38 protein-coding genes, 2 tRNA genes and 2 rRNA genes (2 of these 42 only partly in view) are annotated in these 57671 nt (G+C 45.8%); 11 read left to right on the top strand and 31 right to left on the bottom strand.

Annotation, left to right across the window (positions count from 1 at the left end; genetic code table 11):
• The 5 genes from BacF7301_RS08425 to BacF7301_RS08405 form a co-directional block, all read right to left on the bottom strand.
• Positions 1-1077 (bottom strand): 23S ribosomal RNA (locus BacF7301_RS08425); it reaches 1805 nt to the left of the window's first position.
• Positions 1078-1225: 148 nt separating this feature from the next.
• Positions 1226-1299, bottom strand: a tRNA-Ala gene (locus tag BacF7301_RS08420).
• A gap of 73 nt (positions 1300-1372) precedes the next feature.
• A tRNA-Ile gene (locus BacF7301_RS08415) sits at positions 1373-1449 on the bottom strand.
• A 162-nt stretch (positions 1450-1611) separates the two neighbouring features.
• Positions 1612-3136 (bottom strand): 16S ribosomal RNA (locus BacF7301_RS08410).
• The 16S and 23S rRNA genes sit together here with 2 tRNA genes alongside, the layout of an rRNA operon.
• A gap of 693 nt (positions 3137-3829) precedes the next feature.
• Positions 3830-5383 (bottom strand): ATP-binding protein, encoded by a 1554-nt coding sequence (locus tag BacF7301_RS08405; RefSeq protein ID WP_167961924.1) that lies wholly within the window; start codon positions 5381-5383, stop codon positions 3830-3832.
• Positions 5384-6712: 1329 nt separating this feature from the next.
• On the opposite strand from BacF7301_RS08405, the gene rluF reads away from it, so the two are divergent.
• From rluF to BacF7301_RS08390, 3 genes are all read left to right on the top strand, one after another.
• A complete protein-coding gene (gene rluF / locus BacF7301_RS08400; RefSeq protein WP_167961922.1) occupies positions 6713-7726 on the top strand; it encodes a 23S rRNA pseudouridine(2604) synthase RluF in 1014 nt (337 codons plus the stop codon).
• Between the two features lie 361 nt (positions 7727-8087).
• Complete coding sequence (locus tag BacF7301_RS08395; protein ID WP_167961920.1) at positions 8088-9650, top strand: ATP-binding protein; 1563 nt, start codon at positions 8088-8090, stop codon at positions 9648-9650.
• Between the two features lie 127 nt (positions 9651-9777).
• Positions 9778-10290, top strand: a complete 513-nt coding sequence (locus BacF7301_RS08390) for a ferritin-like domain-containing protein (protein ID WP_004304906.1) — start codon at positions 9778-9780, stop codon at positions 10288-10290.
• A gap of 177 nt (positions 10291-10467) precedes the next feature.
• Here BacF7301_RS08390 and BacF7301_RS08385 read toward each other — a convergent pair whose 3' ends face one another.
• The 7 genes from BacF7301_RS08385 to BacF7301_RS08355 form a co-directional block, all read right to left on the bottom strand.
• Positions 10468-11952 carry an amidohydrolase family protein gene (locus BacF7301_RS08385; RefSeq protein WP_167961918.1) on the bottom strand — a complete coding sequence of 495 codons (1485 nt, stop codon included), beginning with the start codon at positions 11950-11952 and terminating at the stop codon, positions 10468-10470.
• A gap of 132 nt (positions 11953-12084) precedes the next feature.
• Positions 12085-12366 (bottom strand): hypothetical protein, encoded by a 282-nt coding sequence (locus BacF7301_RS08380; protein WP_167961916.1) that lies wholly within the window; start codon positions 12364-12366, stop codon positions 12085-12087.
• A 34-nt stretch (positions 12367-12400) separates the two neighbouring features.
• Positions 12401-12721 (bottom strand): fimbrillin family protein, encoded by a 321-nt coding sequence (locus BacF7301_RS08375; RefSeq protein WP_167961914.1) that lies wholly within the window; start codon positions 12719-12721, stop codon positions 12401-12403.
• 27 nt (positions 12722-12748) lie between these two features.
• On the bottom strand, positions 12749-13630 hold the full coding sequence (locus BacF7301_RS08370; protein ID WP_167961912.1) for a fimbrillin family protein: 882 nt from the start codon (positions 13628-13630) through the stop codon (positions 12749-12751).
• Positions 13631-13654: 24 nt separating this feature from the next.
• Entirely contained in the window at positions 13655-14578 is a 924-nt protein-coding gene (locus BacF7301_RS08365; RefSeq protein WP_167961910.1) for a fimbrillin family protein, read from the bottom strand.
• A gap of 56 nt (positions 14579-14634) precedes the next feature.
• On the bottom strand, positions 14635-15534 hold the full coding sequence (locus BacF7301_RS08360; RefSeq protein ID WP_167961908.1) for an LptM family lipoprotein: 900 nt from the start codon (positions 15532-15534) through the stop codon (positions 14635-14637).
• A gap of 21 nt (positions 15535-15555) precedes the next feature.
• On the bottom strand, positions 15556-16665 hold the full coding sequence (locus BacF7301_RS08355) for a DUF3575 domain-containing protein (RefSeq protein WP_167961906.1): 1110 nt from the start codon (positions 16663-16665) through the stop codon (positions 15556-15558).
• 304 nt (positions 16666-16969) lie between these two features.
• On the opposite strand from BacF7301_RS08355, the gene BacF7301_RS08350 reads away from it, so the two are divergent.
• The 7 genes from BacF7301_RS08350 to gldH all read left to right on the top strand — a co-directional run bounded on the left by BacF7301_RS08350 (position 16970) and on the right by gldH (position 24709).
• Positions 16970-18157: a helix-turn-helix domain-containing protein gene (locus BacF7301_RS08350; RefSeq protein WP_167961904.1), complete on the top strand. Its 1188-nt coding sequence runs from the start codon at positions 16970-16972 to the stop codon at positions 18155-18157.
• Between the two features lie 14 nt (positions 18158-18171).
• Positions 18172-19362 carry a helix-turn-helix domain-containing protein gene (locus BacF7301_RS08345; RefSeq protein WP_167961902.1) on the top strand — a complete coding sequence of 397 codons (1191 nt, stop codon included), beginning with the start codon at positions 18172-18174 and terminating at the stop codon, positions 19360-19362.
• Positions 19363-19367: 5 nt separating this feature from the next.
• Positions 19368-20549 (top strand): helix-turn-helix domain-containing protein, encoded by a 1182-nt coding sequence (locus tag BacF7301_RS08340; RefSeq protein WP_167961900.1) that lies wholly within the window; start codon positions 19368-19370, stop codon positions 20547-20549.
• A gap of 91 nt (positions 20550-20640) precedes the next feature.
• Positions 20641-21594 carry a methylenetetrahydrofolate reductase [NAD(P)H] gene (metF, locus tag BacF7301_RS08335; protein ID WP_004304907.1) on the top strand — a complete coding sequence of 318 codons (954 nt, stop codon included), beginning with the start codon at positions 20641-20643 and terminating at the stop codon, positions 21592-21594.
• Position 21595: 1 nt separating this feature from the next.
• Positions 21596-22720, top strand: a complete 1125-nt coding sequence (locus BacF7301_RS08330) for a DNA polymerase III subunit (RefSeq protein WP_167961898.1) — start codon at positions 21596-21598, stop codon at positions 22718-22720.
• A gap of 14 nt (positions 22721-22734) precedes the next feature.
• Complete coding sequence (locus tag BacF7301_RS08325) at positions 22735-24246, top strand: PSP1 domain-containing protein (RefSeq protein ID WP_167961896.1); 1512 nt, start codon at positions 22735-22737, stop codon at positions 24244-24246.
• Positions 24224-24709: a gliding motility lipoprotein GldH gene (gene gldH, locus BacF7301_RS08320; protein ID WP_167961894.1), complete on the top strand. Its 486-nt coding sequence runs from the start codon at positions 24224-24226 to the stop codon at positions 24707-24709. The genes BacF7301_RS08325 and gldH overlap by 23 nt, the downstream gene beginning before the upstream one ends.
• 102 nt (positions 24710-24811) lie before the next feature.
• On the opposite strand, the gene rodA is transcribed toward gldH, so the two are convergent.
• From rodA to BacF7301_RS08245, 15 genes are all read right to left on the bottom strand, one after another.
• Positions 24812-26269, bottom strand: a complete 1458-nt coding sequence (gene rodA, locus BacF7301_RS08315; protein ID WP_167961892.1) for a rod shape-determining protein RodA — start codon at positions 26267-26269, stop codon at positions 24812-24814.
• A complete protein-coding gene (gene mrdA / locus BacF7301_RS08310; RefSeq protein WP_167961890.1) occupies positions 26250-28112 on the bottom strand; it encodes a penicillin-binding protein 2 in 1863 nt (620 codons plus the stop codon). The genes rodA and mrdA overlap by 20 nt, the downstream gene beginning before the upstream one ends.
• 2 nt (positions 28113-28114) lie before the next feature.
• Positions 28115-28612: a rod shape-determining protein MreD gene (gene mreD, locus BacF7301_RS08305; RefSeq protein WP_167961888.1), complete on the bottom strand. Its 498-nt coding sequence runs from the start codon at positions 28610-28612 to the stop codon at positions 28115-28117.
• The gene (mreC, locus tag BacF7301_RS08300) at positions 28609-29454 is read right to left on the bottom strand and encodes a rod shape-determining protein MreC (protein ID WP_167961886.1); all 846 of its coding nucleotides are present in this window, start codon (positions 29452-29454) and stop codon (positions 28609-28611) included. The genes mreD and mreC overlap by 4 nt, the downstream gene beginning before the upstream one ends.
• Positions 29455-29461: 7 nt before the next feature.
• Entirely contained in the window at positions 29462-30484 is a 1023-nt protein-coding gene (locus tag BacF7301_RS08295) for a rod shape-determining protein (protein ID WP_167961884.1), read from the bottom strand.
• A gap of 16 nt (positions 30485-30500) precedes the next feature.
• Positions 30501-32024, bottom strand: a complete 1524-nt coding sequence (purH, locus tag BacF7301_RS08290; protein ID WP_167961882.1) for a bifunctional phosphoribosylaminoimidazolecarboxamide formyltransferase/IMP cyclohydrolase — start codon at positions 32022-32024, stop codon at positions 30501-30503.
• 151 nt (positions 32025-32175) lie between these two features.
• The gene (locus BacF7301_RS08285) at positions 32176-34212 is read right to left on the bottom strand and encodes a M13 family metallopeptidase (protein WP_167961880.1); all 2037 of its coding nucleotides are present in this window, start codon (positions 34210-34212) and stop codon (positions 32176-32178) included.
• A 90-nt stretch (positions 34213-34302) separates the two neighbouring features.
• Positions 34303-36261 carry an ABC-F family ATP-binding cassette domain-containing protein gene (locus tag BacF7301_RS08280; RefSeq protein ID WP_167961878.1) on the bottom strand — a complete coding sequence of 653 codons (1959 nt, stop codon included), beginning with the start codon at positions 36259-36261 and terminating at the stop codon, positions 34303-34305.
• A gap of 157 nt (positions 36262-36418) precedes the next feature.
• Positions 36419-37330, bottom strand: coding sequence for a nucleotidyltransferase family protein (locus BacF7301_RS08275; protein ID WP_167961876.1), 912 nt, complete (start codon positions 37328-37330; stop codon positions 36419-36421).
• A 637-nt stretch (positions 37331-37967) separates the two neighbouring features.
• Positions 37968-40310 (bottom strand): translocation and assembly module lipoprotein TamL, encoded by a 2343-nt coding sequence (gene tamL, locus BacF7301_RS08270; RefSeq protein ID WP_167961875.1) that lies wholly within the window; start codon positions 40308-40310, stop codon positions 37968-37970.
• 2 nt (positions 40311-40312) lie between these two features.
• On the bottom strand, positions 40313-44824 hold the full coding sequence (locus BacF7301_RS08265) for a translocation/assembly module TamB domain-containing protein (RefSeq protein ID WP_167961874.1): 4512 nt from the start codon (positions 44822-44824) through the stop codon (positions 40313-40315).
• A gap of 115 nt (positions 44825-44939) precedes the next feature.
• Complete coding sequence (locus tag BacF7301_RS08260; RefSeq protein ID WP_167961873.1) at positions 44940-47279, bottom strand: ATP-binding protein; 2340 nt, start codon at positions 47277-47279, stop codon at positions 44940-44942.
• A 21-nt stretch (positions 47280-47300) separates the two neighbouring features.
• Positions 47301-48659, bottom strand: a complete 1359-nt coding sequence (locus tag BacF7301_RS08255) for an MATE family efflux transporter (RefSeq protein WP_167961871.1) — start codon at positions 48657-48659, stop codon at positions 47301-47303.
• 64 nt (positions 48660-48723) lie between these two features.
• Positions 48724-49959 (bottom strand): M16 family metallopeptidase, encoded by a 1236-nt coding sequence (locus tag BacF7301_RS08250; protein ID WP_167961869.1) that lies wholly within the window; start codon positions 49957-49959, stop codon positions 48724-48726.
• Positions 49960-49964: 5 nt separating this feature from the next.
• Entirely contained in the window at positions 49965-50804 is an 840-nt protein-coding gene (locus BacF7301_RS08245) for a peptidylprolyl isomerase (RefSeq protein WP_167961867.1), read from the bottom strand.
• Positions 50805-50891: 87 nt separating this feature from the next.
• On the opposite strand from BacF7301_RS08245, the gene BacF7301_RS08240 reads away from it, so the two are divergent.
• The gene (locus BacF7301_RS08240) at positions 50892-52271 is read left to right on the top strand and encodes a sigma-54-dependent transcriptional regulator (RefSeq protein ID WP_167961865.1); all 1380 of its coding nucleotides are present in this window, start codon (positions 50892-50894) and stop codon (positions 52269-52271) included.
• A gap of 374 nt (positions 52272-52645) precedes the next feature.
• On the opposite strand, the gene BacF7301_RS08235 is transcribed toward BacF7301_RS08240, so the two are convergent.
• From BacF7301_RS08235 to BacF7301_RS08220, 4 genes are all read right to left on the bottom strand, one after another.
• Positions 52646-54997 (bottom strand): glycoside hydrolase family 3 N-terminal domain-containing protein, encoded by a 2352-nt coding sequence (locus BacF7301_RS08235; protein ID WP_167961863.1) that lies wholly within the window; start codon positions 54995-54997, stop codon positions 52646-52648.
• A 152-nt stretch (positions 54998-55149) separates the two neighbouring features.
• Positions 55150-56364, bottom strand: coding sequence for a DUF1735 and LamG domain-containing protein (locus BacF7301_RS08230; RefSeq protein WP_167961861.1), 1215 nt, complete (start codon positions 56362-56364; stop codon positions 55150-55152).
• 11 nt (positions 56365-56375) lie between these two features.
• Positions 56376-57347, bottom strand: a complete 972-nt coding sequence (locus tag BacF7301_RS08225) for a BT_3987 domain-containing protein (RefSeq protein WP_167961859.1) — start codon at positions 57345-57347, stop codon at positions 56376-56378.
• 25 nt (positions 57348-57372) lie between these two features.
• On the bottom strand, positions 57373-57671 hold the 3' portion of the coding sequence (locus tag BacF7301_RS08220; RefSeq protein ID WP_167961857.1) for a glycoside hydrolase family 18. 715 nt of this gene lie beyond the right edge of the window; only the last 299 of its 1014 coding nucleotides appear in the window; the start codon falls outside the window, past its right edge; the stop codon is at positions 57373-57375.

The following is a 57671-nucleotide window of genomic DNA, read 5'->3' as shown; positions in this document are numbered from 1 at the left end:
AGCAATCTGACTTCGTTAGTTCAACTTAGCAATTATTTGGGGACCTTAGCTGATGGTCTGGATTCTTCTCCTTTCGGACATGGACCTTAGCACCCATGCCCTCACTCCTGTGATAGAACTAATGCGCATTCGGAGTTTATCAAGACTTGATAGGCGGTGAAGCCCTCGCATCTTATCAGTCGCTCTACCTCACATTAGTAACTCACAAGGCTGCACCTAAATGCATTTCGGGGAGTACGAGCTATCTCCAAGTTTGATTAGCCTTTCACCCCCACCCTCAGGTCATCCGGAAGCTTTTCAACGCTTATCGGTTCGGTCCTCCAGTTAGTGTTACCTAACCTTCAACCTGCCCAAGGGTAGATCACTTGGTTTCGCGTCTACTCCTTCCGACTAATCGCCCTGTTCAGACTCGCTTTCGCTTCGGCTGCAAATCTCAAGATTCTTAACCTTGCCGGAAAAAGTAACTCGTAGGTTCATTATGCAAAAGGCACGCCGTCACTTCTTACGAAGCTCCGACCGCTTGTAGGCGCATGGTTTCAGGGACTATTTCACTCTTCTATTCGAAGTTCTTTTCACCTTTCCTTCACAGTACTGGTTCGCTATCGGTCTCTCGGGAGTATTTAGCCTTACCGGATGGTCCCGGCAGATTCACGCAAGATTTCTCGTGTCCCGCGCTACTCAGGATACCACTACGCTTCGTTTAGCTTCATATACTGGGCTATCACCGTCTATGGCCGTTCTTTCCAGAACGTTCTATTCACTAAATTTCATGCGATATCGTGGTCCTACAACCCCATAAATGCCGTAACATCTATGGTTTGGGCTAATCCCCGTTCGCTCGCCACTACTAGGGGAATCATTATTATTTTCTTTTCCTACAGGTACTAAGATGTTTCAGTTCCCTGTGTTAGCTTCCATCCAGGATGGATGACATTCCTTCAGAATGCCGGGTTGTCCCATTCGGAAATCTTCGGATTAAAGGTTATTTGCACCTACCCGAAGCTTATCGCAGCTTATCACGTCCTTCATCGCCTCCGAGAGCCAAGGCATCCGCCATGCGCCCTTGCTTACTTTCTTTCAAACTGACTTCTTAGCGTATGGAGGACCGCTTGCGCAGTCTTGATACGTTAAGAACGTACGGTTCGATATATACTTTTAGCTCTTTACTAAAATTTTACTTTTTTGTTATCATCATGTCAAAGATCGTTTCTCTTTTCAGAGATTGTGGAGAATAACGGATTCGAACCGTTGACCCTCTGCGTGCAAGGCAGATGCTCTAGCCAGCTGAGCTAATCCCCCAAGAGGTTATTCAAGAATTCTGTTTTTGCTTTCGCTTTTCTTTCTGCTTTCGCTGTTCCTTCATTCTTGAGCTTGGTAGTCCCAGGCAGAGTTGAACTGCCGACCTCTACATTATCAGTGTAGCGCTCTAACCAACTGAGCTATAGGACTAGTTCAACCTTGTCTACCTTAGTTAGACTCGGCTTCGTTTTTCTCTTGTTTATCTCTATCTATATTATCTATAGATGGTTGATCTATATTTTATAAATAAACAAGTACCAGTAGTACAATAAAAACAGAACCTGAAAGTCATTTGTAACGACATCGCTCCAGAAAGGAGGTGTTCCAGCCGCACCTTCCGGTACGGCTACCTTGTTACGACTTAGCCCCAATTACCAGTTTTACCCTAGGACGCTCCTTGCGGTTACGTACTTCAGGTACCCCCGGCTTTCATGGCTTGACGGGCGGTGTGTACAAGGCCCGGGAACGTATTCACCGCGCCATGGCTGATGCGCGATTACTAGCGAATCCAGCTTCACGAAGTCGGGTTGCAGACTTCGATCCGAACTGAGAGAGGTTTTTGGGATTAGCATCCTGTCACCAGGTAGCTGCCTTCTGTACCCCCCATTGTAACACGTGTGTAGCCCCGGACGTAAGGGCCGTGCTGATTTGACGTCATCCCCACCTTCCTCACATCTTACGACGGCAGTCTCTCTAGAGTCCTCAGCATGACCTGTTAGTAACTAAAGATAAGGGTTGCGCTCGTTATGGCACTTAAGCCGACACCTCACGGCACGAGCTGACGACAACCATGCAGCACCTTCACACCTGCCTTGCGGCTATAATGTTTCCAATATATTCAGGTGCAATTTAAGCCCGGGTAAGGTTCCTCGCGTATCATCGAATTAAACCACATGTTCCTCCGCTTGTGCGGGCCCCCGTCAATTCCTTTGAGTTTCACCGTTGCCGGCGTACTCCCCAGGTGGAATACTTAATGCTTTCGCTTGGCCGCTTGCTGTATATCGCAAACAGCGAGTATTCATCGTTTACTGTGTGGACTACCAGGGTATCTAATCCTGTTTGATACCCACACTTTCGAGCCTCAGTGTCAGTTGCAGTCTAGTGAGCTGCCTTCGCAATCGGAGTTCTTCGTGATATCTAAGCATTTCACCGCTACACCACGAATTCCGCCCACCTCTACTGTACTCAAGACTGCCAGTTTCAACTGCAATTTTACGGTTGAGCCGCAAACTTTCACAACTGACTTAACAATCCACCTACGCTCCCTTTAAACCCAATAAATCCGGATAACGCTCGGATCCTCCGTATTACCGCGGCTGCTGGCACGGAGTTAGCCGATCCTTATTCATATGGTACATACAAAAAAGTATACATACTCAACTTTATTCCCATATAAAAGAAGTTTACGACCCATAGAGCCTTCATCCTTCACGCTACTTGGCTGGTTCAGGCTACCGCCCATTGACCAATATTCCTCACTGCTGCCTCCCGTAGGAGTTTGGACCGTGTCTCAGTTCCAATGTGGGGGACCTTCCTCTCAGAACCCCTATCCATCGAAGACTTGGTGAGCCGTTACCTCACCAACTATCTAATGGAACGCATCCCCATCTCATACCGAAATTCTTTAATAGTCTCACCATGCGGTGAAACTATACTATCGGGTATTAATCTTTCTTTCGAAAGGCTATCCCCGAGTATGAGGCAGGTTGGATACGTGTTACTCACCCGTGCGCCGGTCGCCATCTTTTCTATTGCTAGAAAAATGCTGCCCCTCGACTTGCATGTGTTAAGCCTGTAGCTAGCGTTCATCCTGAGCCAGGATCAAACTCTTCATTGTAAAAGTATTGTTAATCAGCATTACTGCTGGTTTTAGCTCTGTTCAGGATGCCGTACAAAATTTATTGACTTCTTTCAATTACCTGTATTTCATTTATATTGCTACTTTTGAAACAAGTATTGACGGTTCTATTTTTTAACTTGTACTACTTGTATTGTTTATCAATATTTCAAAGAACTTGTTGCTTTCGTTTTAAAAGCGGGTGCAAAGGTAAGAGGTTTAATTTTAATTACCAAACTTTTTCGGAAGTTTTTTTTCGTTTTTCTTTTTAAACTCGTTTCTCAGGCTCTCTTGCGAAAGGGAAAGAATAATTATAAAAGAAAAGCTAAACCGTTTTCTTTGCGAATCGGACTGCAAAGATAAGAACTTTAAGTTATATCTTCCAAACTTTATCGGAAGTTTTTTGTTCTTATTTTTAAGCTATCTCTCGCTTTATCACTAAGTCATTTTGTCAAGGCTTTCTTCTCTTGGAAAGCGGGTGCAAAAGTAGTCCGTTTTGGTATACACTCCAAATATATAACACTCTTTTTTCTAATTATTTTTGCATAAGTATGCTAAGTGGTTGATTGATAACGATGTTGTAGAACATATTTTTCTTACTGACATTACTTTATACAAGATGCCCATACCTTATTATATAAAGCATCCATATTAGAACTGTTTTTCTATAACGGAGAAAGTTTCAAGATACATTCAGGATTCAACAATCCATTTTTCGATATTGCGGGTTTCCGCACTGAAGTTTACGCCTATTTTAAAGAGTTTGCGTCCGTCCATTTCAAAAGGAAGGGCGTAATGCTTGTCGTTAATCTGTTGTAAAGCCTCTTCGGCCGTACCATTCAGCTTAAATTCCATTATATAGATAAACTTATCAGTCTGCAAGACAAGGTCGATGCGTCCGTCACTCGTCTTATATTCCACGTTGACGTAGAAGCCGACTAGTTTAAAGACTATGAAAAGCACGTTCTCGTAATGCAGTTCCTGGTCACGGATCACTTCGTAGGTAGTGTCCGCAAAGAAACTCTGCAGGCGGTGGAAGAAAGAGTTATAATCACCGGAACGCACTTCACGGACAAACTTCTGAATCTCAAAAGGGGACTCTACCTTATTTACGTTCGCATAAAAAGGAAGCAGGAAACGAATAAACCCTTCTTCCACCTCACGGTTGGGAAAGCCCAGGCGATACATTCCAAATTCGTCATCATACCCCTTGATGGTTAGATATCCACTCTGATAAATCACAGGTATAGGATTGGTGGATTCAGAGTCTATACTGTTCAGAACCTGGGCATCGGTTTCTTCATGCGCCATCCGTTCCAGGTCATAATGATGTTTTTTAAGCAATTTCACCAGATAGGTAGGCGTACCCGTCTCAAACCAATAACTGCCGAACTCCTTGCGCTTGAAAGCGTTAAGCAGGCTGAACGGATTGTACATGCCAATTGAATTGTGAGTAAAATGATAGCCGTCATAGCACTTTCTCAGTTCCTCACAGAGTTCATCATACGTTATTCCTCGCGCTGCTGCAAATTCATGGAGTTCTGTTTCCAGATTTTCGTGGATTTCACGCTCGCTGACACCACAAATTTCGACATACTCATTCCACATTGAAATATCATCCAGGTTATTCAAGTCACTGAATACACTGACTTTGCCAAACTTTGTTACACCGGTGAGGAATGCAAACTTTATATACCCGTCCTTCGTCTTCAAAGCTCCATAAAATGGCTTCAAGGTATTTCGGAATTGCTTTTGGAGTTCTTCATTACCAATGGCTTGCAGCATAGGCTTGTCATACTCATCAACCAGAATAACGACACGTTGTCCGGTCTTCTCACAAGCACGCTGAATAACACCGGCAAAACGTAGGGAAAAAGATGTCTCGGACGGACGAGTCCCATATTGGCTTTCCCAATATTCCAGATTATCATTCAATATTTTATCCAGACTTTCCGGCGTATCATACTTTTCGATATTAAGATCCAGATGCAGTATAGGATATCTTATCCAATCCTTTTCCAATTTTTCCACTGCCAACCCTTCAAACAGTTCCTTTTTTCCTTGGAAGTAAGCCTCTAAGGTAGAAATGAGCAGACTCTTTCCGAAACGGCGCGGACGACTCAAGAAGTAATAACTTCCGGTCTTGACCATTTGATATACCAATGCAGTTTTATCAATATAGAAATAACCGTCATTACGAATCTTTTCAAAATTCTGAATACCAATAGGATATATTTTATTGCTCATATTCTCTGCTTTTATAAATCAACACCTGTCTTGCAAAGATATATATTTTTAATAGAACTCTTTGTCACGACAAGGTTAAAAGATTCTTTCCTTCAAGATACCACTATTTATATATTTTCAGCGATGCTAGAAACGATTTCGCAAAATCATTTCTCATATTCTCATAGTTTATATAGTAATTACATATAAATCAATCAGATAACACTATGAGAAATAAAATCAAACACGGCATTTCTCATACTTTTTTCACCATTTTACCTTAAAAACAGTGCATTTCTCATACGTTTATCAATCATTTCTCATAAGGAAAGTAACACTTCTGAAACGAAAAAACCATTAGGCGGCAATATATTTCAAGGTAAACATGAAGTCATGCACCGCTTAATTACATAGTATCAAGCGGTACTTTACAACACACAAAGCAGGCATCAAGAGGTCATCCTACTAATATCCGGACATCTTTCCTTAGGCATCTATATATCTTCCTTTAGTCATTGTCAAGGGCTCAGTAGTGTAAACAAACAAGCTAACAGCCGTAGATAAATATATCTACATATGTGAACAAATAAGCTCACAATTGTGAGCCCTTACACATGATTAGGGGAAAACATAAGAATACCAAAGGATTGACATACAATATACAAAGGATTGACATATAAGATACAAGGAAACGACATATAATATATAAGGGGTTAACGTATGATATATAGGAGAAAAAGGATAAAAACAGCTACTTGAAACCGAAACAAACATAAAATTATAGGCTACACGAAGCAAATAAAGCACAAAAAGCAGTCGACATGGAATATGTTGACTTATCACAAGAAAATACATATTATACTGATTATAAATGTATTACATATTGAAAGTAAAAATTATGTATGAGAGTAAAAGTTACTATCAGGGAGATATAAAGTCCTGCTCCCATAGCTAAAACTACGATGAATAAAGGGATCCAAACGATTTATGAGAGTATGAGGGTAAAACTCAACAAAACTTTTTATGAGAAGAGCCTCCCAGAGGAAAAAAATTCAGGACCAGGACAGGGCGAACTCCCAATAAATTCAATATCTTCTATTTTTCTAATTTATAATTGCTAATATTCTTTCTCCTCTTTGTTTCTATTGCTATATTTGTTCCGTATTATCTAACTGCATTTTTATGTCTTTAAAAAAGCTTTCCTTTTGAGGAAGGTTTCCCACATTTAATTAGGCATTCCCTACTAATAGAACAGGGAGGTTAAGATGATGAAACGAACACCCTGTTGGCACATAAGTGCGAATGAAATGTTTAATGGACTAATTGTAAATACATAAATAAAAATATAAAATGGAATATAGACTGAACAGATACATCAGTGGATCGGGCTATTGCTCGCGAAGAGAGGCTGACCAGCTTATCAAAGATGGATATGTAACCATCGATGGTAAACGTGCAACTATCGGAATGCGCATATTGCCGGGTCAAAAAGTTGAAGTGCGCGGAGAGCTTATAAAAAATGAAATTGAGCCTGTGTATATCGCTTTTAATAAACCGGTAGGAGTCGTTAGCACAACAGATGTTTCTGATAGAAGCAATATTATTGAATACATAAGTCACGAGCAACGCATATTTCCTATCGGACGTTTGGATAAAGACTCTCAGGGCTTAATCCTTCTTACAAACGATGGAGATATTGTCAACAAGATATTGCGCGTGGGCAACAATCATAAAAAGGAATATTTGGTAAGAGTAGATAGACCCATCACCAAAGAGTTCCTTACCAAGATGGCAGAGGGCGTCCCCATTTTGGACCGGGTAACCCGCCGTTGCGAAATCAAAGAAATCAACCCTTACACCTTTCAAATCTCTTTGGTTCAAGGACTTAATCGTCAGATCCGCCGTATGTGCGAGTACTTTGACTATGAAGTAGTTAAGCTGGAACGCATTCAAATTATGAACATCAAATTAGGTAATTTGGGACAAGGGAATTATAGAGATTTGACTCAAGGTGAACTGGAAGAATTATTTGACTTATTGGATAAGTCAAAAGATATAGTTCAAGCCAAGAAACCCGCCAATAGCAACAAGGCGATAAACAGAGCTTTGCAAGGGTATGACATAAAAACGAATTACCGCAAAGCTAATATTGTCTCTAAACAAGCCCAAAAAGCAAAAGCTGATAAACCCTTCAGCGCATCCACTGAGGTTATAGACAGGGAGCAAGTAAAGCAAGAAACAACGATGAAAAAGAAGAAGAAAAAAGGAGGAAGCGGGCTTCGAGTTGGAAAGTCAAGAGTAGTAGAAAAGAAAACGCAGGCGCCCAAGCAGAACTCACCGATAAGAAAAGGAAGAAAGGTTTGATGCCGCATTGACATATATCCCCTCTTTGCCAACACCGACGAATGGCAGATGAGGGGATTTTTTCTTTTAAAGCCAACACGTTCACGAAACAAAAGCAACTGTAGTCTATTACATAGGCAACTTAAACATAGTAACCTGAACACAATAATTATGGCTAGAGAGGATGTGTTGCAGATACTGCATCTGCCACACATCTGCAACAGGTATCTGCAACGCTATAACGCACTTACTTTCAATAAGATAATTCAATTTTGTTGCAGATGGCAGATAAAATAGCACTTTACAAACTTATATGTAAGTAAAAACAAAGTTCTAAAAATAATCGTTATCTTTGATGTGTCAATTATAAAAATAACCGGATATGGACAATTTAATGCGCAAACTTCCTATTGGAATACAAACCTTTGAAGACATCAGAAGGAAAAACTATCTTTATGTAGATAAGACCGCACTGGTATGGCGGATGGCTAATTTAGGAAAGCCTTATTTCTTGAGCAGACCGCGCCGATTCGGAAAAAGCTTGTTATTGTCTACATTCAAGGCATACTTCGAAGGAAAGAAAGAATTGTTTGAAGGTCTTGCCATTGAGAAAATGGAAACGGAATGGAACGAATATCCGGTACTCCATCTTGACTTGAATGCCGAAAAGTATGACAAGCCGGAAAAGTTGAAAGAGATACTAAGCAGCCATCTTACCCAATGGGAAATCCAATACGGAAAAGGAATGGATGAGAACACGCTTTCCAGACGTTTTGAAGGCATTATCCGCCGGGCATACGAGCAAACAGGCAGTCAGGTAGCGGTATTGATAGATGAATATGACAAGCCGCTCTTGCAAGCTATCAGCCAACCCAAGCTGCTTGACGACTATCGCCAGACGCTCAAGGCTTTCTATGGGGTGCTGAAAAGCGCTGACCCATACCTTCATTTCGTTTTTCTGACCGGAGTTACAAAATTCGCACAAGTCAGTGTATTCAGCGATTTGAACCAATTGAATGACATCAGTCTCGATTACTCATACGCAACTCTTTGCGGCATCACCCGCGAGGAACTGGCTGCTACTTTCGAGCCCGAGATTGCAACATTCGGCCAGAGGAACCAGCAGAGCCCGGAAGAAGTAGTAGCTGCTATGGAGCGCAATTACGACGGCTATCATTTTCACCCGAACGGAGAAGGCGTTTTCAATCCGTTCAGTGTACTGAATGCTTTCAGCAAACTGGAGATAAGCAACTACTGGTTTCAGACCGGCACGCCTACTTTTTTGGTGGAACTTCTACAGAAAAGCGAATACGATCTCCGTACATTGCTAGACGGGATAGAGGCTCCGGCTTCTTCGTTCACCGAATACAGGATGAATGCCAATAATCCTATTCCGTTGATTTATCAAAGCGGATACCTGACAATAAAGGATTACGATAAAGAGTTTCAAAATTACCTGCTTGCCTTTCCGAATGATGAAGTCCGTTATGGCTTTATCAACTTCCTCGTGCCGTACTACACTCCAATGAAGAATAACGATCAGGGATTTTATATCGGAAAATTTGTGCAAGAGCTCCGGAGTGGTGACTACGAATCCTTCCTCACGCGTCTCGAAGCCTTTTTCGCTGACATTCCGTATGAACTGAATGACCGTACCGAGCGGCACTATCAGGTTATTTTCTATCTGGTTTTCAAATTGATGGGACAGTTCACCGAAGCCGAGGTACGCAGCACCCGTGGTCGTGCTGATGCGGTAGTAAAAACTCCTAAATATATCTACGTATTTGAGTTCAAGCTGAAAGGGACTGCCGAAGAGGCTCTCAAGCAGATTGATGAAAAAGGATATTTAATTCCTTATCAGTCAGACCAGAGAGAAGTTATAAAAATCGGTGTGGAGTTCAGCCCGGAAAGCCGGAATTTAAGCCGCTGGCTGGTAGAGAGATAACAATCAGCAGGTGCAAACCATCATACAAGAAACTATCTTTCTGTTAAAACCTCTACGCGCCATAAACAAAAACACGCCCTGTCTGTTACATAGGCAGCTTAAACATATTAACCTAAACATAAAAATTATGGCTAGAGAAAGTGTAAAAATTCTACAAGGGAAACTAGATGTAGAAAGTTTAATCGCACAGTTGAACGCAGCATTAGCTGAAGAATGGTTGGCATACTATCAATATTGGGTAGGTGCATTAGTAGTGGAAGGTGCCATGCGTGCCGATGTACAGGGTGAATTTGAGGAACATGCCGAAGAAGAGCGCAGACATGCGCAACTGCTCGCTGACCGTATCATCGAGCTGGAAGGAGTTCCGGTGCTCGACCCTAAGCAATGGTTCGAGTTGGCAAGATGCAAATATGATGCTCCGCAGGGGTTCGACTCTGTCAGTTTGCTGAAAGATAATGTAGCTTCCGAACGCTGCGCAATCCTTCGTTATCAGGAAATTGCAGATTTTACCAATGGGAAAGATTTCACTACCTGCGACATCGCCAAACATATTCTTGCCGAAGAGGAAGAACATGAACAGGATTTGCAGGATTATCTGACGGATATTGCAAGAATGAAAAAATCATTCCTCGATAAGTAAATCCTAATATAATAAGAGACTACACCGGAACTCAAACTATATATATGGTCGGAGTTCCGGTGTTTTGTCTTTTTACAGGCTTCAGATACGTGCCCTCAAGCTATCGAGACAGCACCATAGATTATACCAGGTGGCACATATCTGAATGTTTAGTGGCCGGAATATACCGGACAAGGGTCAATCCTCACCTTCCGGAACATCAGGCTCTGGATGTCGTGAAGAGATTCTCTTTTCAAAATCGTCGAACATGGTCTTCATATCTTTATTTATGGACGCCTTATCTTCATCGGCAAGAAAAGCATAAGTAATACTGTTTTGAACAAATAGCTTGATATCTTCATACGAGAATCCATAGCGTAATACCGCCAAGGTATATTGTTCGGTAAGCGATGTACGCAGAATCCCCGGATCGTCGGTAGAGATAATCACAGGGACACCAGCATTTTTGTAGAGCATGATGGGATGTTCGGAATCCTTCACACCAAGGATAAACTCGTTGCTGGTCAGATTGATTTCTACCGGTATTTTACTATCTGCCATCATTTTCAATGTATCATTGCTGTCTTGTTCGAAAGGTAAATCTACACCATGCCCGATACGGTTGGCTTTACCCGTATTTATGGCAAGGCTTATGTGATAGGTCAGGTGTTCGGGGCGCATCAGCCCTATGGTTAATTCCCCGGCGTGAAGTGAAGTAGGGACATTGGGGAATTTATCGTTCAGCAGCTTGAACATTTCCATGTGCAACCGATAATACATCATCGACTTCTCCCCATTTTCTGCGGCTACGATGTTACATCCTTTCAGAACATTCTCCTTGCCATTATATTCTGTTTGCAAACATGCTTTATGAACTACATAGAGTTGAGCGAATACCTTGAGAGGCTCACTACCGCGTGAGGAATAGCCTTGATAACGGCATACAAGGTTTGAGGTGTCCACATCCAAATGATTGCCGAACGTGTTGCTCGTATCATCCAGTTCATTTATAAAGTGGATATAGGTTTCAACAGTATTCTCTGCGTTCTTTTCAAATAGGTTGAAAACTTCATCCAATGTGTCTTGAACATCTTCATAATTCCCTTCTTTTACACATTTTTTCAGTTGCTTATCAAACTGTTCGTAGTCATCACCCAGAAAACAGTCTTTCGGAACGCTGGGGGAAGTCCCCATCACTTCAAGATATTGCACGTTTTCTTTCACAGCACGAACTTTCAGTTCATGCATCAGGTAGGCAAGGTTATTAATGTCTCCGGTCAATGCCGAAAGCAAACCGAATGTGCCGAAGAAGTATTCGTCCGGACCGAGGGGATACTTGTAGGGCTGGAAGTTGCGGATGCTCCATTTGTCGATAAGTGCCATACGGTGATTATGCAAGTCGTCCATATCATTGGAAAGCTGTATGGTTTCTATATCTATCGGCTTTTGGGCATAGAGCCTGCCTGTTTCCAGATTAACGTACATACTTTTTTTTGCAGCCAGCTCAAAGTAAGTTTCGGCATAAGCTGAACCTGTCAAATGGTTATGTACATCGCCACCTTTGGGCATTTCGGTGAAGAACTGGCGCAATGCTGCTTGATTGTCTTTGATAGTGTCAAAGTAGGCTGAAGTGGCTATTTCCTGTTGTGTTGGAGTATAACCTTCATTCTCTGTTGTTCTCATAACTATTATATTTAAAAATTAAAGAAAAACTTGCCGGACACTTGCTCCCGTCCGGCATAGGAGTTTTTACAGGTACATTACTGCCCTTTTTATTGGGTATTCTTCATTTCATTCATGTTATATTTATACTTATTACGTCTTCTTACAGTCGGCAGAGCTCGGAGCACTGCCATCCTCTGCACCGCTACTTTCAGCAGCTTTTGAGAAATAGGTCATGAGTACCTTTTCGATCACCTCTTTTTCTATACATGTGCGTTCCAGTTTGCTTCTCAAACGGTCCTGCTCACGAAGATGCGTCACTATATACCGGTTGCTATTCCGCTCCCGGCGGCGGTAATGCAGATAAATAAAGAGTACCGCCGCCAGTGAACAACAGACGATAGTCGAAACAATAAGAACCATGTAATCATTCATGTCTTTTTTTATCTTTTTTACTATCTTTCATTCATTATCCTGCCGAAGCGATTCGCTTTGTACAGGAATAGCGGAAACCGACTAAGCGAATACCCCATCCGGAGATCCCCTTCACTTCATGTTTCGTTATCGTAACATCATACTCATACATCTTCCCGGCTTCCAGTTTCGGTATCTGCTGATGCATCTTCCAGGTGTACACTTCGCCGTTCGCATAGTGGAGTGTCACCATGTGCCCGGTGCTGAGCGATTCGGCAGGCAGCAGGATGGCTTCGTAGCGAACGCCCGCCGTCACGACGCAGGGTGCGAACGAAATCCGGATAAAAGGCTCCATCCGTCGGGTAGAGCGGACCATTCCGGTGAGTATCGTGCCGTTTGCAATCTATTTGGGCCTCAGGGTAATCTCGAAAGGTTTCACCTGTCCGGCTTCCAGCTTTATTTCTTCTGTCGTACGGTAAGTCCATTGCTTCTCCCCGTCCTTAAATCGGAACAATTCCGTCCCGGCAGCTATCGTCTGCGGGATAATAAACGCCCGGTAGGTGTAGCGTGTCGTATAATCCGCATCGCCGGGCTGCTCCACGCGGGATAGTTTCAAAGACTTTATGACGTCAAGACCCTTTACCATCCCCGTTTCCACATAGAATTCGAAGTCGATGTCACACCCATGGAGCTCGGTGATAACCCGGTCGTTTCCTCCCTTCACCGACAGTTCTATACATGCCTGTAACGGAGAAAATTCGAGGGTTACCGGTTCGGATGTATTACTAACTCTCATCTTTTTGGCATGAAGAAAATGCAAATATTTGGAATCTTCCAAACTTGTAATACTAACTACTACATCAGAAAAATTGAAGAACTCTTCAATATATGGAAAATAGGCAATGAAACTCAACGTTCCATCTTTGGGATAATAGGTGCAGATATCCGGCAGGGTATATTCCCAACGTCCGCCTTTATACGTCATCGGCATGTTTTGTGCAAGGTTTCTGTTAATGGGGCTATAGCCCTTCTTATCGTCTATGATCATGACACCTACCTTGTCACCCTCCTGCCATGTATTGGTATAGTTTCCATCCGTACTTACGGCTACGCGCGTGCCGATTGCACCGTTGTCAGGCGTGGCATAAGCCATGTTGAAATGTATCTTTTGCGGAGGAATCGTTTGCTCCGGTTCTGTTCCCGGCATATCGTCCTTGCTGCATGAGGCAAACAGAAAAAGGGATATAACCGCGGGAATGAGTGCATAAATTATTCTTCGTAACATAATTCTTTTATTTTTAAGTGATTGTTATTCGGCATTACCGACTCCTGTAGCGCCTACCGTCCAACTGTTGATGTTGCCGGTAACCTCTATCATATATTTTGCCACGGTGATATCATACGTATATATCTTGCCGGGTTTCAATTCTGCTATCTGCTTATACATACTCCACGTATAGGTTTCGTTTTTGTCGGTGGTGAACGTCACTGTATGCGTCGCGTCGAGAGAACCGATGGGGAGCAGGATGGCTTCGTAAACGGAACCGGCGGTTACGGTGCATGCTTCAAAGGGTTTCGCGTTGCCCATACCAGTAAGCCCGCCCGAACCTTTGAGGTCGAAGCTGGCGGTGGTATTCATGCCGTTGATGTTCACCTTGACAATCTCACCCAGTACATTTGGGGCTTTCGTTACTTTCATTCTCAACTTCGCCAGTTGATGGTCAAAAGCCAAATCCACGGATGTGTTGTTCCTGCCATCCTCTTTGCTGTATCCTGCCCCCTGCTTGTCGGCTGCCGCCCACATCAGGTCGATGCCTGTCTGCGATGTCTGATTGGATACATCTACCGGATAAACAAAGCCGGACAGTGTTTCTTTATAAGGATGGTAGGCTATGAAATCTGCTTTTTTCGTTTCATCCAGCGGATAGTAAATAGCCTGTACCGCAGAAGTAAATGAGGTTGACGCTCCGGCTTCCGAAGCCGTGTATTTTATATTTTCTGCGTTTTCCAATACGTCGCTCGTACCGTTGTTCACCATATAGATTCCCACAGGATCGCCTTCTTCCCAAACGCTTTCATTTTGCGGGGAGATGGCTACGCGTGTTTGTGTAGCTGTGGCGCCCGAAGTGAAACGAACCGTACCGTCGTTGTTTACTGGTGTATTATCCTTCTCACATGAGACGATAATGGCGCATACGGCGATTAACGCTGCTGGTAAAATAAACTTTTTCATATTCATCTTTTTATATTAATATTGTTAAATTGATAACTATTTGCTTGATTTTGTATTTAGTCTGCCGTTCCGCTACCCGAAACGGATATCCAATCGGTAATGGTGGCGGTGAATCCCGCACCGGTAGGTGTTTCCACCACCTCGCCGCCCAAAGAGAGCGGAGTTATCTTGTCAGCGTTGAAGGCCGTGAGTGCCGTCGTCAGGTCGCTGCCATCGTTACCGTTGGCATCGGTGAGCGACACAGGTTTCGGAGTGTTGCCTTCGAAGAAGATTTTAGCGTGTAACTTCTGCCGGCTTCCTGCCACACCGAGCAGGCGCACCGTGGCTGCCCATTTTCCGGCATTGGCGCCGTCGGTAACTTTCGTGAACGCCAGTGCCACGTTCAGCGGCGCACCGTGCATACCGTTATCCATGTTCAGCGTCGAGGCGGCTCCCGAAAGGTAACCTTCGACATGTTCTATCCGGTCCGTCGTGCCGCCCGTCGGTGTAATAAAGAGTGTCAGTTGGCGTACTTGCTGCTGCATCGCAACGGTAAGGGTGTGGTCGGTGTCCGCTTCTATCGTAGTTTCCGTCACGCCCGTAAACAACCAGCCCGGCATTTCTTGTATGAATAGCCCCACTCCGTCCACGTTGCCCGAAGCCCCGGCTACGGTAACCGTCGCACCGTTCACGGTAACGTGTTCCGGCGTGTTATGGATGCGGAGATGGTAAATACCCGGTTCAAAAAAGTTGTCGAGCGTGTTTGTGACATTGCTCACGGTTGCCGAGTATTCATCGACCGACACCGTGTAGTTCGCTGGGATGTCCACGCCGGTCGTGCGTCGTGTCCAGTCCGTTGTAAGGGAGATTTGCCCTTTGTCCGGGTGCGCGGTGTTGTAAATCGGGTCTTTCACGTCGCATCCGGCGAGAGCCAGCGTTGCGGTTGCCATGATAAGATATTGTTTTATTCTTTTCATATCTGTCGTTTTTAGATTGTTCTACTTGTTGTTTCCAATAGTCCATATCAGACTGATTCCTGCCTGTGTCGGTCCCCAGAGGTTCTTTGTCTTGTTCCGTTCCTTATAGACACGTACCCCGTCGGTCATGCCGAAGCTGTCATATTCGGAACGGGTATAGCCCAAGCCGAGGTTGAAGTCGAGGGAGAAACTGCGGGAGAGGGATAATTGGTAACCCAACGTCACGCCCGCATTCCATAGCTTACCCTGATAGCCGGTATCCTTTGAAACGATACCGCCCAACATATACTTATATATATTATATTCCCCATAGCTGCCCGAGACTCCAGCGTAAAAATGTTTTTTATCCAAAAGGTACCAGCGTACTTCAGGGTTGACGAGCCACATCTTCTGTACTTTATCACGCTCACCGCCCCACCACGAGAAGCTGCCGTCCAGCCGGATGCCGACATTCTCATTCAGACGCCACTCCACGCCAAGCGTAGGAAGCAGGAAGGCGTCATACAACACATTCGTGCGGACGGCAAACCGATAAGGCTGTTCCGTCTCCCGGATGCGTTGCTCTGATACAAGGACAGGCTGTTGCTCCGCTGCGGAGGGTTCGGATGGTTGCTCCACGGCGGTTTCCGTTTTTTGCTCCACGCATCCTTGTTTTAGTTGAGGTTCTTCCCGTTTTACTCTTTCTTTGACGGGTGTCTTCTCCGGCATAGCCTTAGCCGAAGGGATACGGAGCGTCACTACCACTATATCCTTATTATCCTCATACGCACGCGCGTAATTGGCGGTGATGAAATCCGCTTCTTTCAGCCCTTTGCGAATGATAAGTTCCGACTTCACGCGATTGGCACGGGCGAATGCCATGTTCAGGTTCTCTTTAGTGGTGGACAGCGAAGCACAGTAGCCGTCCACATAAACGGGCATGTTACCTTTCGCGATCTCCGTCTTGTGATGGTCTAGCAATCCATAGAGCCTTTCAAGTTCCGTCTCATTGCCCGCAAGGATAAACATCTCCTCGCCCGGAAGAAAACGGAAAGTGATTACTCTGTCTTCTGCTTTCTGTGCGGAAGCTGTTGCTCCGGATAATATGAATATAAGAAGCAGAGCCAGCAGTTTTTCTTGTAATTGTTTCATAAGGTTCATTTTTATTTGTTTCAATCTAAATATGTAATGTTATTTATAGGGTATCAATAGGATATAAATCATCTGACAACAAAGTTAAAGGCATGCTTTGGGTTCCCTTAACAAAAAGGTAAATAAAACCTATATCAAAAAGTAAATCTTACATTTTTCTTAGTACGTTTAGTTGTTTCAGTACGCCTGGTTGCGTTTTTTAGTACGTCTGGTTGTATTTTAGCCCATATAAGGTGTTTTTTGAGATAAATCAAGGAAGGTATTATTCATTTTATTAAATTTGCAAAACAGATACACAAACCTCATGGACAACAGAACACTTATCTTACTTTTCACTTGTTTCGTACCGCTTTTTACAGCAGTAGTGGGGACGATTATTGAAGCTATTTCCTTACAGGATAGTGTGACCGTCCGTGAAAAGCATGTTAAGAGGATGCTTATGTGTTATTTCCTGATGTTTATTTTTATTGGTACCGGAGTGGCTACCGGAGTGGCATTGCCGAAGATTACCATACAGATATTACCACTCACTGTTTTTTCCCTTTACATAGCTCCCGTCCTCTATTATCGTTTCGTTTACCTGCTGACCAATACGGAGAACAAGGAAACTTCTCATTTCAGCAGACATTACCTCTTTCCGGTTCTGTCCGCTCTCGGTTTTTGCACCTTTTATTATACTGTCCCGCCCGCCATCCGCCTGCAATTGGTGGTAGAAAGGACTGTTGCCGGTTATCCGGTCACTACCTTTATCTTCAAAACGATTCCGTTGGTACAGTTCGCCCTTGCCATCCTATATATGTCGCTCGTCTTCCGAAAGCTGACAATATGTTACCGTCAAAACAGGCCAAAAAGTGTTTTATGGAAGAAATGGTTCCACATTTCCGTTTTCCTATGCAGTCTCTCCATCATTTGGTCGGGAGCGTTCTGCCTGACGACGTGCCGCCGGGTAGCGGTAGCCGCTTTATCCATAGCGATTGTCGCGGCCTGGATACAGGCCATTCATCTCTGTTGCCACACCTTCAATCGAAGGTCATTGCTCTTCCTGCCACTCACTATTGCTCCTATTCCCCTGAAAATGCCTTCCAGGGAACAACTTTTCGAGCAAAGAAACGGTAGCGGAAGGCATCGTACATATACCCGCTGGACACAAACCGGTGATCCCGTGAAGGTAGAACCGGCACCTCTCAACCGTAAACTCTTTGAACAGCAAGTCATCGGGAGAAAATTATATCTGAATCCGCAACTCCGGTTGTCCGACCTGATGGAGCTTTTCAACACCAACCGCAGTTATCTTTCCGGTTTTATCAATGAAACGTATGGCTGTGGCTTCAACGGATATATCAACCGGCTGCGGCTTCGCGAATTCGAACGGCTGATGAACCTGCCCAGTAACCGGAAAAAAGCAGCAACCAAACTCTATGCGAAAGCCGGGTTTCCCAACTATCAGACTTATCTTAGAATTAAAAAGAAGATTTACAATCAGGAAAGTTAAATACGCAGAGTGACATGATTACGAAAGAGTTTTTGCAATACACCGGCTTTTGTGCCCCCATTATTTCTTCATTGGGGTGCGCAATTATGCTTGTCCTTTTCCGCCATACCCATGCCAAATCAGAAGAGGGAACACTGCACCGCCTGCTGGTGTCATACTTCCTGTTGGTGAGCTTAGGGTGGATATGCTCGCTTGTCTATGTCTATCTCCCTTTGCTGTATGTGCGTATCAATGTCCTTTATTATCTGATTGTATTTTGGAGCCAGGTGATCTTCTACCAATTTATCTATACACTTACCCGGTTGCCCGGAGAAAAACCGTTCTCAAGAGTTCACTATATTTTTCCTTTGGTGATAGTCGGCACATTCGCCATATGGTCGGCTTTCGTGCCTTTTGAAACGCAAGTGTATATTGTCACATCGCGGGGAGAAGTTGCGCCCGGTTACGAAGCCTACTCCCGTTTCTTTACCGCCCGCCTGCTGCTACGGGGAATATGGAACATAGCCTACACCGCCCTTGCCTGGTGGCGGTTGCTGGCTTACCGCCGTTCCATATCCGACTATTCTGCCAATGCCGACCGCACTTCGTTGGCTTGGGTGACACTTTTGCTGCTGATTTCGTTCAGCCTGGTTCCTCCTTCTCTGCTTTCAGCCATTTTCTCCAAAAAGATACTGATAGCGTCGCTGTTGCTGCTGATTCCCCAATTATTGCTGGTAGTGCAGCACGCTGTGGTCTGTTACAATATGGCTGTCGGGAATTTCGTGGTTATTTATTATCCGGGAGAAGAAATTGAGACAGAATCAAAGGAGAATGCCGAAATGGAAATGGAAAAAGAAACTGAATCGGAGCGGGCGTATAAACGGAAAAAGTTTGAAAAATATATATATGAACATCGCCCGTATCTGAATCCCGATTTACGGATAACGGATCTGATGCAGGCTTTTCACACGAACCGAACGTATATCTCCCGGTTTATCAACCGCGAATATGGAATGAATTTCTCCCGTTATATCAATATGCTACGCCTTCGTGAAATGGAAGCGTTGCGCAACGACCCGGCCTGCTCCCGCCTTCCCGAAGAGGAACGCGCCTGCCTGGCAGGATTCAGCAATTTTCGCAGCTATCAACGTGTAAAGAGGATGGCGGAGAAGGAAAATAGATCATGTTTTCCAGAGACTGGAAAACAAACAACATATAAACAGTAAGCAAGATGAATAATATTACGAATTATTACGGAGACTTGGGCATATTTCTTTATTATACCCCTATCGTGAGTGCTTTTATGGCTGCATTCGCCCTACTTGCCAACCGTCGGCGAACTCCTTCGCAAACGTGGTTGGCTCTCGTCTTAGTTACATTAGGAACCGGCATGGCTGCCAGTTTCCTGTTCGACCGCTATTTCAGCGCGAGCCATAGCGAAATATTCCGCCCGGTCAATTTTATTTTTTCAACGGCAAATTCCATCGTCATTCTGTTTTACTATGTTTCACTGATGCGTCCCCAATTGCTTACCCGGAAATATATGCTTTATTTTAGTGGGGGCTGGGCGCTATTTTCTCTATTTGTCCTGTTGCCCGGCACGTTTTCGGCACGTTTTCAACCGGTTCAGGGTATCCACAGGTTGGCAGATTTATCTTCGCTGCCGATGGTTTTCCACCTTCTGACTATCTGTGGCATCCTTGTTTTTTATACCTGGATGGGGGTTTTTATACTACGTATCTACCGTGATTACCGTAAGTTTATCGTCAACAGTTATTCTTTTGTGGGAGGGATTACCCTTTCGTGGGTGAGCATTACGATTTATTTGTTTATTATCATGGGCATCCTCGATATACTCTGGATGGTGAACACTTCCGCCGGATACAAAATGCTGTTCAATGTCGTTTCTTTGGGAGCCGTGTGGACCCTGTTCTGGTATGGTTCCCGCCAGAGCGCGATTCCTCCGGTAGATATTGAGCCGAAGAAGAAGAGCTTCAAGGAAGTGGAAGAGTTATCTGTCACCACGGATGACAAGCAAGCAAAACTCAAAATACAATTGCTGGAATATTTTAATCATAAAAAGCCTTATCTGAATCCGGAACTTTCGCTGAAAGAGGTGGCACAAGCGTTGCAGACAAATCATTATGCGCTTTCCCGTTTTATCAACAAAGAGTTTGAGGTGAATTTCTATACACTTATCAACCGTTTCCGTGTGGAGTATATACTTCACCTGATCGAATTGAACAAAGGTACTATCAACTGCGATACGCTTCATGCAATTTCCGGTTTTAAGAGCCGTACCACCTTTTTTAAACAGTTTAAGGAGATTGCCGGATGCACGCCACAGGAATACATCGAAAGCCGAAAGACAGAAAAGTCCAACAATAGTACGATAAAAACAAAACTATTTTAGAGTAAATCAAGAAGAAATCTTTCTTTTTTCGTATTTTTGTCCCAATATGCACGTTTAATCCAAGTAGATAACGAACATTAGCAAAAAAAGAATGAAAGTAATTGATTTAATACATAGCAACAAGAAAACTGCTTTTTCTTTCGAGATACTTCCACCGCTGAAAGGAACGGGAATAGAAAAGTTATATCAGACAATCGATACGCTTCGGGAATTTGACCCGAAATATATCAATATCACTACCCACCGCAGCGAATATGTGTATAAGGACCTCGGTAACGGATTGTTTCAGAGAAACCGCTTGAGAAGGCGTCCGGGAACGGTTGCCGTGGCTGCCGCCATTCAGAACAAATACAATATTACGGTAGTCCCGCATATTTTGTGCAGCGGATTCACACGTGAAGAAACCGAGTATGTGTTGCTCGACCTGCAATTTCTGAATATCACGGAATTACTGGTGTTGCGTGGTGACAAAGCGAAACATGAGTCGGTATTTACACCGGAAGGTGACGGTTATCATCATGCTATCGAGTTGCAGGAACAAATCAATAATTTCAATAAAGGTATTTTTGTGGACGGTTCGGAGATGAAAGTCAGCAGTACGCCGTTTTCTTACGGGGTGGCTTGTTATCCGGAGAAGCACGAAGAAGCTCCCAATATCGAGACTGACCTTTACTGGCTGAAGAAAAAAGTGGAGAACGGGGCGGAATATGCTGTGACGCAGTTGTTCTACGATAACAGGAAATATTTTGAATTTGTGGAGCAGGCGAAAGCGGCAGGTATCAATATACCTATCATTCCGGGAATCAAGCCGTTCAAGAAGCTGTCTCAACTAAGTATGATTCCAAAGACTTTCAAAGTGGATTTGCCGGAAGACTTGGTGAAAGAAGCGTTGAAGTGCAAGAATGACGCGGAAGCCGAGCAAGTAGGTATCGAATGGTGTGTAGCCCAGTGCAAGGAGTTGATGGCTCATGGAGTACCAAGTATTCATTTCTACTCTATCGGAGCCGTAGACAGTATCAAAGAAGTAGCCAAAATCATTTATTGATATGTTTTTCAGAGACGTAATCGGACAGGAAGAAATCAAGCAACGGCTTATTCAGGAAGTGAATGAGGGGCGTATTCCACATGCCCAGCTTATCTGCGGCCCGGAAGGGGTCGGGAAAATGCCGCTGGCTATTGCTTATGCACGTTATATCAGTTGCACCAACCGGGGCGGAACTGATGCCTGCGGTGTGTGTCCGTCCTGCGTGAAATTCAATAAATTGGTGCATCCGGACGTACATTTCGTTTTTCCTATCGTGAAAAGCGCAAAGGGAAAAAAGGAAGTATGCGATGATTATATTGCCGACTGGCGACCGTTTGTCATCAATCATCCTTACTTTAACCTAAACCACTGGTTGGGTGAGATGGATGCCGAGAACTCACAGGCATTGATTTATGCCAAAGAGAGTGATGAGATTCTGAAAAAACTTAGTCTGAAATCCAGTGAAGGGGGATTTAAGATTACGATTGTGTGGCTGCCGGAGAAAATGCATCCGGTGTGTGCCAACAAACTGCTGAAGTTGCTTGAAGAGCCGCCGGAAAAGACGGTTTTCTTATTGGTATCGGAAGCACCGGACATGATTCTGCCTACTATCCTGAGCCGTACCCAACGTATGAATGTGCGGAAGATCGACGAAGCTAGTATCGACCGGGTATTACAGACAAAATATAATATTTTGCCTGCCGACAGTATTTCTATCGCCCATCTGGCAAACGGGAATTTTATCAAGGCACTCGAGTCTATTCATCTGAATGAAGAGAACCAGTTGTTCTTCGAATTATTTGTCAGCCTGATGCGTTTGTCTTACCAACGGAAAATCAGGGAGATGAAAATGTGGAGCGAGCAAGTGGCAGGCATGGGGCGTGAACGCCAGAAGAATCTTCTGGAATATTGCCAGCGTATGATTCGGGAGAATTTTATCTTCAACCTGCATCAACGCGACCTTACGTATATGACTATCAACGAACAGAATTTTGCAACCCGCTTTGCGCCTTTTGTCAACGAACGGAATGTGATGGGTATCATGGACGAACTGAGCGAAGCGCAACTACATATAGAACAGAATGTAAATGCTAAAATGGTATTCTTCGACTTCTCGCTGAAGATGATTGTACTGTTGAAGCAATAATAAATATATAAACTATGGAATATAAACTTCATAATGGGAGCGGCGGCCTTTGCTGCAAAGGGTGCTCCCGACAAGATAAGAAACTGAACACCTACGATTGGCTGGCTGATATTCCGGGCAATGCGGAAGAGAGTGACATGGTAGAGGTGCAATTCAAGAATACCCGGAAGGGGTATTACCGCAACAGCAATAAAATCAAACTGGAAAAGGGGGATATAGTTGCCGTTGAAGCTGCTCCGGGTCACGATATTGGTGTAGTAACGCTGACAGGCAGACTGGTTCCGCTGCAAATGAAGAAAGCAAACTTCAAGGCGGATACGGAAATCAAGCGCGTTTACCGGAAAGCCAAACCGGTGGATATGGAGAAATTCAACGAAGCCAAAGGTAAGGAGCATGCTACGATGATTCGTGCGCGCCAGATTGCTTTGAATCTGAGCCTGAACATGAAAATCGGCGATGTGGAGTATCAGGGAGATGGTAACAAGGCTATCTTCTATTATATTGCGGACGAGCGTGTGGATTTCCGCCAACTGATTAAGGTATTGGCGGAAGCGTTTCGTGTACGTATCGAGATGAAGCAGATTGGTGCACGCCAGGAAGCGGGACGTATCGGCGGTATCGGTCCTTGCGGACGCGAGCTTTGCTGTGCTACGTGGATGACGAGTTTCGTATCGGTATCTACCAGTGCAGCCCGTTATCAGGACATTTCACTGAATCCGCAGAAACTTGCCGGACAATGCGCGAAGCTGAAATGCTGTCTGAATTATGAAGTGGACTGCTATGTGGAAGCTCAAAAGCGTCTTCCTTCCAAGGAGATTGAACTGGAAACAAAGGATGGTACTTTCTATTTCTTCAAGGCGGATATTCTGAGCAATCAGATTTCTTATTCTACAGACAAGAGCTTCCCTGCTAATTTGGTTACGATTAGCGGTAAACGTGCTTTTGAGATTATCTCCATGAATAGAAAAGGGATGAAGCCGGACAGCCTGGTCGAAGAAGAGAAGAAGCCGGAACCGAAGAAACCGGTGGATTTGCTGGAACAGGAAAGCCTTACCCGTTTCGACCGCAACCGGAATAATAAGGATGGCGGAAACCGGAATAACAAGAAGAAGAAAAAAGGAAATAACAACAATAACAACCGCCCGCAGCAACAGGCAGAGGGTGGAAACCGTCCGCAACAACCTCAACGGGAGAATGATAACCGCTCGCAACCGTCAGAAAACGGAAACAGAGGGGAAAGGGAAAACCGACCGAGAAACAATAATAACAACCGGAACAGGGGACAGAATCAAGGACAGAATCAGGGACGGAATAACGACAACAGACGACCGGAACGCCCACAAGGACAAGAACGTCCTCAAAATCAGGAACGTCCTCAAAATCAGGAAAGACCGGAACGTCCGCAAGGTCAGGAGCGTCGTCCCAGACCGGAAAGACCCGAAAGAGGAGAAAGACCCGAAAGACCGGAAAGAAATCAGAATCAGGAGAAACCGCAGAATAATAATGAAAAGCCTTCTCAGGAATAGCTTATTTTGTCTGTTCGCTGCTTGTTTAGCAGCCTGTAACGACGAGAATACTGTGTATCACTCTTACCAATCCCTTCCTAATGAAGGATGGGGAAAGAGTGATACACTCTCTTTTCTTATTCCTATCACTGATAGTATTCCTACCACTTTCCGCCTATTCGCGGAAGTCCGTAACAGGACAGATTATCTTTATCATGACTTGCATTTATTCATTTCTCAAAATATGCCGGATTCTACGGTGTGGCGTACTGATACTATCGCTATCAGCCTTGCCGATTCCACAGGCAGATGGACAGGAAAAGGATGGGGAAGCGTTTTTCAAGCAGAAACATTCGTCAAATCCGTACGTCCTTTGCATCCGGGCAATTATACCATTAAGGTAATGAGCGGAATGAAAGACGAGAAATTGCAAGGAATAAATGACATAGGAATACGGGTTGAAAAACAACGCATAGAAGATTAAGAAATTCTTCTCATCTTGATAAAAGTGTAGTCAAAGTACATTTATATCCTGATAAAAGATTTATATCCTGATAAAAGTGTAATTTGAAAACAAATAACCCTTCTACAGCCTTCTGCCCCGCCCTGCATCCAAGCGCAGGAAGATAAACAGCAATATCGTAAAGCCCCACAAAGAAGACCCGCCGTAACTGAAGAACGGCAGCGGAATACCGATAACCGGTGTCAATCCCAACACCATACCGACATTAATAAATAGATGGAAAAGGAAGATGCTGACGACGGAGTATCCATATACCCGCCCAAAAGTAGAGGGCTGTCGTTCGGACAAGAATATCAATCGCAAAATCAGAATCAGAAAGGCTATCAAGACGGCAGCCGAGCCGACAAAGCCTTGCTCCTCTCCTACTGTGCAGAAGATAAAGTCTGTATCTTGTTCGGGTACATACTTCAATTTGGTTTGCGTACCGTTCAGGAAGCCTTTTCCCGTCAGTCCGCCGGAGCCGATGGCAATCTTGGACTGGTTCACGTTGTACCCCGCTCCTGTCAAGTCTTCTTCCAAGCCCAGTACCACCTTGATACGGATTTGCTGATGCGGTTCCAGTACATTATCGAATACATAGTTGCTGGAATAGAGGAATCCGATGGAGCCGATAGTGAATAAGGCAATTAAGAAGTAGGTGCGCTGGCGCTCGCTCAATGCCAAATATATCAGATAACCTACTACGACAGCACAAAGTCCCCATTGCACCCAAACCAGGCTGAAATGTACCCAGTATTCTGATACCAAGTAAGCGATTAATAATACGCCCAGGCTTCCGCCAATGATGTTGCGGGTAGGTGCGGCTTTCTTACGATATACCCATACCATGCCGCCGGCGAATAACAAAATCAAGAGTAATACGATAAATTCGCCCAATGGCGTGGGCGTGTCGGCAATGAACACTTCGTCGAAACGGATGCCGACTACGAAGTAGATTACCGCGCAGACTCCGGCAAAGAGTACTACGCCCGGCATTCCTTCCCGGTAGAGAACCAGGAAAAAGGCGAGATATACCAAGGCAGAGCCTGTCTCCCGCTGACCGATAATCAATAACATCGGGAGAAGGATAATCAGCCCCAAGACCAGGGCGCACTTTTCCTTCTTGATGCTGAATGAGTAGGCGTTCATATATTTGGCCAGCGCCAGGGCCGTGGCGAACTTGGCAAATTCGGCGGGTTGCAGGCTGACAGGCCCCATGACGAGCCAGGAACGCGAACCTTTTGTGTCCGGTGCAATAAAGATAGTGACGATAAGCAAGAGAATCATCCCTATATATATAATGTAGGCGAACATATCATACATACGGTCTTCCAGCATCAACAGCACAAAGCCTAGCCCGAACGAACAGATAATCCATACAAACTGCTTGCCGGCACGGGTAGAGAAGTCGAGGAAGTCGCGTTCGCCATAGTCATAGCTCGCTCCGCAGACGCTGAACCATCCGCCGACAATCAGGAGCAGGTAAATGCAAATCGTTACCCAGTCCAGTGTTTTCCACAAACTATCGCTCCTCGTTACCATACAATATCACTCTGTTACTAAATTCTTCCGCCCTCAACTCGTTCTCCGGAGAGAGCTTGCCTTTCATATATTGCTCCATCATCAGTGCCCCGAAAGGAACTCCGTATGTAGCTCCCCATCCGCCGTTCTCCACATAGACGGCAATAGCAATCTTCGGTTTGTTCATCGGCGCAAAGCCCATAAATACCGAATGGTCATGTCCGCGGTTCTGTGCCGTACCCGTTTTTCCACAGGCTTCCAAATCCGGCACCATCATGGAGAGCATCCGGCAAGTACCACCCGTAGCAGCGGCACGCATACCTTCTACTACCGACTCGTAATGTCTCTTTTCAATAGTGGTATAGCGGGGGGTACGGTAGAGACTGTCTATCTGATTGTCCTGGATTTCTTTTACAATATGTGGTGTGACGAAATATCCTCTGTTAGCTATCGTTGCTCCCAGGTTTGCAATCTGGAGCGGGGTGGACAGGATTTCTCCCTGACCGATAGAGATACTGATTACCGTCAGTCCGTTCCAGTGTCCGCGATAGGCTTTATCATAGAATTGCGCGTTCGGGATTAACCCGCGTTTCTCTCCCGGCAAATCGACTCCCAGTTTGTAACCGAATCCTTGCGAAACCATGTGGTCTTTCCAAACGGTGATGGCATTCTGCGGCGAACCGTACTTACGGTCGCCGAACATACGGAACAGCCCCCAACAGAAATAGGAGTTGCACGAGGTAGCAATGGCGGGTATCAACGGAAGCGGCGCTCCGTGAGCATGGCAACCTACCGTCAGTCTGCCGTAATGGAAACCACGCGAGCAGGGGAAAGTAGGGCTTTGCTCGGTGATGATTCCCTCTTGCAGGAAGGTCAGTCCCTGCGCTGTCTTAAAGGTAGAACCCGGTGGATAAACACCCATCAAAGCACGATTCAACAAAGGCTTCATCTTGTCACGTTGCAGCATCAGGTGGTTCTTACCCCGTTGACGACCAATCATCAGATGCGGGTCATAGTTCGGAGAAGATACCAGGCAGAGGATTTCTCCGGTTTCGGGTTCGATGGCTACGATACTTCCGATTTTGTTCTTCAATAAACGTTCGCCCAACATCTGCAAATCAATGTCCAGGCTTAGCGTCAGGTTCTTGCCGGGGACGGAAGGACGGTCGTATTCGCCATCCATATAATGTCCTTGAATACGGCCGTGCGCATCACGAAGCAGGATTTCAATTCCTTTCTCTCCGCGCAGGTACTTTTCATATGATTTCTCCACACCCAACTTGCCGACATAGTCGCCACGGATATAGTATCCTTCTTCATCCGCTTCCATTTCTTTGGCGGAAACTTCTCCGATGTCGCCCAAAGCATGGGCGGCGGCATTGTAGGAATATTGGCGGATGGTACGCCGCTGGATATAGAAGCCACGGAACTTGAACAGTTTTTCCTGAAAGACACCACATTCTTCTGCCGAAAGTTGCGACATAAATAACTGGTTGGTATAGCGGGAGTATCCCGGATTGCGGCGACGGTCTTTCATGTCGCTCATTATCTTCAGGAATTGGGCACGGGTGATGTTCAATGACTGACACAGGTCGAGCGTGTCCAGGTTTTCCACTTCTTTCGGAACAATCGAAATGTCATAGGCAGGCTGGTTGAATACCAGCAATTTGCCGGCACGGTCGTAGATAGCTCCTCGCGAGGGATATTGAATCTTGTTCAGGAAAGCGTTGCTGTCGGCATTCTTTTTATAGTCGTCCGTCGTTATCTGCAATACGAAAAGCCGTATCAGATAAATGAGAACAATGGATAGAGCAATGCCACTGATAACAAATTTGCGCTTCTCTAATCTATAATCTTTTGCCATCTTTACTTCCTTATACCTTCAACAGCCACAATACAAGTTACAGTCAGAATGGTGCAAAGTAACACCCGCAGCAGCAACAGCCAAATGCTGGAAAACGAGAAGAACTCAATGGAGAGTAGTGCCAAGCTATGCACAAAAACACTTGCAGTAGTATATTTCAGGAAAGGAGTGATGCCCATCGTCTTGAAGGAAGGAATGAAGCTATCCAGGTTGTCACGGGGAGTAAACAGACGCAGCAAAGAAGGGCGCAGGAAAGCGAGCAGCACGGTGGCAGCCGCATTCATCCCCGGAGTATCGGCAAACACGTCGATGGTGAGTCCGAAAAAGAAAGCCCACAGCATCAGTTCATTCCGCGAAGTGCCGGAATTGAACTTCAGTATGAAGTAAATATAGAGAAAGGGAGTAGCGTATCCTGCTATATGCACATTATTCAGGATAAGCACCTGAAGAAGTACCAAGCCGATAAACCATCCGATTCTATGTATATAGGTGATAATCATTCTTTTGTTGCCTTGTTTTCAAGTTTCTTCTGTTCCTCCTGACCGTTGCGGGCTACTACACGGACATCGCCGAGTTTACCGAAATCGGTAGCCAGCTTTATCTTCAACAGGTAGGACAGTCCGTCGTTGGAATCGGACATATCATCTACCGTACCTACCATAATACCTTCCGGGAATACGGTTGAGAAGCCACTGGTCACTACGGTATCTCCCAAATTAAATTCCGCGTGGCGGGGCAGGTCTTTCAGATAGGCATAACGTGAATCTCCGTGCTCCCACTTCAGATAACCGAAGTAATCACTGCCTATAATCTTACAACTTATATTGGACTTGCTGTTCAATACGGAAATCACAACCGAATAGGAAGGAGATGTCTCATACACAATACCTACAATACCATTGCCGTCTACCACTCCCATCTCGGGACGGATGCCGGAAGAAGAACCCTTATCAAGGGTAATGTAGTTATCAGGCAGTGTCAGGCTGTTCTTTATCACGTGTGCCTTGAACAACTGATAATCATTCTGCGGCATCTGACGGATGCTGTTGACAGTCACCGAATCGACCTGACGTTCTTTCAAGGCTTTCTCCAGGTTCGTGATTTGCTGCTCGAGCAACATATTACGATCCAGCAGATCTTCATTGACCGATTTCAGATGAAAATAAGAGGTTATTCCCCCCGAAACTTCATAAACCGCCCCCACAACCGTATTGGCAGAAGTAAAATAAGTACTCTGCTGATAGCGGTTGAACCGAAATAACAAAACAAAACTGGCTACCTCTAATATGATAAAGAGGAACCAGTAATTGTATTTCAGAAGGAAGTTTACTAAATTCCTCATCCCTGATTTATCTCATTAAGAAGGAGAAACGGTCTACATTCTTTAATGCAACTCCTGTACCTTTGGCAACAGCGTGCAAAGGGTCTTCCGCAATGTGGAAAGGAATATTGATCTTGTCAGTCAGTCTCTTGTCCAGTCCACGGAGCAATGCGCCACCACCGGAAAGGTAGATACCATTGTGCACAATGTCAGCGTAAAGTTCGGGCGGAGTACATTCCAACGCGCTCAAGATAGCTGTTTCAATCTTCGAGATTGATTTCTCCAGACAGTGGGCTACTTCCTGATAGCATACGGGTACTTCCATCGGAAGGGCTGTAATACGGTTCGGACCGTGAACAATATAATCTTCAGGAGAGCCTTCGCCCAGTTCGGTCAAGGCAGCACCTACGTTTATCTTGATACGTTCCGCCATACGCTCGCTGACTTTCACATTGTGCTGACGGCTCATGTATTCGCGAATATCTTCGGTCAGGTCATCACCGGCAACACGGATGGAATTGTTGGAAACGATACCTCCGAGGGAGATAACGGCAATTTCCGTAGAACCACCACCTATATCGACGATCATGTTTCCTTCCGGTGCTTCCACATCGATACCGATACCGATTGCCGCAGCCATCGGTTCGAAAATCAAGTAGACGTCACGTCCGCCGGCATGCTCGGCAGAGTCACGAACGGCACGGAGTTCGACTTCCGTACTTCCCGAAGGAACGCCAATCACCATGCGGAGAGAAGGCGAGAACAAGTGGTTGCGGGTATTTACCCGTTTAATCAATCCGCGCATCATCTGCTCGCAAGCATAGAAGTCGGCAATTACACCGTCTCTCAACGGACGGATGGTACGTATGTTTTCGTGGGTCTTTTCATGCATCAACTTCGCCTTTTCCCCAACGGCAATCATCTTATCGGTACGGCGGTCCAGAGCAACAACCGAAGGCTCATCCACCACGATTTTTCCATTCGTGATGATGATGGTATTGGCTGTACCCAAGTCCATCGCAATTTCTTGTGTAAAAGAAAACAATCCCATTCTTTAATTCTTATTTTTAGTGTTTAAAATGACGGATACCGGTAGTAACCATCGCCATACCGTGCTCGTTGCAATAAGCAAAAGACAAGTCATCTTTTACCGAACCTCCCGGTTGGATAACAGCCGTAACACCTTCCTTATCCGCAATTTCCACACAGTCGGGGAACGGGAAGAAAGCATCCGAGGCCATCACTGCACCATTCAGGTCGAAACCGAATGATTTAGCTTTTTCAATTGCCTGTTTCAATGCATCTACACGTGAAGTCTGTCCTACACCGCTTGCGAGAAGTTGCTTGCCTTTCGCCAACACGATGGCATTGGACTTGCTGTTCTTCACGATTTTGTTGGCAAACAACATATCTTCTACTTCTTCAGGAGTAGGAGCTTTGTCTGTCACGGTTTTCAGGTCGGCTACCGTTTCAATATTAGTATCTTTATCCTGCACCAATACGCCGTTCAGCAAGGCACGGAATTGCTTCTTCGGCAATTTGGCTTCCTTGCGGACGAGAATGATGCGGTTCTTTTTCTGTCCCAGGATTTCGAGTGCATCCACGTCATAATCCGGTGCGATAATCACTTCGAAGAAAATCTTGTTGATTTCTTCGGCTGCTTCCTTGTCAATCACGCCGTTGGTAATCAATACGCCTCCGAAAGCAGAAACAGGGTCGCCTGCCAATGCATCTTTCCATGCATCCAGTACGGTAGAGCGTGAAGCCAGGCCGCAAGCATTGTTGTGCTTCAGGATAGCGAAAGTGAGGTCGTCGAATTCGTCAATCAGGTCAACAGCCGCGTTGATGTCAAGAAGGTTGTTGTAAGAGATTTCTTTTCCGTGAATCTGGTCGAACATAGCTTCCAGGTTTCCATAGAAATAACCTTTCTGATGCGGGTTTTCACCGTAACGGAGTTGCTTTTGGTTGTTCACCGAGCAACGGAAGGCAGAACCTTCGCCTGCATCGAAATAGTTGAAGATAGCTGAATCATAGTGAGAAGAAACGGCAAATGCTTCTTTTGCCATCCAGCGGCGTTCTTCGAGTGAAGAAGTAGCGCCATGCTCCATCAACATATCCAGCAACGGTTTGTATTGTGCCTGTGAAGCTACGATGATAACATCATTGTAGTTCTTGGCTGCGGCACGAATCAGTGAGATTCCGCCTATATCGATTTTTTCAATAATGTCAGCTTCGGATGCGCCGGAAGCTACGGTAGCTTCAAACGGATACAAGTCTACAATTACCAAATCTATTTCAGGGATTTCGTACTTTTCAATCTGTTGCATATCCTGCTCCAGTCCACGACGACAAAGGATACCTCCGAAGATTTTCGGATGTAATGTCTTTACCCGACCACCGAGGATAGAAGGATAAGTGGTCAAATCTTCCACCGCCTTACAAGGATATCCCAATGATTCAATAAACTGACGAGTTCCGCCTGTTGACAGAAACTCTACTCCTTCTTCATGAAGTTTGGTAATAATTTCTTCCAAACCTTCTTTGTGGTATACAGATACCAATGCAGTTTTTATTCTTTTAGATTCTGACATTGAATTGCCTATTAAGTATTTGATGCGCAAAGTTACGAAATATTGTTCATCGTACGTAATAAATAAGGTGTGAATTAATAAAAAAAAGCGTTGACTCTTCTATATGAAAAATCAACGCTTCTTCGCAAGGTATGTTTCTATTCAAAAACTATTACCAAATAGACACGCGTTTGTCTTTAGGAACGAACATCGGGTCTTGCTCGGTAATGTTGAATGCTTCGTACCATGTTCCGATTTGAGGAAGTGCGCCGTCTACACGCCATTTGCCCAATGAGTGAGGGTCGAGTTTGGTTAATCGGAGAATTTCTTCCGGACGGATATTTCCTGCCCATACATTAGCATAAGCAAGGAAGAAACGTTGTTCGGGAGTAAATCCGTCAACTGTTTCGAGCGGTGCATTCGCTGTTGCATTCTTGAAAGCCTGGTAGGAAACTTGCAGACCGCCATGGTCGGCAATGTTCTCACCGAGAGTCAGCTCACCGTTTCCGTGTACACCCGGGGCTACTTCGATACTGTCAAAGAAGTTCACCATCACTTGGGCACGTTCTTCGAACTTCTTAGCATCTTCTTCCGTCCACCAGTCTTTCAGGTTTCCGTCTTTGTCATATTGACGTCCCTGGTCGTCGAATCCGTGTGTCATTTCATGTCCGATAACGACTCCGATAGCACCGTAGTTCATGGCGTCATCGGCATTCATATCAAAGAATGGCGGTTGCAGGATGGCTGCGGGGAAACAGATTTCGTTGGTAGTCGGGTTATAGTATGCGTTGACCGTCTGCGGTGTCATCAGCCATTCGTCCTTGTCGACGGGCTTGCCGGCTTTGGCAATCATTTCATTGTAATCCCATTGGCTGGCACGTTCGATGTTTGCCCAGTAAGAATCGTTTTTAATCTCCAGAGCGGAGTAATCTTTCCATTTATCCGGGTAGCCGATTTTTACATGGAAGGTAGCCAGTTTTTCCAAAGCTTTCTCTTTGGTCGGTTCGCTCATCCATTCCAGTCCTTTGATACGTTCACCCAAAGAGGTTTGCAGGTTCTTCACCAGTGTAACCATACGTTCTTTGGCAGCAGCGGGGAAGTATTTTTCTACATACATCTGTCCCACGACTTCGCCGAGAACACCGTCCACTGTGCTAACAGAACGCTTCCAACGAGGTTGCATTTCTTTCTTGCCGGACATGGTACGCTCGTAGAAATCGAAGTTCTGAGCTTCGAAGTCATCGCTCAGGTAAGAAGCGGCGGCGTCTATCAATCCCCATTGCAGATACAGTTTCTGATCGTCCAGGGATACGGTATTGATAACATCGGCAACTTCTTTCATGGCAGCAGGCTGACCTACATTCACTTCTTTGAGGTCTTTCAAACCGGAGAGAGTGAAGTATGTATCCCAGTCGAAAGTCGGGAAGTTCTTTTTCAGCGTCTCCATGTCCATCTTGTTGTAGTTGGCATGAGGGTCACGCAGTTCTACTTGTGAACGGGCTGCTTTGGCCAGGCGGGTTTCGATGTTCATTACAGCTTTTACCGCTTTTTGTGCGGTAGCTTCATCGTAACCTGCCAACTGGAACATCTTGGCGATATGTTCCTGATACTTGTTGCGGATATTTTTAGTCTGCTCGTCATCTTCCAGGTAATAGTCGCGCTGTCCCATTCCGATACCGCCCTGGTAGGTTTGTACCATATTCATGGAGCTGTTCATATCATCGGCACTTACGAACATGGTGAAGTAAGGACGAATGCCTTTCTTCTGGCTTTCGGCGATGTATGCGTAGATATCTTTCTTATCTTTAAGTGCGTCGATGACTACCAGTTCCGCTTTAATCGGAGCTACACCTTCCTGGTTCAGTTTCACGCTGTCCATTGCGATATTGTAGAGGTCACCCACTTTTTGAGCGGCGCTGCCCGGAGCGTTGTCTGTCTTTGAAGCCAGTTCGGCAATTAAGGCTTTCAGTTGTTCACGGCTGTTTTCACGCAACATGTCGAATGTTCCGAAACGGGAGTACTCGTCTGTCAGCGGATGGTCTTTCACCCAACCGCCACAAGCGTATTGATAAAAACTTGTACCCGGCATAGCCGTGGTATCCAGATTAGCAAGGTCGATACCGGACGTCAGTACGGCCTCTTTCTTACTGTTACATCCTGTTGTCATAAGGCATACGGCAAGAATTGGTAAATACTTGGTTACTTTCATATTCAATATAATAATTATAGAATTATCATGCTATTTGGTGTCAAAGTTACAGTTTCGTTATATATAACGTCCGGCACCCGTTGTTTTGTTCTAGCCTTTCACTTCTTCCAGTTCCATCGAAACGCGCTCCCACTCTTCGACGATGGTGTCCAACTGTTGTTTCAGTTTCTGATGCTGTTCATACAGTTTCATGTCCGAAGCTCCTTCGGGGGTTGCCATTCTCACTTCGATGATAGCGATGGCAGATTCGGTTTCTTCTATCGAGGCTTCACAATCCGCTACCTGTCGTTCGAGTTTCTTCACTTTCTTATTCAGTTCTTTTTGAGCTTCATAAGAGAGTCTGTTTTCCGAAGGTTGTGCCGCTTCCGGTTCATTGTTTCCTTTGGCAGATGCCGTGGGAGAAGCCGATAAGCCTACGCCTTTCTGAAGTTCATTCAGGCTGTCTATCTTTTTCTTTTGCAGGAATTCATAGATGCCACTGAGGTGTTCTTTCACCACTCCGCCACCGAACTCATATACTTTAGTCGCAAGCCCGTCCAAAAAATCACGGTCGTGGCTGACAAGAATGACTGTTCCGTCAAATTCGCGGATGGCATCCTTCAATACATCTTTTGAACGCATATCCAGATGATTAGTCGGTTCGTCAAGAATCAGGAAGTTGACGGGTTCGAGAAGCAGCTTAATCATTGCCAGTCGGGTACGTTCACCGCCGGAGAGGACTTTCACCTTTTTGTCCGAGGCTTCGCCGCCGAACATGAAGGCACCCAGTATATCCCGTATCTTCAGACGGATGTCTCCTGTGGCTACGCGGTCGATGGTATCGAATACGGTCAGGTTTTCATCCAGCATCTGGGCCTGATTCTGCGCAAAATAGCCGATTTGGACATTGTGACCGATGGTAAGTTTACCGTCGAAGTCTATTTCGTTCATGATACATTTTACCAGTGTGGATTTACCTTCGCCGTTCTTACCGACGAATGCGACTTTTTCGCCCCGGTTGATGGTGAGGTTCACGTCATGGAAAACGACATGTTCACCATAGGCTTTGCGCACGTCTTCGCAGATAACCGGATAGTTTCCGCTACGGCTGGCGGGCGGGAATTTCAGGCGCAGCGAGGAGTTGTCTTCGTCGTCCACTTCGATGCGGTCTATCTTTTCCAGTTGCTTGATACGGCTTTGTACCTGTACGGCTTTAGTGGCTTTGTAGCGGAAGCGTTCGATGAAGTCTTCCGTATCCTGTATCTGTTTCTGCTGGTTCTCGTAGGCACGGATCTGTTGTTCGCGGCGTTCCTTGCGCAGGACTACAAATTCATCGTATTTCACTTTGTAGTCATAAATCTGGCCGCAGGTGATTTCGATGGTTCGGGTAGTTACGTTGTTCAGGAAGGCACGGTCGTGGCTGACTAGTACGACTGCATTGGCACGGGTTGCCAGGAAGTTTTCCAGCCATTGGATACTTTCAATATCGAGGTGGTTGGTAGGCTCGTCAAGCAAGAGGACATCCGGGCGACGCAACAGCAGTTTCGCGAGTTCGATACGCATACGCCATCCACCGGAGAATTCCGAGGTGGGACGTTCAAAGTCTTCCCGGCTGAAACCGAGCCCAAGAAGTGTGCGTTCGATTTCTGCCTGATAGTTTGTGCCGCCCATCATCAGGTAACGGTCGTTCTCGTGGGTGAAGCGGTCTATCAACTGGTGGTATTCTTCCGAATCATAGTCTGTCCGTTCGGCAAGTTCCTGATTCATCCGTTCCAACTTCGCCTGAAGTTCAAATATATGTTCGAATGCCAGTTCCGCCTCTCCCATCACCGTCCGGTTGTCGGAGAGAATCATGACTTGTGGCAAATATCCGATGGTAACATCTTTCGGAGTAGCTACGACTCCATGTGTCGGCGACTGCAAGCCCGCCAATATTTTAAGCATGGTGGATTTACCCGCACCATTCTTACCGACCAACGCAATGCGGTCTTTTTTATTAATGACATAACTAACGTCCGAAAAAAGCGGCGTCGCATTAAATTCTACTGATAATCCTTCTACTGAAATCACTTCTGTCTCTGATTTATAAGATTTTGGACTGCAAAGATAACGCATCCAAACGGAATTAGCTGCTTCCGAGACGATGGAATTTAAAAGTAAGGACACAAAAAAGGCGTAGATATGCATCAAACTGCATAGTCTACGCCTTTTTTCAATATTTTCTTAATCAGAACAACTTGGCAGGATATTCACCGGCATCGACCAATGCCTGAATCTTGTCTACTACGCTCTGGCGGTCTTCCGGATAAGTAACACCGAACCATTTGCTGGTAGTATCAAGAACTTCTACTGTTGCAGTTCCGTCATTAATCAATTTATCCACCATCAACGGGATGAAGAATTCGCTCTTCAGGTTTTCCATGTTCTTCGGGTCGCTCAGGAAGGTTTTGAAGAATTCTTCGCTGTATGCGAAGTAATCAGGAGTGAAGCCCCAGAAGTTCATACTCACCGGAGTAGTGTCGGGAGTAGCAGTCCATTCACCGTTGTCGTCAATGTATTTCACTTCGCCGTCAAGACGTTGAATCTTAGTACGTTCTACAACAGAAGTCAACAGGTTGTCGGCATTTGTACCGCAGATACCACGGGATACTGTACCGCTTTCGCTCAATGTGTTGCCGATACGGAAACCTACCATTGAATAAACGTTCTTTGAACCTTCAGGAAGAGCAGACAGATATTTGCCCATCACCTGGAAAGAGTCACGGCCGTAGAAGTCATCACAGTTGATTACTGCGAACGGTTCTTTTATCACATCGGCACCCATCATTACTGCATGGTTAGTACCCCAAGGTTTTGTACGGTCCGCCGGACAAGTGAAGCCTTCGGGAAGGTCGTCGATAGACTGGAATACCAGTTCGCAAGGAATGTGGCCTTCGTATTTGGAAATAATTTTATCACGGAAATCTTGTTCAAAATCTTTGCGGATTACAAATACAAGCTTACCAAATCCGGCATTGATGGCATCATAAATGGAGTAATCCATAATAGTTTCGCCATTAGGACCCAGACCGTCCAATTGTTTCAAGCCTCCATAACGGCTGCCCATACCGGCTGCCAATAAGAATAAAGTTGGTTTCATAAATTGTGTAATATTAAAAGGTTAGTGATGTCAGTGGCATCAGATTTCGGTGCAAATGTACAAAAACTTTCTTTCTTTTGTCTTGAAACAAAAGAAAGAAACAAAGAAAAATTCAAGACTGACTTTTTTCTCCTACTCACACCCTTCACTACGCTAAAGGGCAGAAACTCGCTACGCTCAAACAGTCTGCCCTTTTTAACGCTTCGTTACGGGTGTTCGCTTAACGGAGAAAAAAGTAGGTCGGAGAACCTTTCGGCATGCAAGTCTATGCAGAATCAAAGGTACATCAATAAGATACATAATGACCAATTAAGGGTGTTTTTGACTATACTGTATCAAGTTTATACAGTAAATCTTTGATAATATAAGATAGCATAAAGCCTAACAATATAAAGCCCAGTAATAGCCTAGTAATATAAAGCCCAGTTCATTGTCCTATGCAGCGAACACGCCGAAAGGGGATCGGCCTCGTTTTTCAGGCGTTAAGCGCAGGTGTTTTCTCCGGCGTTAAGAAGGGCAGACTGTTTGAGCGTAGCGAGTTTCTGCCCTTTAGCCGGAGAGAACACCGGAGTAGCCTGAAAAACGCAGCCTTGAATTTTCTTTGGTTCTTTCTTTGTTTCAAGACAAAGAAAGAACGTTAAAAGGGATACCCAATAGCAAAATGTATTCCCAAATTCTTAAAGAAAGCTCCGGTGACATTGTAATACCCGCTTCGTTCTGTGTCATACGGCAAATGTAAAGGAATACCGAAGTCGAGACGGAATACGAGAATATCCATGTCATAACGGACGCCGATACCTGTGCCCAAAGCAATCTGTTTCGGGAAAGTTTTCAGACGGAGCTGCGAGTCGGGGCGAGCCTCATCCTTGCGCATCAGCCAGACGTTGCCGGCATCGAGGAAGGTAGCTCCCCAGATGCTCTTGAAGATACGGAAACGATATTCCACATTCGCTTCGAAGCGGAAGGTTCCCGTCTGGTCAAGATAGGAATAACGGCTTTCTTCAGGATGGTAACCACCCGGTCCGATGCTACGTACTGTGAAGGCACGGATACTGTTGGCACCACCGACGTAGAACTGTTCGCTATACGGGGCTATGGTGGAATTACCATACGAGAAGAGAGCACCCAGTGCTACGCGGGAAGCAACCTTATTGTTCTTGTCCATATTCCACAAATGGCGGAATTCGGTGTTGAACTTCATAAATTGGGAGAACGGCGCACCCAGGAGTTTTTTCCCTTCTTCATTGTACGGACGACCGAAAGCACGGTAAATGGTGGATGTCAAGTTTCCGGCAGAGGTAACGGTGGATTGCCACCAGACAGGGTTCTTTACACGGCGTGCCGAAGCGTTGTCATAGGTGTATGTGTATTCCATCGCCGGGATGAACTGATTGTCCAGACTGATGTATAGCGCAGGATTGGCATCGGCTATTTCCTGAAATTCTTTCGTTCGATGCTGCAAGACGTTAAACGTCAGTTTGAAAGGCGTAATGCTATGACGGCTTGTGCGAGTCGGTTGGAAATCATAGGTTGCGTTTCCACCGAATGACAATAGTTTGTAATACTTGGCACGGTTCAACTGGTCGACGTATAGGCGGAATGTAGTGGTAGCCGGGAAGTCAAATTCCATTTTACCCAGACGGGGGAATACGACTCTCGGGAAGGTGAGAGATGTGGAAAGCCCCATTTCCCAACTGTTCATTAACGAGCTTTTATTTCCGCCACCGGTTTGCCATTCATAAGAGCCTTTCAGTTTTACGTTCCAGCTTTCTCCACCACCGAATACGTTGTTACGGGTGACTCCGAATGAGGCACCGGGGCCTGTCTGGTCGTTACTTTTGGTAACTACATTAAGTTCCAGTTCGGCATCCAGCGGTTTAGCGAAAGTGGCCTGCATCGTGATGTCCAATGTATCGCAGACGGCTGTCGTATCCCTGGGAGCGTACTGTATGTCCATATAGCTGAATATTCCCAGTTGGCTGAGTTTTTCCTGTACCTGCTCCTGACGGTACTGGCTGTAAAGGCGGGTACGGTTGGAAGCACGCATCTGAGCATTACGCACAAACTGCTGATAATTCAGCCAACGATAGAGCATATTGGGGCGAACTTGTAATTTATTGTAATAGTGGATACTCAGGTTCTTGTAGAGCATGCTGTCATTCGGGGCTTCACCGTTCTTTCCAAACAGATAGACAGATGCGTCGCCTACATAATAGGGACGTTGCGCAGCAGCAGGCAATCCCGGAACAGGAATCAGGCGCAGGCTGATATGACCGCCGGGGATTAAGGTTGTATCTGCCTGGTATGTCATATAGTCGGGACGGAAATAAAAATATCCGCGGTTGCGCAGCAACGTGCTGATGCGGGTACGTTCTTCGTCCAGGTCTACCACACTGAACTGTTCGCCAGGACTGATATAGGACATCCGGCGTCCACGCTCCATAATCCGCAAGGTTTGAGGGGTGAAACGCTGATAATAAACCGTATCAATGAAGTAAGGATTCTTCATATCTACCGTATAGACGATACTTGCTTTCAGGCTGTCTTTCTTGTCGACCAGTGTTTTATAAGTCACTTTACCGTTGAAATAGCCATAGTCACGCAACAGGTTGGTTGTCACTTTGACGCGGACATCCGGATTGACAGTAGAGATAAAGACAGGCGGATTGGCGGCAAAGCGGTTGAACATCCACCTGCCGAAGCCTTTTTTATATTTCACAAAGTCATTGTACATCCACATTTTGAAAGGAACAGGCAGAAAACCTCCAAACATTTTCGTACTGGGCGTTTTGTCAAGGGCTGCGTCAATTTCAGTCATAGCCGTCACACCGACCGGTGTGGTCGATTTATTCTCTACCACTGTCTTGCTACCGGTATAGAGCACTTCCCCTTCGGGCAGATGCTTCGTCACCGAACAGCCGGAAAACAGGATGATACTAATCAGACTTATTGATACTATGTTACTATATATACTTTTCATTCTTATTTCTTTTTCTTAAAGATAAACAGTTCACTGAGTTTATCCAGTTTCTTGCGAAGTACCAGACCGACTCCGGTTTCCGTAATCTCGCCTTCGAGCACACTCTCGTAGTTCTTGTCATAGAACAGACGTACGTAGCGTGTTCCTGTCCTATCCAAACGGTATTCCAGAGATATATTATCGATAAAGGATTCGGCATCGTTCGCCGCATTCTCGCCAGTGGATACCTTACCGCCAATCACAATCTGGAAACGGTTGTTGAAAAGACGCTGAGAATAACGGAAACTATAATCCGTACGCTTGCCACCCGTATCCGAATTATCATGGTCTTCGACACCGACAGAGAGACTTGCATTTTTCAGGTTACCCATCAATGAGTTAATCTGGCTGCTCAATACGGAAGTCAGGGCAGACCCCATGTTCAACTTGCCCAGTCCGCCGCCACCGCCGCCAATCGGGCCGGTGCCGAGATAGGTTTTCATCACCATGATATACAGGGCTTGCTTACCACGCTCTTCCGCTCCCATGGCGGTCAACTCGTTTTGTACGGTCGCGTCTTCGGGAGCTGACACATCGAACGCAAACGAAAGATTATCCAGACGGTTCTTGACTACGACGGAAACGTCGAAATTGACCATGCGGCTTCCGCCGTTCTCCCCTTCGGAGACGGACGCACGGATGCGGTCGGTCGCCTTGAAGTTCAGCATCGGATCCATCGGATTTCCCGTCCATTCCACATAGCTGCCGTTGTCAATGGCAAATTCTTTCGCGGCAATCACCGGTAAGGCGTATTTCATCAAGCCGCCGCTCAAGGTATAGCGTCCCGTCAGTGTCAGGTCACCTTGCGGGGTGTATTTCATGGAGAGGTCACCGCCGCCTTCCAGTTCGATGCGGTTGTCATTGCTTGCGTCCAAATCGACTTTCACACGGACAGACGGGTCGATATGCACCATCATTACCATATCCAGTCCGCCTAACGAGACGGTCGGCACTTCCTGTCGGACGACGGTCGTGGTGTCACTGAATGAGGTGAAGGTCACAAGGCTTCCCAAGCGGTCTTGTACGGTTAATGGTGAGTCGGTCAAAACATACGAGACGTCGGTATTACCTAACAGGCTTACGTTCCCACGCATATTCAGTCCGTCCAAAGGCCCCTTCACCGTCGCCCGGAAGTCGGCAAATACTTTACCGTAAACCAGACTTTCACGGGTGCGTTTGGCATCCAGCAAGGTATAGTTCTGTGCCAGCATATTCAGGTTTGCCATCGGACGACTCATATCACGGAAGTCTACATAACCGTCAATGGTAAACGGATTCTTCGATGTAGTGTAAATGGCGAATTTATCAAATAACAGCCGGTTGTTCTTTATCTGCACAGGACGGTTGTCAAACATGAAACGGGCACCATACTGGCGGGAAAGGACGGCAACGCTATCCAGTACCAGTTCACCGTTTATCAAAGGCTGTTCGGTGCTGCCCGTGATATTCAGGTTTCCATCCATGTCGCCGGACAGGGTGACCATCTGGTCGGGAATGAACACATTCGCCACCCGGAGCGGGAAATGTTCCAGTGTCGTATTCACTTCCAGGCTGTCTTTGCCCGTTCGGGTAGGAAGCAGTTTTCCATCCGCCACCAGTACTTCCACCTGGTCGTGGTTCAGATAAGCGTTGAGATATTGTTTTCCCTGTTCGCCCGGCAGCCAGGTAGCACCCAATGCAATGTCACCGATACGCTGGCGCTCGTAGGTCAGTTCGTCAATAGACGCTTCGGCGGAGAGCTGCAAGTCTTTTTCTGTTTGTACATAGTGGGCTTCCAATGAAAACAATCCGGTTATTTCGGGGAAATAAGGCAATACGCTCGTAATCTCTTGCAGGCGGATTCTTCGTATTTCGACATCTATATTCTGCAAAGATACCGTATCTCCTTGCACAGAATGAACCCGGAATCCCATTCCTTCCTCATCCCACATATCCACGTTGGCATATACACGCATATTCTTATGCAGGTAAATCCAGTTGTGATTCTCGTTGAAATGGAACTTTTGGAAGGCGACAATCGGGTTTTCCGGAATCAGCGTGAAAGCTATTCCGTTGCCCTTTCCCTGTCCTTCGAACAGAGGACGGGCGTTGACGCCCAATAATACGCCTGTTTCTCCTTTGCCGTTTTTGTAATCCACCAGTAATTCTGCATCGCGGTCACGGATTTCTCCAGTCAGAGTGGTGGAGAAAGAAAATTGCGGGTTCTTCGGCCCGTTTATCACTCCGGCACGCAGCTTCATAAGCGTAGTATCCTGTTTGACGGTGAAGAAGATGGTATCGAGTTGCAAAGTATCCATTTTCAATGCATGGATGGCAGCCTTACCGTTGATTCCCCAATCGGGAGCCGTGCCGAATTTCATGGAAGCGTCATGGTAGGATATATTCTTGGTAGCCAGAAAATAGGCTAACGGATTCTCTTTTCCTGCGGAGAAAGACAGGATAGCTGTCGGTAATGCTTTACGCAGTTCGGCGTGATTCAGTTCTTTCTCGTCAATCTGCTTCATCAGGACGTCCACGAAATGGGTAGACTGGCTAATCAGAGGATTGACACCGGAACGCGCACTCAGGTTGAGCTTCATGTCACCGGAAATAAGATGCGTAAACACCCGGTTCTGACGGGCTTCGGCAGAAAGATTGAAAGCGAGCGGGCGTTTCATCGGTTCGGGCATCAGTCCCAGTTCATGCAAGTCGAGCTGAGTGACGTCAACCGTCACTTTTCCGTCGGGATAGCTGTGTGCCAGATTATATTCGGCATCTGTCGTCATTTTCAACAGGGCATTATCACTTGTCAGATTGGCTGTCACTAATGCACCTTTCAAAGCTCCCGTCAGATGGACGTTAGAGAGATGGTATTGGGCATAATGCAGTTGGTCTAACGCCAAGTCCAGTTTGGCATATGAGTGATAAGACATCACATCCAGTCCGCGCCCGTCGGCGGCGGCAGAAAGGGAAAGCTCATAAATGGAGTCTTTCGGAAGGAAATGATGGAGTTGCAGGTTGTCTATTTTCAAGTCTGCCTTGTAAACTTCGGTGGCAGTATTTAATGCCGCGTTCACATTCATAGCCCCCTGTCCTTCTTTCAGATGCAGGTTTGCTTTGTATTCAGGGCCTTTGATGTCTACCTGCGCAACGAGATTCATGCTGTCGGGGATGACAATCGTGCCGTTAGGCGCTTCACCGGACAAGGCGGTAAGGAAATTCAGGTTCTGCGTCTTCATCTTCAGACCGATGGTTCCCGAACGGGTAATGCTGTCGGCGAGGTTTTCGAGGATACCGCCGCCCTCTAAGGAGAATGCGCCCGGCAAGTCTACCGTAAAGCGGGAAATCTGCATCTCTTTCAAGTTACCGTCCGTACCGGCACGGATGACAAGCGGACGGAAAGGATAGGCTTCCTTGAAGCTGTCCGGCAGTCCGCCGGTGAATAACATCACGTCCTCTTTGCCGATATACGCATTGAGATTGGCAGTCAAGCGTCCGGTAGTCGGGATGTTGACAAGTTCCCAATAAGTATGGGCGGATAAATCTATTTCGGAATGAGGAGTTTGCAGTTTCAAGCCGGGAACACTGATGATTGAATCGTTAGAGTATGCCCTACCTGTCAATGAGGTGATGCTCAATCCCGAACGTTCGTTCATGGTGAATTCGCGGATGACAGCATTCATATCCCTACCTTTATATAATAAGGAGTCCAGACCGATGCTGACATCACGGACGGCAATATGCGAAGTGTCGAAACCTTCGACGGGTTTAGCCGCACCGGTATCATAGCTGGCGGAAGTGCCCGACAACAAAAATTGTTTCAATCCATAGAACTGGTTCTTCAAGTCGGCTTGGGCATCGTCAATGGTCGCTTCGCCAATATGCGCAGCCATCCGCATCGAATCGGCGGGAAGCTGCATGCTGAACGATACGTTTTTCAGTTTCAGTTGATGAAGGTCTACTTTCCAGTTTACAGGAGCCGAAGCGGTGGTATCCTTGGGGGTGGTCGTGGTGTCGTTCATCAGCATCTGCACATGAGTGTCCGATAGTTCCGTTGCGTTGATAACGGCTGTTTCGTTGGACAAATCGACACCGTGGCTTTGCAGGAAGAAACGCCCCAATACACCTTTTATCTCCATGCCGTCTATCAGATTGGCAGAATTGAAGGCTACGCGGCTCAAGGTCACTTCGTCCACTTCGACTTTTCCTTTGATGAGCGGCCACGCCTGCACGCGTACGTTCAGGCTTTCCAGAGACAATAGCGTGTCCGGCTGCTGAATCACTTCCACGCCACGAACCAACAGATTGAGCGGAAAACGAAGGTCGATTCGTTCCACCTGAATCTGCATGCCGGTTGCTTTAGAAGCATATGCAGTAACCTCCCGACGTATAAGATTCTGTACGGGGGGAATGTAAAGTAATACCATTAGTATTACAAAGAATATTATAGGAGTAAGCAGAATCCAGCTTACCCGTCGTATCCATTTTCGTTTCATGTAAAAATGTGCCAGTGTAAATTAGGTGACACAAAGTAAACAATTTATTTTGAGAAAAGGTTTGGATAAAGGCAAGAAAGATACAATGACCGGTCAAGGAGTAGGATATTTACGCCTAATCGACACTTTTCATCGACGTTAAGTAATTTTCCGCTTCGCTGATTATAATACAAACGGTTGACAGTGCAGCCGATGCCGTATCGCTTATTTCACTAGAGAAAGACTCTCCGCGACAGGATTCCAAGAACTTTAAAGGAGCTATTGCGTCCGAAGCTCCTATCAACGTGAGGAGAGGGAGCAGTTTATGCGCCATAGCAGCTATCCCGTCTGTATCTTTGTCAACGAAGGCTTGTCGCATCCGTTCGACATTCTTTTTTGTTTCCTCGACAAAGGTCTGAATGATAGAATATGCCGCTTCCGGGTCATCCTCGGAGTAGGCGGTGAGTGCGGGAAAGTTTATTCCGGTGTTTACCATATCTTCTGTGATGTGGGCCTCATCAGCCGAAAGTTGTCCCTCGTTGACTGTCAGCAGCAATTCTTTCACTGTAAACGGTTTATGCAGGCATCCGGCAAAGCCGTGCTCACGCAGGGCGGATTTGTCCATTTCACTGCGGGCGGTCACGGCAATCACAGGGATGGTCTTTGCCTGCGGAATATTAGAAGCACGCAAGAGTTTCACCAAATCGAAGCCGTTGATAGCGGGCATTTGTATGTCTGTCAGCAATACATCGAAAACGGAAGTGCGGAGTTGTTCGATAAGCTCTTCGAGCTGCTCGCAACATACTGCGTCAATACCGTGCTGTTTCAACATGGCTGCCGTCAGGCTGAGTTGGATTTTATCATCATCAATCAAGAGGACGCGGATTACTTTCATCAGGGGGATGGCAGTTGCAGCTTCATTCATAGCCGTAGCTTCGTTTTCCAACGATGATTGGCTTTCTGTAATGGGTTGACTTTCCGGGATGGATTCGCCTACCGGATAAAGAGGTAGAGCGACCGTAAAGCAACTTCCCTCTCCCAATTTGCTCTGCACATCAATCGTGCCCTCAAGCAGAGCGACCAGCTTTTTTACAATGGATAATCCCAAGCCGAAGCCTTCTTCTCCCTGCGCACCGGACAAACGGGTAAACTCCTGGAAAATACGTTCACGGTCTTCGGCAGCCATGCCTTTTCCGCTGTCTGCAATCGCTATCGTCAGCTTTGATGAATCATATCGGGCTGTCAGCGTTATCTCGCCTTGTTGAGTAAACTTCACGGCGTTAGACAGAAGGTTGTTCACAATCTGCCGAAGCCTCAAAGGGTCGCTGATGTAACGTCCGTTCAACTCCGGAGCGACGTGGCACTGCAATGCCAATCCTTTGGCGGCTGTCAACGGTTCAAAGCTGACATAGATTTCTTCAAACAACTGCGAAGGATTGAAAGTGACACGGTTCACTTCCGCTTTATTAAGGTCGAGGCGATGGAAGTCGAGCAAGTCGCTGACCAGTTTCAAGAGATGTTCCGAGGAGCTTTTCATATTGTCCAGATAGAAGCGTTGCCGTTCGTCCCCTGTCAGGCGGGACAGTAGTTCGGTATAACCCATGATGGAGCCTAGCGGCGCTTTGAAGTCGTGGGTTATGGCAAGCATCAGTTTTTCACGGGCAACGAGCAGGTCTTCCGCCCGTTTGTTCGCTTCTTCCAACTGTCGGCGGTAGCGGTTGCTGCGGGAGATGTCACGTACAATCAATATCAGGAAAAAGACAGACAGCAAAACAGCGCCGATAGCGATTCCGGCAATGGTGCGTGCGGAGCGCATTCTTACTTCCTGTTGCATCTCGGCATCCTGACGGGCACGCAGGCTCATTTCTTCTTCGTATTGTTTTATCAGACTATCCATTCTTGCCGTCAACTGCGAATTCATACGCTGGTATTTCGTACTGGTGCGGCGGATTGTTTTTCGTCGTTGAAGACGCTTTTCCTCGGTAGCCATGCGAATCTTTTGCTGAAGGGAGTCTTTGGAAGTAGCAGGTTCGAGAATGGTATCCGTGGCAACTTCCAGAGAGGTGTTGACCAATACGGCACTATCCTGCCTGGAAGGTGCAAACACTTCTGCCACTCTCTTGAAAAAGCCTTTCTTCTTGGGCGTAGTCAGCAGAGAATCGCGTTTGGTGATAACCCGGTGTTGTACGCGTTGGTGGGTGATAATGGAATCCTGTTCGGATATAATCTCTTCAATCTCTGAAGCGGAAAGCAGGCTGTCGTTCGCTTCACTCAATACGCGGAGCATCTGGATGGTATTCTGGTCTTTCTCGTGAATCAGAGTCAGCAGGCTGTCTGTCCGCAGATTCTGCTGGTCGTCGGCAGCCGACAGTGTCTCCATCTCATGATGAACAAACACCAGAGAAAAAAGAAGAATCGCAAGTAATAACGTGTAACCGATGGTTACTTTCAGTTTTGTGAAACGATAGGAAGCCATGCGATTTTATGTATTAAATAATTAAGTATTAGCTCGGGGAACGGGGAGTTTCGTCATATAGTGGAAACGCCACCAAAGCATTAATCCCGCACTTGTCAGTCCGAAAGGGAACGCCATCCAAACACCTACTACTCCCCATTCCATCACGAAACCGCAGAAGTAACCTACGGGAAGGGAGATGATAAAGTATGCTATAAAGGCGATGATCATCATCAGTTTCACATCCGAGATTCCACGCAGAGCGTTGGCAAAAGTTATCTGCAATCCGTCGCCAAACTGATAGACGAGGAAAGGGAATATGAGAGAAGTAACCATGGCAGCTACTTCCAGGCTGTCGGTAAACCAACTCCCCAAGTGATTGCGGCAAAGAAAGACGATAAAGGAGAGTACCACCCCCAATGTCATCATCAAGTGAAAACCGGCATAGGCGGAACGGCGCACATTGATTATATCATTCTGTCCTTTGAAGTTGCTGACACGGACAGCTACGGCAGCGCCCATCCCGTAATACATCATAAAGGTAAATTGAGAGATTGCCAGCATGACCTGGTGGGAAGCCAAAGCAATCGTGCCCAGCCAACCAATCATGATGGCACTCAGGCTGAAAGAAGCTGTCTCCATTCCCATCTGGAAGGCGACCGGCCATCCGAGTCCGTTCAAACGGCCAAAGATGGCGCGTGACCATCCCAGCCGGAGAAAACCGACTTTATAGCGGATGAAACGCGAGCTGCGTACAAAGATGATGATAAATACAATCACCATTACGATACGTGAAAACAGGGTGCTGATACCTGCTCCCAACAAGCCGAGTTCGGGGAAGCCAAGTTTTCCGTAAATCAAGATATAATTGCCGATGATGTTCAAGACATTTCCACCCAAGAGTATCCACATGGCGGTTTTGGTATCCGTGATTCCGTCTGTAAATTGCTTGAATCCATTAAAAAGCATGACGAACACCAGGGAAGCAAGCAACACCAGGTAGTAAGGTTTAATCAAGGGAATCAATTCGTCCGGTTGTCCGAGATGTTCTATGTTTAGGAAAAGAATAGTCATGCAGACAGTCAGCAGAAGGGCGACCATCAAGTTTGCCAGCAGACTGTTGCGCAGGGCTTGTCCGGCAGGGGCATATTGATGGGTGCCGTACAGACCGCCTACGATGGGAGTCAGTCCGTACGAGAATCCGGTACTGAAAATGATAGCTAGATTAAACACATTATTCACGAAAGATGCCGCGCCCAGCTCTACCGTGCTATGATGCCCAATCATTAATGTATCGGCAAATCCGAGTACTATAACGCCTATCTGTCCGATGACAATAGGTAATCCTAGATAAATCAGTGCTTTATAATGATCCTTATATATATCAAATAGTCTCTTCATTGTCTTTGTCTTATAAATGGTGAGATACCATTACTTGTATGCCGCAAGGAAACCTTGCCGGGCACTACGCCCTACTTTTATAATAGAGTACAACCCCGTTCTCTTTCCGGAAAGCCGATTGGGCTACAGTCTGCAACTGCTCGGCGGTGACGGAGCGATAACGGTCTACTTCTTCTTCCATGTCTTCTGCTTGTCCCAACAATTCGAACCAGGCAAGGTTGGTCGCTACATTCAGATAATTAATATTACCGAATATCTGTGTAGACTCAAATTTGTTTTTTACTTTCTCCAGTTCCTGTTCGCTGACAGGTTCCTGTTGCAAGCGGTCGAGTTCTTCGCGCACTGCCGCTTCCGCCTGTTCGAGGGTAACACCTGCCGAAGGCTTGCCGGAAATATGGAATAATCCCGCATCCACACTACCGGAGATATAAGCATCAATGCTCGAAAACAGTTGTCTCTCTTGTACAAGGCGCTGGCTCAAGCGACTGGACCGTCCGTTGCTCAATATATCCGACAGAATATCAAAGGCATAATAATCCGGATGCCGATGACTGCACATATGAAAAGCCATGAACAAGGCGTCGAGGGGAACATTCCGTTCTACCGTCAATCGGCGTTCTTCCGTCTGTTCCGGTTCCTGCGGAAGGTTCCGTTGGGGAACTTCCCGGCGGGGAATAGGGCCGAACCATTTTTCTGTCAGCGATACGGCTTCTTCGAAAGTGATATTACCGGTTACGGACAGAATCGCATTGTTCGGGGCATAAAAACGGAAGAAGAATGCTTTTACTTCTTCCAGTGTCGCGTTGGCGATATGCGACAGGTCTTTGCCGATGGTAGGCCACTGATAGGGATGCGCCTGATAAGCCAGGGGACGGAGAAGATGTCCTACGTCTCCATAAGGCTGGTTCAGACAGCGTTGCTTGAATTCTTCCATTACTACTCCCCGCTGTACTTCCAGGCTCCGTTCGCTGAAATCAAGACTCAGCATACGGTCGGATTCGAGCCAAAAGCCGGTTTCCACGTTCTGGCGAGGTACAGTGAGGTAGTAATTGGTGATATCATTGTTCGTCCAGGCATTATTCTCGCCACTTGCCAGTTGAAGCGGCATATCATAATCGGGAATATTCACCGAGCCGCCGAACATCAAGTGTTCAAACAGATGGGCAAAGCCGGTATGTTCGGGGTGTTCGTCACGAGCTCCCACATTATATAATATATTAAGGGCCACCATCTGCGTACTTTCGTCCTGCGAATGTACCAAACGCAACCCATTGTCAAGAATATGCCTGTTGATTTTCATATCATTTAGTCAAGTATTGTCGCTTTTATTATCTTTACATCTTCTTCGGGACGGTCGCTACGGTCTGTCTTTACCTTCTGGATTTTATCTACAATATCCATACCTTCCACTACTTCGCCGAATACGGTATATTCACCGTCCAGATGCGGAGTGCCGCCTACGGTAGTGTATGCTTCAATCTGTTCAGGGGTGAAGTGGAATTCCGGTTCTTTAGCCGACAACTCCTGTGCCTCTGCAAACAGTTTTTCCTGCAAGTCGTAAAGACCGTTTTCGTCGTTTTCCTTACGCATCTTATAGATTTCCTTCATGTGCTTCTGCGCCAGGTTGTTGAAAATAACGTTGATTTTATTTTCATTCATCTGGCTTTCCATGCCGAGCAATGTGGAGTCATTGTAGACTTTACCTGTCACGATATAGAACTGGCAACCGGAAGATTCTTTCTTCGGGTTCACATTGTCTCCCTGACGGGCTGCCGACAGGGCGCCTTTCTTATGGAAATACTTCGGATATACGAATTCAGCCGGAATGGTGTAACCGACATCACCGCTGCCCAGCATTTTTCCTTTTGGTGCATTCTTCGAATCCGGGTCGCCTGCCTGAATCATGAAGTCTTTGATGACACGATGGAACAATGTTCCTTCATATACTCCGTCTTTCACCAGTTTGATAAAATTATCACGATGCTTTGGTGTCTCATTGTACAACTTCACTTTGATGTCTCCGGCAGTTGTTTCAATCTTTACCAATGTCTCTTTATCCATGTCTCCTCCTTTTTTTGTTCCGGTTTTGCAGGAAGTTAATCCGCAAAACGATATAGTTAATAATATCAATACAATCTTTTTCATAACGCTTTTATTTAATTTAAGTTTGCAAATATACCACTTTCGCCTAAATCATCTTACCTTTGTGACTTAAAAGAATCAAAACCTGAGATGATGAAAGCCATATTAATAGTCGAAGATGATATAACTTTTGGAATGATGCTCAAAACCTGGTTAGGTAAAAAAGGGTTTGAGGTGTCGTCAGTGAGTAATATTGCGCGTGCCCGGAAGCATATCGAAAGTCAGACTGTTGACCTGGTATTATCAGATTTACGGTTGCCCGATTATGAGGGTATTGATTTGTTGAAATGGATGAATGAACGGGAGATAAATATTCCGTTGATTATCATGACAGGATATGCGGATATTCAATCTGCCGTGCTGGCGATGAAACTCGGAGCACGGGATTATATCGCCAAACCTGTGAATCCGGAAGAGTTGTTGAAGAAAATATCCGAGGCTTTGCAGGCGGAAAGCAATCCGGCTGCTGCTCATTCCGCTACCAGAAATTCTTCTCATCCAAAAAAGGGCGCTTCTAATTCACAAGGCACTTCCGAAACTCACCATTCTTATCTGGAAGGGGAAAGTGATGCTGCCAAGCAGCTTTACAATTATGTCGGGCTGGTGGCGCCGACCAATATGTCCGTACTTATCAATGGCTCCAGCGGAACGGGAAAAGAATATGTGGCGCATCGTATCCATCAACTCAGCAAGAGAAGCGACAAGCCGTTCATTGCGGTAGATTGCGGCTCTATCCCCAAAGAACTGGCAGCTTCCGAGTTTTTCGGCCATGTGAAAGGTTCTTTTACGGGTGCATTGACTGATAAAACGGGAGCTTTCGTCGCAGCCAACGGCGGTACTATCTTTTTGGATGAAATCGGAAATCTTAGTTATGAGGTACAGATTCAACTGCTCCGTGCCCTGCAAGAGAGAAAGATACGTCCGGTCGGCTCTACACAGGAAATATCCGTGGATATTCGCCTGGTATCCGCCACCAACGAGAATTTAGAGCAAGCGATTGAAAAGGGAACGTTCCGCGAGGACCTTTATCACCGTATCAATGAGTTCACATTGCGGATGCCTGATTTGAAAGAACGAAAAGAAGATATTCTGCTCTTTGCCAACTTCTTCCTCGACCAGGCGAACAAGGAACTGGACAAGCATCTGATTGGTTTTGACACAAAGGCATCACAGGCTTTGCTGAGTTATCATTGGCCGGGAAATATACGGCAGATGAAGAATATCGTCAAAAGAGCGACTTTATTGGCGCAGGGTAGTTTTATTACTTTATTGGAACTGGGAACTGAACTGTTCGAAGTTCCAACAACGAATACCGCAAGTATGGCGCTTCGCAATGAAGAGACTGAAAAAGAACATATTCTGGAAGCGTTGCGCCAGACCGGGAATAATAAGAGCAAGGCTGCACAGTTATTGGATATTGACCGGAAGACTTTATATAATAAGCTGAGGTTGTATAATATTGACTTGTAGGTGCCAAGTCGCCGTTAAAGATTCATCATATAGCCGTTATACATCTGTTATCCCGTAGTTATTGTTCGGGCAGAGCGCCGATATAGTTAGTTTACCACGGCTGTGGAGAGTATTCGTCACGGCCGTGGTAGCATCTCTTCACGGCCATGAGAAGAAGTTACCACGGCCGTGGTAAACTAACTATATCGGCGCCTCAACAGAACGATAGCGGCATCTTAAGATAACTATACCTACTTCCTACTCTATAAAGTCCCACTCAATAAGCCCGTAACAAGCGCTTACAATCCAGTAAAGCCTTACGGACATACAATTGGAATACGGTGCTGCTTTAATCAAATGTACTTAGAACATACCGAACTGCCAAAGATAGTATTCTATTTTATCTCCACTTTTGTTTGCAGTCTGATGTCATCGGAAGCAGAACCAACCATTATCTGAAAAGTCCCCGGTTCTACTACTGTTCTTAAATCCCGGTCTACCAATGCAAAATCACTTTCAGACAAAACGAACTTCACTTCCTTAACCTCTCCACGCTTTAAATAAAAGCGTTCGAAATGTTTCAACTGCTTTAGCGGTTGCACTACCGAAGCGTATTCATCTCTCAAATAAAGCTGGGATACTTCTTCGCCATCATATTTCCCGGTATTCTTGACCTTGAATGAAACTTCAAAAGAATGAGGGGATATGGATGATACACATAAATCCGAATATTCGAAAGTTGTATAACTCAGCCCATATCCGAAAGCATAAAGCGGAGAAGCGGACAGTTCTACATAATCGTGGTTCTGAGGTGCTTTCTTGTTGTAATAAATGGGAATCTGCCCTACCGAACGGGGAACTGTCAGCGGTAATCTTCCTGCCGGGTTATAATCTCCGAACAGGACATCAGCGATGGCATTTCCGCCTTCTTGTCCCGGATAGTAGGCTGTCAACAGAGCATCGGCGTTTTCATCAGCCCAAGTTTTATCCAAAGGGCGGCCTTCGATATATACTACAATCAACGGTTTCCCCGTAGCTTTCAAGACTTGGAGCAATTCTTTCTGTTTTCCCAACAAAGAAAGCGTTGCGCGGTCAAACCCTTCACCACATTCCATATCACTGATCGTCTTTTCGTCGGCAATGGCCGCACCTGTTTCTTTATAACTGGTTTTGAAATCACGGGCGCTGGAACCACCGACTACGGCAATAATGACTTCGGAACGCCGGGAGACAGCAATAGCCTGTTCAATATCAGAAGCCAAAGTATCACGTATGGAACAGCCCTTCGCATATTCTACCTGAAATCGAGACAACTTATTCCTAATTCCATCCAATACGGTCTTAACATTCTTCTCTTCCTGAGGAGCAGTATAGTCTCCCAACATATTGTAACAATTATCAGCATTAGGCCCTATTAATGCTACTTTGGAAATATTCTTATTTAACGGAAGCAGTGAACAATCGTTTTTCAATAAAGTGATTGAGGCTTGCGCTACCTTACGTGCCAAAGCAATATGCGCATCATTACGCACTTCTTTCTTCGCTTTTTCAGGGATGACATAAGGATTCTCAAATAATCCCATCTCAAACTTTAACCGGAGTACACGGGCGACAGATGCGTCAAGCACTGCATTACTGATACGACCGGTGTTTACAGCGTTCATTATATTCATATATGCATCACCTCCCAAGTCTACATCTACTCCGGCTGATAAAGCCATGATGGCAGCTTCCTCCATGGTTGATGCAACAAAATGGCTCTGATGAATACCTTCAATACTATACAAGTCCGAAACTACAAATCCTTTAAATTTCCAGTCATTCTTTAAAAGTCCGGTCAACAAGCTGTGATTTACAGTACAAGGGATACCATCCATCGAATTATAGGAAGTCATGACAGACAAGGCTCCGGCATCAATTGCCTGCCGGAAAGGGGGAAGAAAGTTCTCGTGCAACTCACATATCCCTACAAAAGAGGGATTTCCGTTCTGTCCGCTCTCCGAGATTCCATAGGCCAGAAAATGCTTCAATGTAGCCAGTGTGCTGTATGGTTGGGATAGATTTCCACCACCCAGTCCTTCAACCATTGCTTTCCCTATCCCCCCAGTCAGCACAGGGTCTTCACCGAACGTTTCTTCTACACGCGACCAACGCGGGTCACGGGTAAGGTCGAGCACGGGACCATAGCTGATATGTCCGCCCTGAAGTCGGATTTCTTTTCCTATCGCGTTCCCGACTTCATTTATCAATTGAGGTGACCAAGTGGCAGCCATTCCGATTCCCGTCGGAAAGACAGTAGCACCGATTGCCATATGACCGTGTGGAGCTTCTTCTGCCAAGAATATGGGGATTCCCAAACGGGTATTCTCCATTACATATTTCTGCAAGGCATTTCCAGCCTTAGCTGCCAATGCGGGATTCAGACCATTTTCGAGTGTTTTCTTTGTCCACGGGTCGGCACGGTAAGTTGCCCAAAGCATTCCGACATGACGTTCTTTCATCAGTTGCTTGAACTTGTCGGAAACGGTGACTGTTTCTCCTCTTATTTCATACATTTCCCAACCTAAGGGGCAGAGAAGTTGACCGACTTTCTCTTCCACGGTCATGCGGAAGAGTAAGTCTGCCACTCGTTGTTCGACCGGTAGTTGGGGATTTTTATAGGATTCTATTGGCAGTTGTGCAGAAACACAGGTTCCCACCATCAACAGTCCCAAAAACAATAGTAATCCACATATTCTATTTAGCATAAATAACCTCTATTTATATTAATGACTTTATTTCTCCATTATAAAAAACATTTCAAATAAGAAACCTGCTATCATCCCGCAATGCCTTGTGGCAAAGCTGATTTGACAGCAGGCTTCATTTGAGTGAAAAACAACTTCTATTCTACCCTATTTTAGAACGGACATTTCTGATTGTCGACATAAGTAACAGTACCACCCGGTACAGCATTATGTCCATGTCCAGTCATATCAAGCACCGAACCATCATCCTGCGTTTCACCGTCAAAACGCCAGTAGGCTACGAGTCCTTCACTGGTTGGGTCTACATAACAAACGCCATCCTCAATCTGTGCGGATGTACGCGCTACGTTCCACACACGACATTCACTGATGTAACCATCAAAGAAACGAGCATTACCGGCTGAACGACCGATGGAGAATGTATCATTCCAAGTATGTCCATCATAAGCCATACTCAAGTTTATGCTTCCGCCATTTTTGGTTTCTACGAAGTGAATTTGTTCACCATCCAAATAAAGACGAAGATACTGACCATCATATACGGCAGCAAAGTGCAACCAATGGCCGGTAGGAAACTCTTTCTCTACCCACGATTCATAATGGTCTTTCTTGTCGGGATGTGAAGCCGAACCGATAGAGCCTTTCACGAACTGCAATTTATTCACAGGATTACCAGCACCGTCACCAAAACGGAAGAGGAAGTTTTCTTCGCATCCGCACAACGAACTGATACCATTAGCACTTCTTTCAGAACCAACCGGGAAGGATACAGGAAGCACCTTCATCTCCAATGTCATCTGTCCGAGTGCTTTCACCGGACTGTTCTCCTGATTACCGAACGAAGGAATATTAAAGTATCCCCGACGTGCCAAGTAAGCAGCTTTGATTTCAATCACTTTAGTGAGCATGACATAAGCTGTACGGGAACTTTCCATCACCTTCAGATCACTGTTCGATACGGAAGTAATAGATACGGGAAGGCAATAGGAAACACCTTCCTGCAATTTATCTGCATCAGCAGTTACCTTGATTTGCGTAGACTGGTTTGATCCGGCAGGAATAATCACATCACCTGCTTCAAAACTATAACTGCCTTCCGGTGGCATTTGGCAGTTGCGTCCGGTAGAGGCATTGAAAGATTCCAGTAATTGAGGAGCTACCTGTACGCCTACTGTTACATCGGCTTCCGCTTTATCGGTGGAAGTCACAGTCAATCCTAAAGTGGACTGTCCCTCTACCAAGAATTTCACGTTCGACGAAGTCAGCGTGCCGGTCATGTATACGGCATCACTGTAATCCGGTTCGGTTTTGCAGCCTGAAACACAGAGCAACAAAGCCAATAAAGATAAAAGTGTATATTTCTTCATAGTCTTAATTATTATTTTGCATAAACATTAAATACACCACAGTTCACAGAATAAGAGGCTGTTTCCACACGAATATAACGTGCGGTCAACGGTGCATAAAATACGATGAATTTAGAACTGCCGGTCACTTCTCCAGCACTCTTGAAGTTTGTACCGTCATCGCTGGTGCTAATCTTTGTTCCGGCACTGATGGAATTATATTCTCCCCAAGAAGTACTCCTGTATGCCACGATAGCACCAAAGGTGTAAGATTTCCCCATATCCACAGTAAAAGCTGCCTTATAATTCGACCAATCGGAAATAGAAGCAGTAGATTGCGGATTTCCATCGAACCATCTGTCGAGGTTTGATCCGCTACCACTTAACACATTAACGCTCCATCCCGCCTGGTCTGCTACTAACGTTCCAGTAATATCGGCCTCAGTAGCCTCATGATTTACATTGTCCTCCGTCACGGTAACGGTCAGGAAAGAAGGTGATACCATATTGGTACTCAACTGTGTATTAGGTCCTTCTGCAGACACCAGACGCAAGGGAATAATGTATCCTTTTTCGCTCTTAAGCGTAGAAAGCACATTAGCGTCATCCGTAAGTTTTACGTGCACAGTGTCAGCAACTACCATTTTCCCGGCAGGGATAGTCATCTCGGCATTTTCCAACACGATGGCTTCGGCGGGCATAGCTTCAAACACAGTGCCGTGCTCTTCATTATAGGCAGCAATCAGAGAGTTATCCACTACGACCGTAGCTTTTATAGTACCGCTCGCTTTCTGCGAACATTTTGCCGGCCATTTAAAGTCTACATTGCTGACTGTACTAATAGGGGTCTGTACAATTTTGTACGCCTTGGAATTATCTGATATATACACCCGGTTAAACGGATCACCATAGACATCGTAAGTCTCCTCATCATCACAAGCTGCAAAGCCGATGGCACAGAGGGCGAACATTCCTATATAAAATAGATTCTTTCTACTTTTCATTGTCATCTTTTCATTAAAAGGTTAATTAATGGATAGCCGGATTCTGTATTTGAATACACTGGCGGAACCGGTAATAAGGTTCGGGATTGTATTCATGTACATTATAGTCACGATGGATAAAGAATGCGCCAAAACCTCCTTTACGTTTTCCATTCGCCGGCTTGTAGCGTGCCTGGTTGTACATAGACTGCATATCTCCCTGCCAGTTATCACCCATATTGCAACAGTACACCACTTTTTCATCAGGCCATCCGCCTGCTCCCGTACCACCGCCATAAGCTTGGAGGAAGCAATAGTTACTATACGGAACAAGGCTGGTCATGC

The sequence above is a fragment of the Bacteroides faecium genome (assembly GCF_012113595.1).
GTDB lineage: Bacteria > Bacteroidota > Bacteroidia > Bacteroidales > Bacteroidaceae > Bacteroides > Bacteroides faecium.
Note: the sequence above shows the minus strand (reverse complement) of the source record. Positions and strands in the feature narration are given on the sequence as shown.

What these genes read in the sequence shown, in the direction of transcription:
- BacF7301_RS08405 (WP_167961924.1), bottom strand. Translation starts at nt 5,383, where the DNA reads ATGAGCAATAAAATATATCCTATTGGTATTCAGAATTTTGAAAAGATT.
- rluF (WP_167961922.1), top strand. Translation starts at nt 6,713, where the DNA reads ATGGAATATAGACTGAACAGATACATCAGTGGATCGGGCTATTGCTCG.
- BacF7301_RS08395 (WP_167961920.1), top strand. Translation starts at nt 8,088, where the DNA reads ATGGACAATTTAATGCGCAAACTTCCTATTGGAATACAAACCTTTGAA.
- BacF7301_RS08390 (WP_004304906.1), top strand. Translation starts at nt 9,778, where the DNA reads ATGGCTAGAGAAAGTGTAAAAATTCTACAAGGGAAACTAGATGTAGAA.
- BacF7301_RS08385 (WP_167961918.1), bottom strand. Translation starts at nt 11,952, where the DNA reads ATGAGAACAACAGAGAATGAAGGTTATACTCCAACACAACAGGAAATA.
- BacF7301_RS08380 (WP_167961916.1), bottom strand. Translation starts at nt 12,366, where the DNA reads ATGAATGATTACATGGTTCTTATTGTTTCGACTATCGTCTGTTGTTCA.
- BacF7301_RS08375 (WP_167961914.1), bottom strand. Translation starts at nt 12,721, where the DNA reads ATGGTCCGCTCTACCCGACGGATGGAGCCTTTTATCCGGATTTCGTTC.
- BacF7301_RS08370 (WP_167961912.1), bottom strand. Translation starts at nt 13,630, where the DNA reads ATGTTACGAAGAATAATTTATGCACTCATTCCCGCGGTTATATCCCTT.
- BacF7301_RS08365 (WP_167961910.1), bottom strand. Translation starts at nt 14,578, where the DNA reads ATGAAAAAGTTTATTTTACCAGCAGCGTTAATCGCCGTATGCGCCATT.
- BacF7301_RS08360 (WP_167961908.1), bottom strand. Translation starts at nt 15,534, where the DNA reads ATGAAAAGAATAAAACAATATCTTATCATGGCAACCGCAACGCTGGCT.
- BacF7301_RS08355 (WP_167961906.1), bottom strand. Translation starts at nt 16,665, where the DNA reads ATGAAACAATTACAAGAAAAACTGCTGGCTCTGCTTCTTATATTCATA.
- BacF7301_RS08350 (WP_167961904.1), top strand. Translation starts at nt 16,970, where the DNA reads ATGGACAACAGAACACTTATCTTACTTTTCACTTGTTTCGTACCGCTT.
- BacF7301_RS08345 (WP_167961902.1), top strand. Translation starts at nt 18,172, where the DNA reads ATGATTACGAAAGAGTTTTTGCAATACACCGGCTTTTGTGCCCCCATT.
- BacF7301_RS08340 (WP_167961900.1), top strand. Translation starts at nt 19,368, where the DNA reads ATGAATAATATTACGAATTATTACGGAGACTTGGGCATATTTCTTTAT.
- metF (WP_004304907.1), top strand. Translation starts at nt 20,641, where the DNA reads ATGAAAGTAATTGATTTAATACATAGCAACAAGAAAACTGCTTTTTCT.
- BacF7301_RS08330 (WP_167961898.1), top strand. Translation starts at nt 21,596, where the DNA reads ATGTTTTTCAGAGACGTAATCGGACAGGAAGAAATCAAGCAACGGCTT.
- BacF7301_RS08325 (WP_167961896.1), top strand. Translation starts at nt 22,735, where the DNA reads ATGGAATATAAACTTCATAATGGGAGCGGCGGCCTTTGCTGCAAAGGG.
- gldH (WP_167961894.1), top strand. Translation starts at nt 24,224, where the DNA reads ATGAAAAGCCTTCTCAGGAATAGCTTATTTTGTCTGTTCGCTGCTTGT.
- rodA (WP_167961892.1), bottom strand. Translation starts at nt 26,269, where the DNA reads ATGGTAACGAGGAGCGATAGTTTGTGGAAAACACTGGACTGGGTAACG.
- mrdA (WP_167961890.1), bottom strand. Translation starts at nt 28,112, where the DNA reads ATGGCAAAAGATTATAGATTAGAGAAGCGCAAATTTGTTATCAGTGGC.
- mreD (WP_167961888.1), bottom strand. Translation starts at nt 28,612, where the DNA reads ATGATTATCACCTATATACATAGAATCGGATGGTTTATCGGCTTGGTA.
- mreC (WP_167961886.1), bottom strand. Translation starts at nt 29,454, where the DNA reads ATGAGGAATTTAGTAAACTTCCTTCTGAAATACAATTACTGGTTCCTC.
- BacF7301_RS08295 (WP_167961884.1), bottom strand. Translation starts at nt 30,484, where the DNA reads ATGGGATTGTTTTCTTTTACACAAGAAATTGCGATGGACTTGGGTACA.
- purH (WP_167961882.1), bottom strand. Translation starts at nt 32,024, where the DNA reads ATGTCAGAATCTAAAAGAATAAAAACTGCATTGGTATCTGTATACCAC.
- BacF7301_RS08285 (WP_167961880.1), bottom strand. Translation starts at nt 34,212, where the DNA reads ATGAAAGTAACCAAGTATTTACCAATTCTTGCCGTATGCCTTATGACA.
- BacF7301_RS08275 (WP_167961876.1), bottom strand. Translation starts at nt 37,330, where the DNA reads ATGAAACCAACTTTATTCTTATTGGCAGCCGGTATGGGCAGCCGTTAT.
- tamL (WP_167961875.1), bottom strand. Translation starts at nt 40,310, where the DNA reads ATGAAAAGTATATATAGTAACATAGTATCAATAAGTCTGATTAGTATC.
- BacF7301_RS08265 (WP_167961874.1), bottom strand. Translation starts at nt 44,824, where the DNA reads ATGAAACGAAAATGGATACGACGGGTAAGCTGGATTCTGCTTACTCCT.
- BacF7301_RS08260 (WP_167961873.1), bottom strand. Translation starts at nt 47,279, where the DNA reads ATGGCTTCCTATCGTTTCACAAAACTGAAAGTAACCATCGGTTACACG.
- BacF7301_RS08255 (WP_167961871.1), bottom strand. Translation starts at nt 48,659, where the DNA reads ATGAAGAGACTATTTGATATATATAAGGATCATTATAAAGCACTGATT.
- BacF7301_RS08250 (WP_167961869.1), bottom strand. Translation starts at nt 49,959, where the DNA reads ATGAAAATCAACAGGCATATTCTTGACAATGGGTTGCGTTTGGTACAT.
- BacF7301_RS08245 (WP_167961867.1), bottom strand. Translation starts at nt 50,804, where the DNA reads ATGAAAAAGATTGTATTGATATTATTAACTATATCGTTTTGCGGATTA.
- BacF7301_RS08240 (WP_167961865.1), top strand. Translation starts at nt 50,892, where the DNA reads ATGATGAAAGCCATATTAATAGTCGAAGATGATATAACTTTTGGAATG.
- BacF7301_RS08235 (WP_167961863.1), bottom strand. Translation starts at nt 54,997, where the DNA reads ATGCTAAATAGAATATGTGGATTACTATTGTTTTTGGGACTGTTGATG.
- BacF7301_RS08230 (WP_167961861.1), bottom strand. Translation starts at nt 56,364, where the DNA reads ATGAAGAAATATACACTTTTATCTTTATTGGCTTTGTTGCTCTGTGTT.
- BacF7301_RS08225 (WP_167961859.1), bottom strand. Translation starts at nt 57,347, where the DNA reads ATGAAAAGTAGAAAGAATCTATTTTATATAGGAATGTTCGCCCTCTGT.